This is a genomic window from Thermococcus sp. AM4, from assembly GCF_000151205.2.
Lineage (GTDB): Archaea > Methanobacteriota_B > Thermococci > Thermococcales > Thermococcaceae > Thermococcus.
Genome location: NC_016051.1, coordinates 1975542 through 2030753 on the forward strand (window position 1 = coordinate 1975542; position 55212 = coordinate 2030753).

The following is a 55212-nucleotide window of genomic DNA, read 5'->3' on the forward strand; positions in this document are numbered from 1 at the left end:
TATTTTTGAAAACCACGCAGGCTACAGGAAGGGCTTGCTCGGCTACCACGGCTTCTCCGCCTTAGTTGAGCACCGCGGTAAGAAGGTTCTCGTGGATACGGGCACGGACGGAAAGGTTCTGCTGGGAAACATGACAGAACTCGGCTTTTCTCCCGATGAAATCGACGCCATCTTCCTTACCCACGGTCACTACGATCACACGGGTGGATTGAGGGCCTTCCTCGAAAGCAGGAACTCGGGGATCGATGTCTACGCCCACCCGGGAATCTTCGCGAGGAGGATAGCCCTGAAGCCGTACAGGCGGGAGATTGGGATACCCTTCGGAAGGGAGGAACTTGAAAGCCTGGGCGCAAGGTTTCACCTCTCCCCGAAACCCGCTGAGTTCCTGCCCGGGTTCGTGAGTTCAGGCGAGATAGAGAGAATAACCTGGGACCGGGCAGTGGGCCATCTCGTTCTGGACGGAAAGACCGTTCCCGACCCGGTTCTCGATGACATCGCCCTCATCGTCGATCTCGGCGATAGTGTGGCGGTTATCACCGGCTGCGGTCACAGCGGGGTGATCAACATAGCGAGGCACGCCGTGGAACTCACGGGAAAGCCTGTGCTGGCTTTGATAGGCGGGTTCCACCTGAGGGGCGCCGGGAGGGCTCTCCTGGAGGATGCCGCCAGGAAACTTGCTGAGCTCGGCGTTGAAAAGCTCTACGCCGGCCACTGCACCGGCCTGGAGGAGTTCGCCTTCCTCGCCTCTGCCCTCGGCAACGTCGAGGGCCTTTACGTCGGCAAGGTCATCGAGCTCTAGCGAATCCCTTTTCCTCAAGCTCCTTAGCCAGGAGTGCAACGGTCAAGATGCCCTCGAAGATGCTCCCAAAGTTCGGAACCTCGCCGAACTGGGCGAAGAGCGTTCCGTAGCGCGGGTGCCACGCATCGACCTGCTTCCTGTTTTTGGCCGTTATGATGTAGACGACCCACTCTCTTTCCTCGAGCCACTCAACGAGCCTCCAGGCATCGGCCATGTCTTTGACCTCAAAGCCGAACTTCTCACGCACCTTCCCGATGAGCTCGTCCATTGTCCTCACCGCTTCGGTTTCTTTCGGCGGTTAATAAACCTTCACAGGAGCATCTTGAGCGCGACGAGGATTAAAACCCCCGCAAAAGCCTTCCTCAGAACTTCCGGCCTGACCCTGTGTGCCGCTAAAGCGCCGAGCCTGCCGCCGATTATGAGCCCCGGAGCAAGGAGAAGGGCCATGTGTAAATCAACCTGTCCGAGGCGGTAGTGCTCGAAGGCTCCGGCTAAAGCCGTGAAGAACAGCGCGAAGCTCGACGTTCCCACGGCATAGCGCATGGGTATGCCCACGAAGGTGTGAAAGAGCGGGACGTTGAGAACGCCGCCGCTTATGCCCAAAAGCCCGCTCACGAGGCCCGAGAGGATGCCCACAAGGGGGACGCGGGAGTAATGAACGGTTCCGTTGTTCTCATGTCCGCCGTTCTTTCCCCGTGCCATCGTGTACGCGAGGTAAAGGAGGAGCAGCGCAAAGATCAGCCTGAGCTCTCTGCCCGGAAGCATGGAGGACAGGTAAGCACCGAGAACGGCGAAGGGAACCGAAAAGACCTCCTTAAGGAGAACGACGCGATAAAGAACCGCACCCCTTCGAATGTGGGTCAGCGATGCCGAGAGCGAGCTGAGGACTATGCATGTCAAACTCGTGCCGATGGCGAGGTGTATCGGCTCTCCGAGGAGGACGAGGGCGGGCACAATGAGAAACCCCCCACCTAAGCCGAACAATCCCGCCACGAGGCCTATTCCGAGGCCGAGGACAAAATCGAAGAGATACTGGAGCATGGAAAAAAGTTAAAGGGGTCTCTTAAAAACCTCACGGAACCGCGAAGCCAAGCCCCTTGAGGATCATTCTTAACGCCAGAAGGAACATCACGACGGCAAAGGCCTTTTTCAGAGAGGAAGCCTTCGTTCTCTTGGCTATTCCTGCCCCGAGCTGGGCCCCTATTATCAGCCCGGGCACGAGGAGGACGAGCCAGTGGAGTTCCACGTTGCCCATCATGTAGTGCTTTATCGCCCCGGAAGCTGCGGTGAACACTATGGCAAAGCTTGAGGTCGCTACCGCGTAGTGAATTGGCAGTCCGAGGTATGTAAGGAAGGGCACGTTGATGATTCCTCCGCCAACTCCGAGCAGACCGCTCGCGATTCCCGCGAAGAAGCCACCGACCGGGACGAGCTTGTAGTTCACCCTAACGTCCTCAAGCTTGACCTCGCTCGGCTCTGCCGTTTTCTTCCTGTATATCCTTACCGCAACGACGATTAGCGCCAGCCCGAAGATGACCTTCAGCCCGGAGGCGCTGATGAACGATGTGAGCCATGCCCCTATGTAGGCGCCTATAACAGCGGTCGAGGCCAGCAGAAGTCCGACCTTGTAGTGTATTCTCCTCTGCCTTGAGTATGCAATAGCCGAGCTGAGCGATGTAAACACGACGGCCGCGCTCGAGGTTCCTACCGCGTGGTGCATCTCGACGCCGAGCAGGTTGAGAGTTGGCACTATCAGGAAGCCCCCTCCGAGGCCGAACAGCGCCGCGAGGATTCCGATGAAGACACCGACAGCGAAGTAGCCGAGGTATTTCAGCACTCAATCACCTCCAAGGAGCGTTTTTATTGCCCTGCTTATGCTCCAAACCTCAATAATGCCCGCACGGGAAACCTTCTCAAAGTGCCTGTCGTTGGTAACGAGGATTGCCCCGCTTTTCAGGCACGTTGCCGCATGGACGGCATCCGCAAGCTGTGTCTCCGGAAAATACGGGAGAACGCGGAGCACTTCCTCCCTGCTTGGGTTCACAATCGTAACCCTCCTCCTAATGAACTCATAGAAGTCCAGCGCGTTGAGCTTTTCGGCGTATTTTCGGTATTCGGCCATCAAGACGTCGTTTGCCACCAGAGTGTAGCGTTTACCGGTTAAAAAATGGAGTAAAAGCTCGGTCGTGTCAGTCCAGCCCCGTTTAACCGCCGCTATGAAGACGTTCGTGTCGAGGAGAAATTTAGAGCCCGTATAGTTCCTTCGCAACCCTGTTCCCCTCTTCCTCGGTTTCAGCCTCAAGCTCCTCTAAATCCACTCCCATCGAGTTCCTGACGAGCTTTTCTAGCATCTTTTTGACGTTGAAGCGCCTCATGACTATCGTATCGCCGTCTATCTCCGTAACGAGGAACTCCTCGCCGGGCTTGATGTTGAGCCTTCTCCGGACGTCCTTCGGGATTACGACCCTGCCCTTGGAGTCTACCTTTGTTATTCCCACTTTTCCCACCATTCCCACTACTGCATCGAGGTATTTAAGGGTTTACATTTCCAGCGCTATCGCCTCAATCAGCTTTATCAGGGCCTCGAGGTCGCCGAGATGGAGCGTCTCGACCTCGCTGTGGAGGTACTTAATCGGGACGCTCAAGGCTAAGACCTCGCTCTTGTGCTGGAAGATGGAGGCATCGGTTCCACCACCCGTAACCCCTACCTGAAGGGGAATCGCGTTGCGCGAGGCTATCTCAGCGACCTTTCTCGCCAGCTTTCTCGTGTAGATGGCCGAGTTGTCCACGGCCCTTATCACCGCTCCCCCGCCGAGGCGAACGTCGCCAGTAAGCTCTGCACAGCAGGCGAAAGAGTCAACCGCGAAGGCGTACTTCGGCGAGTAGCGCTCCGCGAGGAATTTGGCTCCCTTGAGCCCGACCTCCTCCTGAACGGTGAAGGCGAAAATCCACCTGCCGTCCAAATCGTGGTCGACTAGGTCCTTTATAGCCTCAACAAGTGCCACAACCCCGAAGCGGTCGTCGAGGGAGCGGGTTGAGACGTAGCGGTCGTTGAGAACCGCGAAGTGCTTCTTGAAGACCGCATAATCGAGGACCTTAACGCCGAGCCTCTCGGCCTCTTCCCTGCTTTCAGCCCCGATGTCTATGACGAGCTTGTTCCAAGGAACCGTGTCAAACTTCCTCTCGAGGTTGAGATGAACCGGAAGTGCTCCAATAACGCCGTCGAGCTTTCCGTTCTCGGTTACAACGTCGAGGTGCCTGCCGTAGAGCAGTCTGTCGTCTATCCCGCCAACTTTCCTGAAGGTGAGCTTCCCGTCGGGCCTTATTCCGGTAATCAGAAGCCCTATCTCGTCCATGTGGGCCATGAAAATGCCTTTCAGCTCGCCTTCGCCGAGTTCAACTATGAGGTTGCCGATTGTATCGACGGTGTAGTCGGCGTAGGGTTCGAGCCACTCACCTACCTTCTCCCTGACATTCTCCTCGTAGCCGGAAATTCCAGGGATAGCTGTTATCTCCCTCAACTCGGTTATCATTCAAACCACCTCAGAGCATCTTTACCTCTTCCGGAGGGCGAACCTTAAGGACTTCGCGGTTCACGAGCGTCTCCGGAACCTCACCGCGCAGAACGGCCAGAAGGTTTCTTACGGCCTGGAACCCCATGTCCTCCATAGCCTCCTTTGAGAGGCCGGCGTAGTGGGGCGTTAAAACAGTCTCCCACTCGTAGTCGAAAAGCTCGTGCTCCTGAACCGGCTCGTTCTCAAAGACGTCGGTCGCGTAGCCCTTCAGCTTACCATCTTTGAGGGCCTTAACGAGGGCCTCTTCATCGACGAGGGTTCCGCGCCCGATGTTCACCAGGTACTTGCCCTCAAGGAGCTCCAATCGCTCTTCGTTGATGATGTGGTAGGTTTCCTTCGTCGCTGGGAGAGCTAAAATCACTATGTCGCTCTCCCTCAGCACGTCGTCAAGGGGAAGGTACCTCGCACCAACTTCCTCCTCGATGTCTAACTTTCTCGAGCGCGACCAGTAGAGTATCTCCGTCCCCATCGCCTTCATTCTCCGCGCTATTGCCTTTCCTATCGCCCCCATACCGAGGATTCCAATCTTTTTGCCGTAAACCGTCTCGATGCCCTTGAAACCGCTCCAGACAGTCCTGTGGGAGTCCCACTTTCCAGCCCTTATGAACCTGTCGGCGTAGGCGATTTTTCTCAGAAGCGCTACCGTTAAGCCGACGGCGAACTCCGCTACCGCCTCGCTGAGAACGCCGGCCACTTTGGTGACGTAGATTCCCTTCTTGGTTGCAGTCTCGACGTCAACGTGGTCGTAGCCTGCTGAATGACAGCTTATGACCTTCAGCCTTTCAGCTTTCTCAAGGACTTCGCCGGGAACCGGGTTGAGCGGGGAAACTATCAGCCCGTCGTACTTCCCAATGACCTCTTTAAGCTCCTCAACGCTCGGGTAGAGGATAACGTCAACGTCCGCCCATTTCTTGAGTTCCTCAAGGGGTTTGCTCTTCATCTTGAAGAGGACGGCCACATTCGGCCTCATGATATCACCTTAAGATCTTCATCGAAAAGTTAAAAATAGTTTTTGGTCACTCTTCGAGCCCCTTAACGATGTCGAGAACGTCCTTCAGGCGGGAAACCACGAAGTCGCAGTTGCCCCACAGCTCTCTCTTCCCGCCGCTTGGATCGAGGAGAACGCTCACCATCCCCACGTTTTTGGCCCCGGTGCAGTCCTTCGCCGGGTTGTCCCCGACGTAGAGCGCTTCCTCCGGGCGGATTCCGGCCTTCTCAAGGGCGAGCTGAAACGGCCTCGGGTGGGGCTTGTAGAACCCCGCCTCCTCGCTCGTCGTTACGCTGTCAAAGAGCTCGTAGATGCCCAAAGCCTTCAGGTGGTGCTCTATGTAATCGTTGTCCGAATCCGTGATTATGCCCACGTGAAGGCCGAGCTCTTTGAGGGCCTTTATCGTCTCGACCGCGTCGGGAAAGAGCTCGCCGTGCCGCGCGTGCATCTCAAGGCTTATCTCCCAGAAGTCCTCCGGAACCGCGAAGCCGTGCCGTTCAGCAACGCGCCTGAGGGCTTCCGTGTCCACTTCCCTTATTTTCACGTAGGGTTTGCCGGCCAGCTCCTTAAAGAGGGCCGAGCTTTCCCCCTCGTACTCCTCCCAGATCGCCACGGGATCGAGATCCTCCCTTCCGCTTCTCCTGAGGACTTCCCTGATGATGTTAAGGTGGGTTCTGTTTTCTCCAGCCTTCGTTATGAGCGTGCCCACGAAGTCGAAGAACACAGCCTTCATGGCCTTCACCGATCGGCCTACGCTCCGTTCCTTAAAGGCCTTCCGTCACCGCGCCGGTTTTGGATCGAAATTTGATCGAGAATTTGGCATAAAGACGGAAAATCTTTAGAAAACGTTTTATTGGCGGTCTTCCTGCAATGGAGCGGTGGTGACATGGAGGCGATACTCCTCGTCTGGGGGGTTAGGGACGAGGTGCTGAGGAAGATCCCCGTTGAGGGGAGCTGGCTCTACGGAGAGTACGACTTCATAGCGAAGGTTGAATTTGAGGACGAGGCCGAGATGGAGAGCTTTGAGAGGTTCCTGCGCTCCCTCATTAACGGAAACACCTACAAGCTCCTACCGGTCATCGCGTCCTCTTCTCAGTGATTTCGTTAGGTTTATACGTTTTTAGGGCAACCTAATTCGGTGGTGGTATGATAGCCTTCGGTCCAGTTCCTTCAAGGAGGCTTGGCAGGAGCCTCGGTGTCAACAACATTCCCGACAAGGTCTGCAGCTACGCCTGCGTTTACTGCCAGATCGGCAGAACCCTCAGGATGGAGATAGAGAGGAGGCCCTTCTACGATCCCGTCATCATCTTTGAAGAGGTCAGCGAAAAGGTTGATGAAGCCCGCGAAAGGGGAGAGAGGATAGACTACATCACGTTCGTTCCGGACGGTGAGCCAACGCTCGATTCGAACCTCGGCGTCGAGGCGGAGCTCCTCCGCGATCTGGGCGTCCCCCTCGCAATACTGACCAACTCCTCCCTCCTCTGGCGCGAAGACGTTAGGAGCGACCTTCTTGCCTTTGATTTCGTCTCCCTCAAGCTCGATGCGGTAAGCGAACCCCTGTGGAGGAGGATAGACAGGCCCCACAAGGCGCTGGAACTCGACGAGATCTTAGAGGGAATGCTGGAGTTCCGGGAGTCGTTCGACGGCAGGCTCGTGACGGAGACGATGCTCATCGATGGAGTTGAGTACGGGGACGAGCTCGAAAGGATCGCCGAGTTCCTGTCCCGGCTTAACCCGGACGTTGCGTACATAGCGGTCCCCACCAGGCCGCCTGCCGAGCCATGGGTCCGGCCCGCGAGTGAAGAGACCATAAACCGGGCCTTCCAGATATTCGCGGGGGCGCTGGGAGAGGACAGAGTTGAGTACCTCATCGGCTACGAGGGCAACGCCTTCGCCTTCACGGGGAACGTGGAAGAGGACATACTGAGCATAACCTCTGTCCACCCCATGAGGGAAGACGCGCTTAAAGAGCTCCTCAGGAAGGCGAACGCCGATTGGAGCGTCGTTGAGAAGCTAATCAACGAGGGGAAGCTCATAGAGCTTGAGTACAACGGCAGGAGATTTTACATGAGAAAGCTGAGGAGCAGGGAGTTCCGCTGAGGGCTGTGCTTATGCACAAACCTTAAAAGCAATTCGGCTCCCCTAATTCCGGAGGTGAGAGCTTGCAGATAGCGGTTAGCGGAGGAAAAGGTGGCACGGGGAAATCAACAGTTGCGGTAAACCTCGCGGTCGCCCTTAAATCCCTTGGAACTGACCTTACAATGGCGGATCTCGACGTGGAGGCACCGAACGATCACCTTCTGCTCGGCGTTGAGCTGGCCAACGAAGAGCCGGTGAACCAGTTCATGCCGCGCTTTGATTACTCCAAGTGCACCAAGTGCAGGAAGTGCGCCGAGGTTTGCGAGGAGCACGCGATAATCACCCTGAAGGACGGAACGCCCTTCCTGATGCCGACCCTCTGCTCGGGCTGTCGGGCCTGCGAGATAGTCTGTCCGGTTCCGGGGGCAATACTCGAGGGCTCCAGGCTGATCGGCCACACCTACGTAACGGAAACGCCCTACGGCTTCACCCTCGTCACCGGGAAGCTGAGGGAAGGCGAGGAGCGCTCGATGCCCCTGGTCGTCGTTGCGAAGAGAAAAGCCCTTGAGATACAGCGGAGGAACGGTGGTCTTCTCCTCGTTGACACGGCCGCAGGAACCGGGAACACGGTTTCAAAGGCGATCGAGGGGTCAAAGCTCCTGATAGCGGTTACCGAGCCAACCCCGCTCGGAATCCACGACACGGAGCTCATACTGAAGCTCGGAAAGCTGATGGGCCTCAAGACCTGGGTCGTGATCAACCGCTCCGACCTCGGCGACGTCGGGAAGGTCAGGGAGATAGCTGAAAGCTATGGTGCTGAGGTCGTCGCGGAGATCCCATACAGCGAGGCCATAGTGAAAAGCTACGTCTCGGGAAGGCCCATCGTTTTAGAAGATGCCCCCGAGGCGAGGATCTTCCGCGAGTTAGCTGAGAAGGTGGCCGAATTCCTCGGAGGTGGTGAGTGATGCAGCTGGCCATTGCGAGCGGCAAGGGCGGCGTTGGAAAGAGCACGATAACGGCTTCGCTCCTCTACTTCCTAAAGGATAAATACAGGCTCATCGCGGTGGATGCAGATGCCGAAGCGCCGAACCTCGGCCTGCTCCTCGGCGTTGAGGAGTGGGAGGAGGAGAGGGAGCACATAGGTGCCAAGGTCGCCAGGATAAACCCCGAAAGCTGCATCCGCTGTGGGATCTGCTATGAAAGATGCCCCTACGAGAGCATCTACATCGACGAGGACGGCAACTACGTTGTCAACGAGCTCACCTGCGAGGGCTGCAACGTCTGCGGTTTAGTTTGTCCGGTTCCGGGCACTATAACCCTTGAGCAGGCCCGCTCTGGAGTCATCAGAAAGGCAACCACCAAGTACGGCTTTCCGATAATCTCGGCCCAGCTCGACGTCGGCAGGCCCGAGAGCGGCAAGCTCGTCACCGAGGAGAAGGAGTGGGCGAAGAAGCTTATGGAAGAGCTCAACCTGGAACACATGATCGTTGATTCGGCCGCCGGCATAGGCTGTCAGGTCATAGCGAGCCTCGGAGGGGCGGACGTTGCGATACTCATCGCCGAACCGACGCCGGCATCGCTCAGCGACGTTCAGCGTGCCTACAAGGTCGTCCAGCACTTCCGGGAGCCGGCTTACCTGATAATCAACAAGGCCGACCTGAACCCGGGCTTTACCGCCCTTAGGGAGTGGGCCGAGGCGGAGGGGATTCCGGTTATCGGCGAGGTCCCCTACGACAAAGCGATACCGAGGAGCATGGCGATGCTTAAACCTGTTGTCGAGGCCTTCCCCGACAGCCCTGCGAGCAAAGCGCTCAGGGAGATAGCCGAGAGAATAGCCCGGGAGATCCTTGGCTGATCACTCCTCCATTTTTGGGGCCTCGTTTCCCTGGGGGAGGATTACGAGTTCCCTTCCTTCCACTATCATCTGGGCGACCTTTTTTCTGGCCGAGCTGAGCGCTCTCCAGACGGTGCCCCTGGAAACGCCCATCCTCTTCCCAGCTTCCTCCTGGGTCAGTCCCTCGTAATCCACGAGCCTTAGGGCCTCGAACTCCTCGTAGCTCATGAATATGGGCGGTTTAGGGGGGACCATCGGTGGGAGGGCCGGGTAGAAGTGCTTGACCTGCGGAATGAAGCCGATCATCCTCATCTTCCTTCTCCTTCCCCGTCCCCTGCCCCATCCCATTCCTCCGGGCATCTCCTTCACCGCCTTTTTACGTTCATTCTCGCCGGCCTTTATGAACTTTATCGTGCCCCGGAGGGGATTCATGGAAAGGGACGGGAATCTGGGAGTTGGGGTAGTACGGGCTTAATATGCTCAATCCGTGTAATTGAAACGCCGTTCTGGGTATTTTGGGCAAATGGAACGATTTGAAACGTTTTTCCCTTCCCATTCCCGCCGCATCCCTCATATAGAACTTCCTCCAAACCCACAACAGGTGATGAGATATGATGGGGAAGCTGAAGGTGTGGTTCGTTATCATCCTGATAGTGCTTTCACTCGTTCCGGTCTACACTGTGACGGCCGAGAGCTCCGGCACCGACTCCAGTGTCGTCACGAACTCCACGCTGAACCAGAGTGCAAACGCCACCCGGGTTGCCGCGGAGGTAATGCTCAGAAACCTTGAGAGGCTTCAGAACTACACTGCCTCTCTGATCAACGGGACCGAGAACATCAGTGCCGAAACGATGGAGCTCTACGAGAGGGCCCTCAACCTCACGGACGAGGCCAGGACCCTTTACGCCGAGGGAAGATACAGGGAGTCCCTTCACACCGCGATACTGGCGATGAAGGCTTACAGAGACGTCATAAGGAGCGTAAGGTTCGGCATCGAACCCGAGCTGATGAGGGAAATGATCCGGATCAGGGCAGAGGTCATGAGGATGCACTGTTACTTCGGGCACGTCAGAATGCTCATCAGAGCTGCCGAGATGCACGGCCTGAACGTTTCCAACGTAACCGTGCTCCTGAACCAGACCCGCGCGGCCTATCTCAAGGTCCTCCGGGATCTGAGGACCAACGACACTGCCCTTGGTCCAGACCTCGAGCGTGCTAGGGAGCTCAGGAAACAGCTCGACATGGAGCTCGAGAGACTCCAGATGCAGTTCGCGATCAAGAAGGCCGACAGGATAGCGAGGGCCTTTGACTGGAGGCTTGAGATGATGATAAGGGCCCTCGAGAGGATGAGGAACGTTCCGGGCTTCAACACGACCGCCATCGACAACCTCACCCAGGAGCTCAACCAGCTCAGGATCAGGGTGGACCAGCTCGTCAGGGAGGGCAAGTACGTTGAGGCGCTCCACCTCATAAAGGAATCAACGCCCAAGCTCATCAGGAGTGCGGTGCACCTCAGGTGGATACACAAGGACCACAGGATATACTGGCCGGTGGAGCGGGATCACCGCAGGGGCTCTTTCCACTCCCACCACGAGAAGGGAGAGCGCGGCCACTGACCCTCTCTCATTTTTTGGGTTACGTTTTTAATCGTCGTCTGGATAGAGAGCTTTGAGGGATGAAGGATGAGGCTTAAAGCAGCTTTCATCGTCGCGCTCATGCTGGTGCTTTCCCTCGCAGCTTCCGCGGGGGCCCAGTCGGTCGTCTCGCTGTCCCTAAAGGTCTATGAGGACGGCTACGTTCTCGTAAACGAGACGGTATCGACCGTGAACTACAGCGTTGTCCTGGAGGTTCCCCTGCTAGGGAGCCACGTCGAGGGCCTTCTTGCGGTGGACCAGGACGGCAACGTCCTCCCCGCCGAGGTGAACGGAAGCAACGTCACGGTCTACTTCGGAAACGCCAGTCTGGTGAGGCTCTCCTACTACACCCCCGATCTAACCTCCAAGGACGGCCCGATATGGACAGTTTCCCTTCAGAGCCCCGTCCCCGTCGAGATAACCCTCCCCAGGAATTCGGTTATCGTTGATCTGAGCGACATCCCCCTTGAGATCAGGGGCAACGTGATAGTCATGCCCGCCGGAAACGTGAGCGTCTCTTACATAATACCCATGGAAACCACGACCACTACCACAACGACCACAACCACAGCGACCTCTCCCCCCACGACGACCTCCACAACGACTACAACTACCACCTCACCAGGTGGCGGTTCAGGCCCTACGTCCTCCACAACTACCACCTCAACGACTACCACCTCAACAACGACTTCCAGCACAACCACTACCACAACAACCACAACGACGACCTCAACGACCCCTGGTACTCAGGGGGGAGGCGGATCCGTGGGAACGTGGCTCCTGATCCCGATCCTGCTCATCGGCGTGGCCCTGGGGTATGCCTACATCAGGAGGAAGGAAGGGCATCGAAGTCAGAACCCGGAGGCCCTCAGGAAGTTCCGGGAGAAGATAGAGGCCATGGAGGATCTCAACGATGACGAGAGGGGTGCGCTGATATTCCTCCTCGAGAACGGCGGCAAGGCTCCGCAGTCCAAGGTCAGGGAAGCCCTCGGTCTGCCCAAGACAACGGCATGGAGAATGTTCAAGAGGCTCGAGGAGAGGGGGCTCGTCAGGGTTTACAAGCTGGGAAGGGAGAACTGGGTTGAGCTCGTGCTCGAGTGAAGGCTTTTAAATCCCCTTCCCACCTTTTTTCATGCGCGTTGAGCTCCTCCCCCAAAAGGCCTTGAGAATCGGGTCAACCCTGCTCGTTGCCGATCTTCACGTCGGCTTTGAGGCGGCCATGGCAGAGGAGGGAAACTACGTCCCAAGCCTTCTCCGAAAGATGGTGGCGGATCTGAGATCTCTGCTGCTCGCCGGGAAGTTTCGGAGGCTCGTGATAAACGGCGACCTCAAGCACTCCTTCGTCCCGGTCAGACGGGAAAGGCGGGAGCTCAGGGCGTTCTTTGAAGGGATCGAGGGGCTCGTGGATGAGATAATCCTCGTCAGGGGCAACCACGACGTGGGGATAACCTGGCTCCGGGAGCTGGGAGTTGAGATAGTCGATTCCCTTGAGCTGGCCGGGTGGACGGTCCTCCACGGACACAGGCTCGAGGAGGGCGAGCGCTTCATCATAGGCCACGAGCATCCTGCGATAAGGCTGAGGGACGAGGTTGGGGCGAGCGTTAAGGTTCCCATCTTCCTGAGGGGTGACGAGCTGATAGTCCTCCCCGCCTTCAGCCCCTGGGCCTACGGAAACGACGTAACAAGGGAGATAGTTTCCCCCTTCCTGAGAAAGTTCGAGACGGACTCGATGAGAGTCATAGTCCCCCTTGAGAACGAGCTCCTCGATTTCGGCGAGCTAGGAAAACTGAAGAAAACGCTGAGGGCCCTATTGTAGCATTTCGCCCTCTACTGCCCGATCTCGAGCTTTGGTTTCTTCCCGAGCCTGTATCTCACGACATAGCGGCCGTGCTCGAACTCGTCTTCCTCTGCCTCAAGGACCTCGACCGGCTCAAGCTCAAGGCCCAAATCCATCGCCTCCCACTTGATGTCGTCGAAGTAGTCGTACAGCCCGCAGGTGGCGCAGAAGGAGCCCTCGAACTCTATGATGGCCTCGTCTCCCTCGAGCTTTAGAATCCTCGCTCTGGCCTCGCTGCCGTGAAGGCGGTTGAACTCATCGAGAACCTTCCTGAGCTTCTCCTCGACCTCCATTCTCCCACCGGATTTAGTTCGCCAAGCTCACTTAAAAAGTTTGCTTAACCAACCGAATAGTTTAAAAACCGAAAGTGCAACGGGTGGCCGATGGCGGAGAAAAGGATAAGGTGGGCGAGAAAAGAGTATTCGGACGAGGAGATATTCTCAATCCTCAGCGAGCCGGTTAGGGAGTGGTTCAGGCGAAAGTTCGGGAGCTTCACGCCCCCACAGCGCTACGCGGTTATGGAGATTCACAAAGGCGAGAACGTTCTCATCTCCTCGCCGACCGGCTCTGGAAAAACGCTCTCCGCTTTCCTCTCGGCTATAAACGAGCTGATTCTCCTCGGGAAGGAGGGCAAACTCGAGGATAAAATCTACGTCCTCTACGTCTCACCGTTGAGAGCTCTCAATAACGATATAAAGCGCAACCTGGAGGGGCCCTTGGCCGAAATCAAGGAAGTGGCAAAGGAGCTCGGCTACGATTTGCCCGAAATTCGCGTCGGCATAAGGACGAGCGACACGTCGAGCTACGAGAAGAGCAAGATGGTGAAGAAACCTCCCCACATTCTGATAACCACCCCGGAGAGCCTTGCGATAGCTCTAAACGCCCCCAAGTTCCGCGAGAGACTGAAGACGGTTAAGTACCTTATCATAGACGAGGTTCATGCTTTGGCCGAGAACAAACGCGGTTCTCACCTGGCTTTGAGCGTTGAGAGACTTCAGGAGATGGCCGAGGAGAGGTTCGTGAGAATCGGCCTCAGTGCGACGATACACCCGCTCGAGGAGATAGCGAAGTTCGTCTTCGGCTTCGATGACGACGGGGAGCCGAGGCCAGGTCTCATCGTTGACGTAAGCTTCGCCAAGCAGACCGAAATAAAGGTCGAGAGCGTCGTCGAGGACCTAATCTACACTCCTGCCGGAGCGCTGAGCGAGGCGCTCTACAGGAGACTGGCAGAGCTTATCAGGGAGCACAGGACGACGCTGATATTCACCAACACGAGGAGCGGTGCCGAGAGGGTTGCCTTCAACCTGAAGAAGCGCTATCCCGAGTTTGAAGGCCTAATAGAGGCGCACCACTCAAGCCTGTCGCGCGAGGTTAGGCTGGACGTTGAGGAGAAGCTGAAGAGGGGCGAGTTAAAAGCAGTAGTGTGCGTTCCGGGTCATTCCAAAATTATTACCTCCAGAGGCATTAGAAGAATTGACGGTCTTAGTGTAGATGAGGAAATCGTGGGAGTTAAAGAATCAAGGAGTCGTTTTGTTGAGTTTGGGGGAACTCACAGAATCGAATACAACTCGACTGGTGTCAAGCTTAAGACAAGGCTCGGCTTTGAAGTTGAAGCCACACGAGAACATAAGTTCCTGACGATAAAGGATGGAAAGCTCACCTGGGTTGAGGTTGAGAAGCTTAAACCGGGTGATTACGTTGGAGTTCTGCGCAGGTTGCCAAGTCCTGATGAAGAAGTTCCCATTTTTGAAATCCTCCCGGACTCCGCATACCTGCACCTTCGAACTGAATTTCTAAGGGAGCTGAAGAAGAACATTCAGACTAAATTCTGTTCAATTAACGCTTTTGCAAGAAAGCTAGGCATGAGTGGAAGCTACTTATCGAAGCAACTCCTAGGGGAGTATCCATTTAGGTGGAGCAAACTAAAAGTAGTCCTCCAGGAAGTTGGAATGACCCTTGACGAAAGCGACGTGGTGAGGATAACTTCCGACAAAAACAGCTATGAATTGCCGAAGAGGTTCACACCTGGGCTGGCTCGATTGCTCGGTTTCTGGATTGCCGATGGTTCGTGGAAAGATGGCACGGTAACGCTGTTCTCCAGCGATTTGGACATGCTTAAGCATTATGCCAAGCTCGCCAAAGAGGAGCTCGGAATCGAGGGGAGCATAAGAAAGCAAAACGAGAATACATACTCTCTTGAGCTTTCCTTTAACGTTCTTTTTCACATGTTCAGAGAGTTCGTTGGGAATGGGGGCAAGAAATCCCTCAACGGCAGATTTCCAGAGATACTCTACCGCCTTCCAAAGGAGCACAAAGCTCAGTTTCTCTCGGGATATTTCGATGGTGATGGATACCTTGAGATAAAAGAAGGCAAGCGAGTGTATTCAGCGGGCTTCGCTACGTTCAACCCCGAGTTCGCCGAGGGGATACGAAATCTCTTGCTTCAGCTCGGAATCGTTGCCTCCATCAGGAGAAGACATTATAATGAACGGCAATTCTTTAGGGGCAGGGAGATAAGAAAGACCGGGACGTCTTACACTGTTGCTATCTTGGGAGGAGAGTACCTCAGGAAATTTGCGGAACTAGTTGAACCTTGGCGCCCAGGGCTTAGAAAGATAAAGGAAATCCCTGTGGAAGGATACTCCAACCATGATGTAATCCCAGGAATCGGCAAACGCCTGAGGAAGCTTCGAGAAACTCTTGGCATTACCTCGTACATGCTTCAAAAGGCTGGCTTTTATAATCCTGTGAAAGTCGAACTCGGAACCCGTGAAATCAGCAGAAGAAACTTGGTGAAACTCCTCAATTTTTATGAGAGAGTTGCAGGAGAGGGGAAGGTGGAAGGCGTAATCCCCGAAATCGAGGAGCTTAGAAAACTCGCTGAGGGAGACGTTTTCTTTGATAGAATTGAATCCGTTGAATCTGTTTTCATCGCCGATGCCTATGGCATATTGAACTCCAAAACAGGGAACTACGTTGTCAATGGCTTCGTCTCAAAAAACAGCTCAACGAGCCTTGAGCTCGGGATAGACATTGGAACGATTGACTTAGTTGTTCTAATCGGCTCGCCGAAGAGCGTGAATCGCGCTTTACAGAGAATAGGGAGGGCCGGCCACAGGCTACACGAGGTCAGCAAGGGAGTTATTTTGGCTCTCGATAGAGATGACCTGGTCGAGGTCACCGTTCTGGCGCACAACGCGAGGAACAGGCGCTTAGACCGCGTCAGAATTCCAAAGAACCGCTCGACGTCTTAACTCAACACCTCCTCGGAATGGCCCTGAACAGAGTATGGGAGGTTGATGAAGCTTACCGCGTCATCAGAAGGGCCTATCCCTTCAGGGATTTGCCCTTCGAGGACTTCATGAGTGTTTTGAGGTACTTGGCCGGAGAATATGCCGGACTGGAGGAGCGGAAGGTTTACGCCAAGATATGGCTGGAGGACGGGAAGTTCGGAAAGCGCGGAAAGATGACGAGGGCGATTTACTACATGAACGTCGGCACGATTCCCGATGAGGCCAAAATCAGGGTTTACACAATGGACAAAAAGCTAATAGGCACAGTTGAGGAGGAGTTCGCCGAGAGGCTGATGCCCGGCGACATCTTCGTCTTAGCTGGAAGAACCTACGAGTTCGTCAAGAGCCGTGGAAACAAGCTCTACGTCATCCCGCGCGAAGGTGCTAAGCCGACTATTCCGGCGTGGTTCTCGGAGATGTTGCCTTTAAGCTTCGATTTAGCGGTGGATATTCAGCGCTTCAGGAGGGAGGTTAAGAGCTTACTCAACAGGAAGGACGCCGTTAAAAGGTTGATGAGGAAATACGGGATAGATGAAAAGGCCTCGCGCGCCATAATCGCTTACTTCCGCGAGCAGGCGAGGTATTCAATAGTTCCGGATGACGAGACGGTCCTTGTTGAGTTCGTTCCCGGAAAGCGGAACCGCTACTTCTTCCACACGCTCATAGGGAGGCGCGCCAACGATGCTTTAAGCAGGGCCTTCGCCTACCTCGTGAGCAAGAAAAAGAACTGCAACGTCGGGATAGCGATAAACGACAACGGCTTCGCTTTGCTCCTTCCGCCGGAGGTTGAGCTGAGCGAGAAGGAGGTGATGGAGCTTTTCGAGGTTGATGACCTGAGGGAAACGCTGAAGAGAGCCTTGGACAACACCGAGCTGTTGAAGAGGCGCTTCCGCCACGTCGCCAACCGCGGGTTGCTAATTTTGAGGCGCTACGTCGGGAGGAGCAAGAGGCTCGGCAGGCAACAGGTCATGGCGGTCTCGCTACTCAAGGTGCTCAAGGAGAACTATCCCGACTTCCCGCTCCTGAAGGAGGTCTACCGCGAGATTATGGAAGACAAGATGGACGTGGAAAACGCGGAGTCCTTCCTGAGCTGGGTCCGCGAGGGGAAGATAAGGGTGGTCTTCCAGAGGAACGCCGTTCCCAGTCCCTTCGCCTTCAACCTTGAGGCAATAGGCTCGAGCGACGTGGTTCTGATGGAAGACAGGAGGGAGCTGATTAAAGCTCTCCACAGAAAAATAATGGCGATGATAAAGGAAACGCAATCAGAAGACGTTGAGCTTGTCGTCTAAGATCATCTTCTGGATCTTCGTTATGTCCGCGAGCCAGGCATCGGCTATGTCGTAGGCCGGCTTCTGGAGGACGTCTATGGAGTAGCCCTTCTTCGGGATTATCTGTATGCTCGCGACGAGGGGCTCGTCGATGGGCTTTCCTATCTGGCTCAGTATCCTGACGTAGACCTCCTGCACGCCCTCGACCTGCTCCGCTATGTCGTTGGCGATGAGCATCGAGAGGAGGTTGTAGATCTTTCCGACGTGGGAAACTGGGTTCTTTCCGGCCGCGGCTTCCATGCTCATGTGCCTGTTCGGGGTGATGAGACCGTTGACGCGGTTTCCTCTGCCAACGCTGCCGTCGTCTCCGGCTTCCGCGCTCGTTCCGGTAACGGTTATGTAGTAGATGCCGTTCTTCGGGTCGTCGGCGGTGTTCACGAATATCTTGGTCGGCCTCTGGGTGTGCTCCTCAACTATGCCCTTTGCCGCCTCGTAGATCTCCTCCTTAACGGCCATGTAGTCGTCCGGGTTCGAGACCTCGCTGTCCACTATGGCCGCGGCTATGGTGAGGTCGATCTCGTCGCCCTTTCTGAGGCCCATGACCTTTATGTCCTCACCAACGGCCGGGCACTTCTTCTTGAACTCGTCGCTGTTGAGCAGCTTTTCGGTCTCTAGGACTATCCTCTCGGTCTCGCTGAGCGGGGCGTAGCCAACTCCAAAGGAAGTGTCGTTCGCGAGCGGAATCGGGTTCTCCTTGGCCTTGTTGAAAACGCCGACGAGGTCAACGCTTCCCTGCCCTATGCGGGAGTCGATGATGACGTGGTTCTCGATGTCGAGGTGCCTCACGGCCTTTCTGAGGTAGTCCTTTGCCGCTTTAATCGCGACCTGGTGAACGGGGAACTCCTCCCTGTCAACGAGCTCAACGGCCCTTCCAGAGAGGAGGATGTAGATCGGCTTGATGACCTCACCGCCGCCGAACTGGGGGTAGGCCCTACCGCCAACGACTTCAACCTGGTCGGTGTTGTGGTGGAGTATGATGCCGTACCTCTTTATGTACTCCCTGCTTAGAGCCCTGCTGACGGCCTCGGCTATGCCGTCGGCTATGCTGTCCGGGTGGCCTATTCCCTTTCTCTCGACCAGCTCAACCTTCTGCATTTCAACGGGGGTTCTAACGAGCTCCTCGACGACTATGTTCCTGACTTTCTCAACCATGAGCGTCACCACCTTTTCTTTTAGCAGACCCCGGTCTGAGGGAACTTTTATATAATTTTCGGCATGAAGAACCGGGAGTGATATTCCCGACGGTTATAACCGCGAAAACCTTAAAATTTTCCCCGAAGAATTTTCTTCGACGGTCCCGCCCGGTTGGCCCGCCGGACGGAGTGAGCTTTCGCTCCCGATGAGGTCCCGTGGACGATGCCGGGCGGACAGGGCTTGGCCTCCGGACCGCCGGAGGAAGCCGAGGGCGATCGATGAAGGCGGGGGATCAGCCAAGCCCACATCAGCCCTGCTCCTTTATCTTGAGCGCCTCCAGGAACTTCTCGGTTATGGCCTCCTCCGCCAGCTTTAGAAGGGAGTTCTTGTCCTTTGCGAGCTTGAACAGGCCGAGGGGAATTCTCGCTCCTCCCATCGTCGCGTGACCGCCCCCGCTCCCTATCTCTCCAAAGGCTTCTTTCATGACCGCCCCTATGTTCACCCTCACGTCCCTCGTCCTGGCGGACATCTCTATGTAGTCGTCGACTATTCCGAAGACGAGGACAGTGCTTATACCCTCCAGCCTGAGGAGGAAATCGGCCGATTCGGCCAAGGCGTCCCTGTTCCTTATGAACCCGACGTTGGATATAACCACGTTCTTGTAGGACTTCCTGTTGAGTATCGCCCTCGCCAGTATCTCCGCCGTTTCGGTTGAGATGTCCGGGTGCTCTATCCTGTCCAGGAGCTCGTGGTTAACCTTTCCCGCTAAGAACTCAACGGCCTTCAGGTCGACCTGGCTGAGCTGGGAGAACTTCTTCGTGTCGGTGTATATGCCGTAGAAGAGGGCCGTGGCGAGTGTCTCGGAGAGGGGTATGTTGAGGGCCTTTATGTACTCGGTGAGGATCGAGGCAGACGCCTTAACGTCCTCCCTTATGTCCACGAAGGCGTCTCTGGGAATGAGCTCGTGGAGGTGCTGGAAGATCTGGTGGTGGTCTATCAGGATCTGTATCTTCTCCCTGTCCTCGGGTTCGAGAACCGTCAGGTTTCCATTCGGCTGGGCGTCGACTATCGCTATCGCGCTGTGCTTTCTTATCTCGTAGGAGCCCTTTGAAACGCGCCTCAGGTTTATTCCGAGAAGGTTCACGAAGGCCTGGTTCTCGTGGTGGGTTATCTCGCCCCCGTGTGCTATGGTGGTTTTCAGGCCGACGCTCTGGGCTATGAGGGACAGCGCGACTGCGGACGAGATGGCATCGGGGTCGGGGTTGTTGTGGGTGAGTATCAGAAGGGAGTCGGTTTTCTCTTTTATTTCCTTGAGCTTCTTGAAGAGCATGAGGGCGTTCTTTTTCTCGCCGAGCTGGAAGAGCGTCCTGAGGAAGGCCTCGGTTATGGCCTTCTGGGGGTAGATGCCGTAGTCTATCCTCACCTCCTTCTCGAACTCCTCGAGGATTATGTCCTCCATCGTCTCCTTTGGCATGTCGTCGGGCAGGAGTGCCACTATCGGGACGTCTTTGTTGTTGGTCCTTATGACGTAGATGGTCTTCTTCACGGCCTCAAGGTTTCTCGTGGTTATCACGACGACGTTGGCCTTGTCAACGCCCGCCTTCAGAAGGGTTGCGGTGTAGGAAAAATCCCCCTGAACGACGTTAAAACCGCTCTCCTCAAGGGATTTCGCGCGGAGCTCGTCCTTCTCCACTATCGTGATTTCAAACTCTCCCTTAAGGGCTTCCGCGATCTGTCTGCCTATGCTCCCTCCTCCGAGGATCAGGATGCGCATGATCATCACCTGTGAGCAACAACGTTTAAATAGATACGTTCCCATAAATTGGGAGGGATGCACCGCCCGTATTATCCTGTTTGGGATATATATAGCTGTCGCCCATAAACAATCAGATGGTGAGATCATGAAGCTGCCTGACACAAGGCCCCTTAAGGAAAACGTTGTCGTGATATCTCCCTCGGATTTGGCCCAGGAAGTCAAGAGCGCGGCTTCCCAGTCTGGAGGGGCGTTCCTGAAGGTCTTCGGTAAAAAGGGCAACTCCAAGTACTACTTTACGATACTCTTCGACAGGACCAAGGTTCTGGCCGCCGAGGGACAGGACCTCGAATCCGGGGCCCAGATAATCGGCGAAGACGCGATAAACCTCTTCCGGGAGCTCATGGGCAATCCGATGGTCGTTGACGTCTATTCCCTCGATGAGATCGGTGTCAAGCTCTCGATAGCCGAAAACCTTGACATCTACTCAAAAACTCCCAAGGTAACGATAGAGGAGCTCTTCGGAGGGGCGCCGGCAAGGGTCGAAAAGCCGGTTCCGGAAGAAAAGCCCAAGCCCGCGCCGAAACCCGCGGAGAAACCCGTCGAAAAGCCCGAGACGGTTCAGGAGAAGCCCAAGCAGAAGCCCGGTGAAGTCGAGATAGTCATTGAAATCCCCGGCGGAGGGGTCCTTGAGGAGGCCCTGAAGGAGTACACGAAGCACCTGATCTCAGAGGCTAAGAGGATCAGAACCCTTCAGATAAACAAGGTCGTTTACTCCGGTGAGCTCACCGAGGGTGTCGTTTACCTCAACGTCCACATATACGGCCACAGCGAGGGGCAGATGAGGGAAGTTGCCGAGAAGAGAATGCTCCACGCGATAAGCAAGTACGCCCCCGTTATACTCAGGATAGCGGACATAAAGCCCATCCTCAAGGAGATAAAGGTCATCCTCGACGGAAAGGAAGTGGCCCCGCAGGAGATCGTGGAGAAGGACAAGAAGAAGGTCGGCAAGATCGACAGGGAGGGCAGGTTAACTTTGGCGGTTCTCGAGGACGTCTGGCCCTACTTCAGCGCCATGGTGAGGACGGTTGTCGGCGAGATAGAGCGCCAGGGAATAGCCGTCAAGGCCGCCACCTTCGACGTTCCGGGCAGGAAGGAGTTCGAGGTGAACGCGAAGCTCGTCGTCGAGACGTCACTCCCCGAGGACCAGGCCACGAGGATAATCAGGGACATCATCACGAAGCACACGAAGGAACTTGGAAGGACGTTGAAGAGGTACATGACTGTTCGCAACGTTGAGGTGGACTTCATAAAGAAGGCCGAGACCGCAAAGCCATCCGCAAAGGTGCCGGCAACAGGTAAGGCGGCCGAAATCCTCCAGAGAAAGGCGGAGATAGAGAAGGAAGTCGAAAAGCTGCTCCAGCAGGCGGGTGTGGAGGAGCTGGCCTTCCTGACGGAGGAGAAGAAGCGCGAAAGCGAGAAGGCCCTTCTGAGGAGCAGAATAGAGCCGGCTATGGAAGAGCTCAAGAACAGGCTCCACACCGAGCTCAAGCTCATTCCGAGGGTTACGTTCAAGTGGCTCAAGCTCAACTGGGACGCCAAGGGAACGACCGTCTACGTGGACATCGAGGCATCTTTCATGAAGGAGGAGATAGGCGGCCTCTTCGGCTCGTTCTCAGGGGTGAACGAGGACAGGATCAAGCAGGACGTCAGGGAAACGATACTCCGCGTGATCAGGGACATACAGAAGGAGTACGGCATCAAGATCAGCCTCAACAAGTTCAACGTTATCGTTAGGTGACCTCAAAATTTTTAAGTTTTCCTAACTTCTTTATCCGGGTGCTGGTAATGCAGATCATCGGGTACGTGCTCGTCATCATAGCCCTGGGCAGGTTTTTGGCTGAACTCTTCGAGAGGATAGGCTACCCGGGGATAGTTGGCGAGATAACTGCCGGTCTTCTCCTCGGCTACTTCCTCAGGAACGTTCCGGTTAGCGAGATGGATCTCCTGGCCGAGTTCGGAATATTTTTCCTCATGATCCTCGCGGGCCTTGAGATAACCGCTGAGGAGCTCCGCATGGGCGGCAAAAAGGCCCTTCCCGTTTACCTAGTGACGCTCGCGGTTATGTTCTTCATAACCCTGCCCTTCACCGGCTACTCTGTGTCCACCGGAAACGTCCTCGCGGCCGCGATCCTTGCAGTTGCCAGCGCCCCCATAGTCGTCCGGATAAAGCGCTTCTTCGGTGAGGACTACCTCCACGTGGCCCTCTCGTACGCCATAATAAGCGAGGTTGCCATACTCGTTCTCGTGTACATACTCGCCAACTTCAAGGAGGCCCACGATCCGGCGGATCTCGCGATAACGGTCGTGAAGCAGGTTCTCTTCATAGGCGGCGTGCTCTACCTCAACTACAAGATCGGAATACAGCACAAGGTCTGGCTGGTAACTCAGCTCAGGCGCCTCAGGAGCGACGAGGCCGTCTTCGGGGCCTTCATGATCTTCGCGGCAACGCTCGGCTTTATAAGCGAGGAAGTTGGAATGCACTTCACGATAGGTGCCTTCCTGGCCGGTTTGATACTCCACAGCGATCTGGTGGGAACGAGGCAGTACGAGAGGCTTGAGACGATCCTGAGCGGCGTTACCTACGGCATCTTCGCCCCGATATTCTTCGCCTGGCGCGGGATGAACTTCAGGGCTGAGGTTACCCTCGCGACGGTTTACTTCTTCCTGGCCATCTACTTCGTCCGCTTCCTCCTGACCGTCGTTCTGACGTGGGACGGAAGGCTCGTCAGCTCAATTGCCAAAGCCACAGGGCTTGTGAGCTTTGGGATCCTTGGCCTGCTCGTCTCGGACCTCGGAAACTCCTACGGCGTCTTAACCGGCGAGCTCTACTCGATATCGGCTTTGACGTCCATCGGGGGCATTTTCCTCGCGGCAACGATCGGCAGGGGCCTTTCCCTCCTCCGCCGTTCGGGTGGGAAAGGTTTATAAGTCCCGCGATGAGGGAACGGGTAGCTGTAAAGTGAGATGGGTGGTTAAGATGAGCTGGATGACGCCCAAGAGGGCTTTCATGGGTGCTGCTGCCGCAGAAGGAGGAACGAAGCTCAACGCTTTCGATAACGCCCTTCTAAAGCTCGGCATAGGGAACGTTAATCTAGTCAAGCTCAGCAGCGTTATACCCGCCCACATAGAATGGATCGAGAAGGTCCACGACGTTCCGATAGGGATGCTCCTCCCGACGGTTTACGCGCACATCGAGAGCGACGAGCCTGGGATGACGATAAGCGCTGCGCTCGGCGTCGGCATAAGCGAGGGCAACCAAGGCGGCCTGATCTACGAGTATTCCGGCTACTGCACGAAGGAAGAGGCCGAAGAAATGGTCAGGAAAATGGTCGAGGAAGGCTTCGCAGTTCGCGGCTGGAAGCTCAAAGAGTTCAAGGCAGTCTCAGCCGAGATAACTGTCAAGGAAAAGCCCGCCGCCGTTGTTGCTGCTGTCGTCATGTTCCCCTACTAAAGCCGCTCCATGTCTATGAGGACGAACTCGTCCGCCTTTCTTTTTTCGAAGGTCATCCTGTACCTGGCTTCCCCCTTCGAGGCTAAAACCTCGACGTAACCGCTGTTCTCCCCGCCCATCACGTTCATCCATATGACGTTGTAGCCCCTCCTCTGGAGGAAGGTCTTGAGGACCCCTTTGATCGTAACCCCGGGTTCTAGCCTTTTACCCTCACCCCTGCCTTTGAGGAACGCCCACAGATCCAGAAACGCCTTCCTGGGGTTTGAACCCTCGACCGGCATCATGAACAAGACCGAGTTCCCCTCCCTCAGGAGGATCCAGTGGGACGAGCCGGAAAAGACCGTCACCGTGAGCTCAACACTCGGATCATCGCTTTCCAGAACGATCTCGCCGACGAGATGGGGGATCCCGTACCTCAGACCGTCTTCTATCTCCCCGGCGAGGGATTTGATCCTCTGAAAGAGCTCTTTCCTGATTTTGATTTCACTCATCACTCGGGTTTGCGGGCGGTGTTTTATAAACTTTGTTCCGCCCAGATAGGTTTAAAACCCCGAGGTTAAGCTAAACGTGGTGGTGAGCATGGGATTCAACGAGATGGAGGGTGCCTTCATCGAATGGTACCCGAGGGGCTACGGTGTGGCTTTCAAGGTCAAGAGGAGGCTCTTCGCGATTCAGACAGACTACCAGAGGCTCGAGATCTATGAAACCGAGGGATTTGGAAAGCTTCTGGTTCTCGATGACACCGTTCAGCTCGTGGAGGTTGGGGAGGAGAGCTACCACGAGGCGCTCGTTCATCCGGTTATGCTCGCGCACCCGAACCCCAGGAGGGTTCTCGTCATAGGTGGTGGGGACGGAGGAACCCTGAGGGAAGTCCTCAGGCACGAGACCGTCGAAAAGGCCACGATGGTTGAGATCGACGAGGGGGTCGTTGAGGCTTCCTACCTTTACCTCGACGTTGCGAAGGATCTCCTCGAACGCCTCATAAAGGGCGAGGAGGAGAGGGCCGAGCTCATAATCGGGGACGGCGTGAAGTACCTCAGAGAAACCGACGAGCGCTTTGACGTCATAATCGTCGATTCAACCGATCCCGTCGGCCCGGCGAAGCTCCTCTTTTCCGAGGAGTTCTACCGCTCGGCCTACGAGAAGCTCAACGAAAGGGGCCTCTACGTCACCCAGGCCGGTAGCGTCTACCTCTTCACCAACGAGCTCCTCGATGCATACAGGGCGATGAAGAAGGTCTTCGACAGGGTTTACTACTTCAGCTTCCCCGTCATCGGCTACGCCTCGCCCTGGAGCTTCCTCGTCGGTGTGAAGGGTGACGTCGATTTCACCAGGATAGACGTCGAGAGGGCCAGCAAGCTGGACCTCTACTACTACGATCCTGAGAGGCACGAGACCCTCTTCCAGATGCCCCGCTACGTAAGGAAACTCCTGGAGGACGGGAAGTGAAGCTCAACAGGAGGTACTTTTCCCTCTTCCTTACTCTTTTCCTCGGCCTCTTTCTCGCCTACAGGGTGAGGAAGGAGCTGAGTTCCATCGACTGGTCGAGGATTGACCCCTCATGCTTTCCGGCAGTCTTCCTTTTCGGGGTTCTGGCGTTCCTCGCCTACACCGCGATATGGTACTTCCTGCTGTCATCGATCAGGGAGGTCTCCTTCAAAAGACTGCTCGAACTCAACCTCGTCGGGAGCTACCTCTCGATGACCCTCAACTCCGCCCTCGGCGGGATTGTGAAGGCCAGGTACGCCCTCCCCAACTGGTGGCAGTCGGTGGGAGTTATTGCCCTGGCAACCGCTTTGGAGATTCTCCCCGGTGGCGTGGTGGCGGTGATATCTGGCGATCTCGTGGTCCTCCCGGCCCTTCTCTTCCTGCTCTGGGCCGTCGTTCACGAGGACTCCGTTTATCCCCTCGTGGCGTTCCCCTTCCGGCTTTTAGGAAAGGAGGAGTGGATACGGAACTTCTACCTCGGCTGGAAGAGGGCCAAGCTCAATAGGAGTGCCTTCCTCAGGGCCGTTGCCGTTGCCCCGCTCCAGTCCCTGTTCCTGGCCCTCGCCCTCGTTGCCACCGGTGGGGCCTTTGGGGTACGGGTTCCGATTGGGAAAGGGCTCATTGCAGTGGCTTACTCAACGGTTCTTGGGGGTGTTTTCGGAACGCCCGGGGGGATCGGGGGGAACGAACTCGGCGTTATCCTCGCCATCGGAGACGTTTCCGCGGCTGCAACGATGGCCTTCGTGTACAAGTTCTTCACCCAGTACGTTTTTGCTATCATCGGGGCGGTTCCATTCTACCGGGTTCTGAGGGAGAACGGAAAATCCTTATAGGCACCTTTTCCAATTCCCTCAGGTGATAATCGTGAGGGTGGAGGAGCTGAGCTGGCCCGAGTTCGATAGAATCAAGGACAAGCTTGTCGCGGTTATACTGCCTGTGGGTAGCGTTGAGGCCCACGGCAGGCACCTGCCCCTCGGAACTGACGTCTTCGCTCCGGTGAGGATAGCCGAGCTGGTTGAGCAAAAGATCAGGGAGAGGGGAAAGGAAGTCCTTCTCATGCCCCCAATCTGGTACGGGCACAGCTTTGCCCTGAACGTTTACCCCGGCACGATCAACGTCCGGCCCGAGTCTCTTAGGATGTACGTCGGTGATGTGCTCGCGGAACTCGCGGCCGAAGGCTTCAGGAGGATAGTCCTTCTCAACGGGCACGGCGGGAACGTCTATCCCCTCACGGAGGCCGCGGAGGACGTGGCAGAGCTTTACCCCGACGTCGAGGTTTACCTCATCAACTGGTGGCTCGACTTCAGGGAGGAGATCCTCTCGGTGTGCTCCAGCCAGGGGCATGCCGGGGAGGACGAGACATCCGTCATGCTGGCGGTGAGGCCCGAGCTCGTTAACATGCGCGAGGCCCGGGGAAGGAAGGTTAAGAGAAATGTCAGGGTGATAAGGAAGGATATAGGAAAGGAGGTATTTCCCGACGGTCTCAACGACGACCCCTCGCCGGCGACCGCCGAGAAGGGGGAGAGAATACTCCAGCTGGTGTCGGAGAGGATAGCCCGCGTGATCCTTGGTGAAGAGGAATGAGCGTCCCGGGAGAAGTCCTGGATGAGCTCGAGAAGAGGATAAAGCGACTTCAGGCGGTTATAGAGATAGCCGAGAGTGTTCCCTCTCCCGAGGTGAGGCCCGTTCCAAAACCCCCTTCCTCTTTCTCGGTGTACCTGTGGATGAGCGCCGCGTGGTTCATCGGCGGGTTGCTCATCATATATTTCCTCCGCTCCAGGTACGGGGGAACCCTAAGCAACGCTCCAACGGGCGTTTCTCTGGCGGTGTACGCCATACTGGCTTTAGGCGTCGTTGTTCTGCTCGTCGCTTACTATCTCTCCCGGAGAAGGGAGGAGGGGGAGGTTTTTGACATCGATGAGAGGGCGAGGGCGGCGAGGCGTCTCCTCAAGGAGTTCTACCTTCCGCTCAAGGAGGCCTTCAAATGGGGCGATGAGGAAGCGATCCGCGCCCTGGCCGACAGGCTCCTCGAGGATCCCCTCCTGGCCAGGGCTATGGAGATTCTCCGCGAGGGCGATCCAAAGCTCTGCGCCTACGCGCTGTACCTCTACGTTTCGAGGGAGAGCGTTGGGGAGGATGAGATAAAGGAAGCCCTTGAGAGGCTGGACAACAAACCCCTCCGCAGGCTTTTAAGCGCACTGCTGGAAGGCCAAAGGATTTAAGTTTCCTTTTCCTATCCTCGATCGCCCTCCCCTCTCACGCCTCCGGGAGGAGTGACCGGGGGACGGTCGGGGAGGGCACATCACGTCTTTTCCCGTATAAACAGGATAAAACCAATAGCCGCGAGAAAGCTTGCGTAGGCTGTTACGTCATGGGCTATGAACATTGAACAGTTGTGCTCAAGGAGCACAAACATAACGGCTATCCTCAGTCCATCGAACAGGGCCATTATGAGAAACGACACCGGAAGCAGGATCAGATCCTTCAATCCCCTCCAGGTAAGGGCAAAGTATGCAACCACGAGCCCGAACACCGGGGCTGGGGTGCATAGATAGACAACTTCAACGGAGATCCCGTTCCCGTATATTGTGCCGTCGACAAGGCTTACGCCCTTCACGGGCGTCAGGATCAAAAACGCCACCCGGGCAACGAGGGTGATCAGATAGTTTTCTATGGGCTTGAACAAAACTGAGAGCCCAACCGCTCCGATTAGCAGTAGGATGATCGTTCTCGTAAACTGCTTTGGGGACACTTTGGCCGCCATGTCACATGTTATTCACTTGAGGAATTAAATGTTTCGAAGGGGTGCTGTTTTCAAATCAAAAACGTTATATATTTTGCAGGAAACACTTTAAGTTGAAAGTTCATTGAGGTATGGATGGTGGGAACAATGAACAGAACTGTGCTGGTGGGACTGCTTTTCGCGGTGCTCTTTCTTGCTCCCCTGGTCATTGCGGATGAGCTCAACGCGATTGAGATCAAGGTCTACAACGTCAACACGAACCACGTCTACTTTGACAAGGTGGTTCCCAGGGACAGGCCGTACCATACGGTTATTCATTTTGTAGATGGATCAACGCAGTACAACATTGATCTGACCTACGATCCCCATCCCTCCCATGTGGTCTCCAACACCCGCTGTATAGGGAATGTATGTAACGTTACAGTGGTGGACAGAGGCGGTTTCACTCAGGTTGACAACATCGGCATAAGGATGAGCCCAACCCATGCGGACTTCGGCACAAAGGCTTCCCTTCCTTCCGGATTGGTGATAGCACTTGGGGTTCTGCTCACTATATCGGTCCTGCGGAGGTGAATCGAATGAGAAAACTGCTCTCGTTTCTGATTGCGGGTTTTCTGATCTGCGGGGTTGCTTTCGTGGTGGCAGGGGATCTCAATGCCATCGAGATCAAAGTATACAACGGGAATACCGTATACCTCGACAAGATTATCCCGAAGGATCAGACGTTCCACACGGTTCTGCACGTGGATACTGACTCCACCCACTACATCATAGATCTGACGTACGATCCCTCGGCTGGAAACTCGATCTCGGAGGTCTGTCATGATAACTTCTGCAACCTGACTGTGAGGGCGGGGCCAAATGCCCATGACTTCCTCGGCGATGTCAATATAGAGTTCATACCCACCCACGCTGACTTCGGCACAAAGGCTCCCGTTCCTCTCGGGTCGATCGGTGCGATGGCCCTGTTGCTGGCGGCACTTCTTTTAAGGAGGGGACGGCCATGAGGGTCTCCGGCCTTAGGGCAGTACTCGCTATCTTGATTATCCTGCTCGCAGGACTTCCTCCAGTTATCGCTGCGGACTTCAGGTCCGTTGAGATCAAGGTCTACAACGTCAACACGAACCACGTCTACTTTGACAAGATAATCCCCAAGGATCAGCCTTACCACGTGGTTCTCAACGTGGAGGGAGACACCTACGACATAACATACGACCCCTCTAAGAGTGGGGGTAGCACTCACTACAGCTGTGTAGACAGCTCGTGCACGATTACGATCGTGGCAGGAGTTAAGGAGGGACATCCAACCTCCAGCCAAAACGGACCCATCAAGGTTATCTTTATCCCGAGCAACAAGTCCCCTGGGGGCTCTACCAAAGCCCCGATACCGGCAGGTGTTTACTGGGCCGTTCTTGGAATCCTCATAGTGGCCATCTACAGAAGGGGTTGATAGATCTCTCACCCATTTTCTGCACAATTCATGACTCAAGCGCAATCCCCAAAAACCTTATAAGCTAACTTCCCAATTCTGGCCGATGCTTATGAGGGGGGAGTGTTTTATCCTTCGCTCCGCCCGTTTCGGGACTTGAGCCCTCTTTTAGCTTAGCCTTAACTATCACCCTTGGGAGGGTTCTGCCATGATTAAGGAGCCGGAGTTTAGGGAATACAACCCGGGTAAGCTGGAGGAGAAAATAGAGGCCTTTTGGAAGGAGAACGACACCTACGAGAAGGTCAAGGCCAGCAGGGCGAACGGCCCGAAGTACTACTTCCTCGACGGACCGCCGTACGTGAGCGGTGCAATACACCTTGGAACTGCCTGGAACAAGATAATCAAGGACATGATAATCCGTTTCCGGACGATGCAGGGCTACAACGTTCGCAGACAGCCGGGCTTCGACATGCACGGCCTGCCGATAGAGGTCAAGGTCGAGCAGGCCCTCGGGCTCAAAACCAAGAAGGACATCGAGACCGAGATAGGCGTCGACAACTTCATCAAGAAGTGTAAGGAGTTCGCCCTCAACAACCTGAAGATAATGACCGAGCAGTTCAAGATGCTCGGAATCTGGATGGACTGGGACAACCCCTACATGACGATAAAGAACGAGTACATCGAATCGGGCTGGTTTACCCTCAAGAAAGCCTGGGAGAAGGGGCTCTTGGAGAAGGACAAGCGCGTTCTCCACTGGTGCCCGCGCTGTGAGACGGCCTTAGCTGAACACGAGGTCCGCGGTGAGTACAAGGTCAGGAAGGACCCGAGCATCTACGTCAAGTTCCCGGTCGAGGGCAAGGAGAACGAGTACCTCCTCATCTGGACGACAACGCCCTGGACGCTCCCGGCCAACTTAGCCGTTACCGTTCACCCCGAGTACGACTACGCGAAGGTCAGGGTCGAGACCGAGAACGGCGAGGAGTACTGGATAATCGCGAAGGCCCTCGTCGAGCGCGTTCTTGCTGAGGTCGGAGTCAAGGGCGAGGTAGTTGAAACCTTCAAGGGCGAGGAGCTTGAGGGAGTGAGATACGTTCACGTCCTTCTCGACGAGTATCCCGCCCAAAAAGAGTTCCGCGAGAAGTACGAGTGGGCTCACCGCGTAATCCTCGGCGAGCATGTAACCCTTGAGGACGGTACAGGACTGGTTCACACCGCGCCGGGCCATGGTGAAGAAGACTTCGAGGTCGGGCAGAAGTACGGTCTGCCTGTTTACAGCCCGGTCGACGACCAGGGTCGCTACACCGAGGGCAGGTGGAAGGGCGTCTACGTCAAGGACGCCGACCCGGAGATAATCGAGCACCTTCGCGGAAAGGGCTACCTCGTCAAGGCTGGAACGATAGAGCACAAGTACCCGCACTGCTGGCGCTGTAAGACCCCGCTGATTTTCAGGGCAACAGACCAGTGGTTCCTCAAGGTGAGTAAAGTCAAGGACAAGATAATCAAGGAGAACGACGAGAAGGTCACCTGGTATCCTGACTGGGTGAAGGTCAGATACGACAACGGCGTCATGAACTCGGGCGACTGGGTCATAAGCAGGCAGAGGTACTGGGGAATACCTCTTCCGATATGGCAGGCCGAGGACGGCGAGATATACGTCGTTGGAAGCTTTGAGGAGCTTGTCAAGCTCGCCGTTGCGATAGAGGTTAACGGCGAGCGCGTTGAACTCCCGGAGGACTACAACGAAAAGCTCAGGGTCATAGAGGAGAAGCTTGGCCCAGAAGATTTGCACAGGCCCTACGTCGATGCATTCATCATAAAGGTCAACGGCAAGGAGATGAAGCGCGTCAGGGACGTCGTTGACGTCTGGTTCGACAGTGGTATAGCGAGCTGGGCTTCGCTCGACTATCCAAGGAACAAGGAGCTCTTTGAGAAGCTCTGGCCGGCCGACTTCATAGTCGAGGGCGAAGACCAGGTTACGAAGTGGTTCTACTCCCAGCAGGCCGCCAGCGTCATAGCCTTCGACACCGTGCCGTACAGAGCGGTTGCCATGCACGGCTACGTTTTAGATGAAAAGGGCGACAAGATGAGCAAGAGCCTCGGCAACATCATAAGGCCCGAGGAGGTCGTCCAGAAGGAGGGAAGGGACCCGTTCCGCTTCTACATGCTCTGGGCCACCAACCCCTGGGAGAACCTCCGCTTCAGCTGGAAGGGCCTCGAGCAAGTCAAGAGGATGCTCAACATACTCTGGAACGTCTACGTGCTCAGCGCCACCTACATGAGCCTCGACAACTTCGACCCGACGAAGCTCAAGCCCGAGGAGCTTCCGTTCCGCGAGGAAGACAGGTGGATACTCAGCAGGGTCAACGGGCTCATAAAGGACGTGGAGGAGGGCATAGAGACCTTCAGGCTGACGAAGGCAACCAGAGCAATCTACAACTTCGTCGTCGAGGACCTGAGCAGGTGGTACGTCCGCCTAATCCGGAAGCGCATGTGGGTCGAGGGCGACGACCCGGACAAGCTGGCCTCTTACTACACCGTCTGGAAGGTCTTCGACGTCCTGCTGAGGCTGATGGCCCCGTTCACGCCCTACATAGCCGAGGAGATATACCAGAACATGCTCAGGCCGTTCCTCGGCGTGGAGAGCGTCCACATGCTCGACTGGCCGAAGCCCGACGAAAACGCGATAGACGAGGAGCTCGAGCGCGAGATGGAGGCGGTAAGGAAGATAGTCGAGGCGGGTTCAAGCGCCAGGCAGAGGGCCAAGATAAAGCTCCGCTACCCGGTCAGGAGGATAATCGTCGAGACCGAGGACGAGACAGTAAAGAAGGCCGTCGAGAGGCTCAACAGAATCCTGCGCGACCAGCTCAACGCCAAAGAAGTGGTCGTCGGAAAGGTCGAGCGCGAGCTCGTCATCAAGCCGAACTTCGCGAAAGTTGGCCCGAAGTTCAAGGGCGACGCCAAGCTCGTGATAGCCTGGATAAACGAGCACGGGAGGGAGCTCTACGAGAAGGGCGAGATGGACGTGGAAATCGAGGGCAAGACCTTCCACCTCACGAGGGAGCACCTGACCATCGAGGAGAAACTGCCTGACTTCTTCGTTAGCGAAGAGTTCGAGGGTGGAAGGGTCTTCGTGGACAAGACCCTCACGAGGGAGCTTTTGGCGGAGGGCCTCGCCAGGGAGTTCGTCAGAAGGATACAGGAGATGCGCAAGCGCCTTGATTTGGACGTGAACGACAGAATCGCCGTCACTATAGAGACCACCGACGAGAACCGCGAACTGCTCGAGGAGAACCTCGACTACATAAAGAAGGAAACCAGGGCGACCGAGGTTATTTTCGGCGAGGCGAAGGGCTACGTCGTCGAGTGGCCCGAGGTTCAGGCGAAGATAGGGATTGAGAAAGTGGAGTGAGGCTTTTAGCCTTTCCCCTTTTCTCAAACACCCCTACGGACACCTCGAGATGGTTGAATCTCTCCAGTTTCCCTCTGACCTCCTCCGGCAGGAAGTCTCCAACCCACTCTAAGTTCAGGGACTCCAGGACGTCGTGGTACGTGTAAAATATGATCCTGCCTCCAGCTCTGCACACCCGGATCAGATGGCTCACCGTCTCTGGCAAATCCTCGGGATGGACGTTGTAGGGGTCAAAGAAGATGAAATCAAAGTACCCGTCCGGGATCTCGCGCACGTAGTCCCTGACGTTGGCGACTGTGAAATTGTCCGCGAACTCGGGCAGTATTTCGCGCTTCGCCTGTTCTATTGACTCCTCTATGAAGTCCACGCCGTAAGGGATTAGCCCATACCCTGAGTTCTTGACTAAGTGCCTCAAAAGCAGGCCGTTTCCGCAACCGAGGTCTATGACCCTGCCCGGGTGATTTATGAAGCTGAGGAAGAAGTCGTAAATCTCGTGTGGGTATACGAGGAACCCGTTGGGTAGATAGGGGTTTCCATCGTTTTGTTCCCAGTACAACTCTCTGAGCCTTCTCTTCTTGCTCTCGTACCAATCTTCCCCCATATATGTTACCAATTTCAAATATAAAATTCCCAATAAAACTTTTATCCGAGCTGTCCATACCCTGCTCTTCAGCGGGTGAGGGAGTCCCAGAGCCCAACGTTTCCCTCGGATTCGATTGCAAACTTGAATGGTTTGTTGGGATCAATTTTGTACTCTCTGCCCGCCATGTCAATCACAGTACCGTCTTCTTTTTGGATTCCAAAGATGGCGGCTCCAAGAACTACGTAGCGATAGTGAGTGATTCCCCGTTCCTTTGCGAGTTTGTCCAGTTGCTGGCTGATGGGAATGTTGCCCTTGAACACCTGCATCCAGGTGGGGGGCATTGTTTTCAACGCGGGCACGAACATAATCCCGATCACTTTGCCTCCTTTGAGCAGTGGAACTTCATAGTAAGCAGGCCTTCCGTCGGGGAAATAGAACAGTGTCATTTTTCCGACTTCAGCGTTCCTGAGCTCTGAAAATGGGAGCCTGTTGAGTTCAGTTCTTGCAAGATACTTAGCAGTATTCGGGGACACTCTTAGAGTCTGATGGGACGCTATAACCCCCTTGTCTGGGTCACCGGGGGAAATTCCCGAGGCCTTTGCCCCCGTGTTTAGCACCGCCATGCCCAACACTAATAAGATTAGGAGTAATATTCCAAGCCGCTTACTCTTCCAGATCATGACAATCACCACCCTGTATCGGGCAGTTTAAAGTAGGCAGTTGGAGAATATATCTTTTTCTATTTGCGGGCTAAATTTGAGCGTCCCCCGTGGATTATGTAATAGCTTATGCCCCCGTAAGTTACTTACGGTGGCGTAAGTGCCGTTCGACCTCTAGGCTGAAGGGGCCTCAAAGGAGTTCCTGAGAACAGGCTTTAGAGGGGCTGGCCTTGATGTGGGCGAAGACACCATGGACCGCGCCGTATCAATCCTTGACGGAATTCTTGGCTGGCTCGTCCTCTTCGGCGTGAAATACCTTGAGACGAAAGACTTCGAAAAGGCAATGGAGGCGACGCTCAACGTTGCAAAGGGCCTGCTGTTCGGTGATCTGGGGGAGCTTGAGAGGAGGAGCAGGAGGTACACTGAGATTTTACGGGCGATAGCCCTCGGCTACAGCAGGTGGGGCCTGATAAGGGATTACCTCGCCGTGAAGGGTATGAAGACTCCAGAACCGAGGCTGTACGAACTTCTCAAGAACCTGAAGAAGAGGGGGTGGGTTGAGGAGGAGAACCGGGAGTACAGACTGGCCGACCCCGTGGTCAAGCTAATCCTGAGAGGGTCGTAGAGCCTGGTACACTGGTTAAGCTTTCGCCCTTCTCTTTTCTTTAACCAAAAACAATCCTCCGTGCGATCCACAGCTGAAGAACCACGATGATCGTCAGCGCCAGAGCGGTCAGTTTCCTTGATTTCTCCGGAAGATAGAGGCCGATGAGGCAATAAAGGAAGTTCAGGCCTGAAAGCTCAAGGAGTGAGGCCACCAGACCGGTTTTCCTGCCGATGGCCATTACCTCTCCTATGGGGTCATTGCCGGCCGGATAACTCGAATGAAGTGCTATGAACCTAACAGCGATGAGTGTCAACGTGTAGAGGAGGTTCTGCCTCATCATCTCAACTAAAAAGTCTCTGCTCAGATCTCTTCCTTTAAAGAGTTTGTAGATTGCGAATGGAAAATCCATGACCCACAGAACCATTGAGACGAGGAGAACAAAGAGGGCAAAGATACGCACAAATATCGCGACCCCGTTGAGAATCCCCTTTAGTGGATTTTCCGTCATCACGACGGCCGTGGCAACCAATCCCCAGAACATCAATGCTCTGGTCACGGTCTCGAAGATCTCCTTTGGAAGGTAGAGCCTGCCGTGGGTTTTCTCGATTATCTCGGGAAGACGCTTTAGGTCCTCCCGCGAGTAACCGTAGCGTTCAAGGGTCTTTCCAGCGAAGTGAAGCGCCACGAGGAGGAACGGAACGAGGAGAATGAAGGCAACGAAAACGTTCACGGCGTTGAGGTTTTCCCTTATTTGACGGACGAAAATCCAGATAGCGAGCCAAAACCCAACCGTCAGCAACCAGGGGAGGAGGTAGTCCCTGACAAAGACCCGCATGGCGGCTAATATCTCCGGGGGTAGATAACCCTTTCGAAGTCCCTCGCCTGTACCATCGTTAGGTACTTGCGGTGGCGTACAAGCTGCTCACGAACGGGAGGACGAGTGGTTGAAAAGTGAAGATGAAAACAGTCTTCACGGGCCGTTCTCGATCAGCTGGAAGTACGGCCTGACTGCACCTTCGGGGCCTTTGACCAGAAGGATCCTCGCCAGGTTCATGCCTTCTATCCTCGCGCACTCGAGGTAGAGGTATTCGTCGCCTTTTCTGTAAAGGCCGATGAACGTCACGTCTATGGGCCCGGCGGTGATTATGCCCTCGGTTGCTGTAAGCCTGGTGAAGTTCAGCGCCAGAATTCTGTCTTCGAGGGCTTTCGCGATCTCCTCGGGAGTGCAGCTGCAACTGGCGCTGAGCCCTTTTTCCGACACCGAGCCTCCGAAGACGGGCTCGGGCGTGAAGAGCCACGCATCCCTCCTGATGGGGACGAAGTAGTAGGCGATCTCAACCGTTCCGTACGTTGCGTTGGCTTTTGCGACGGGCTCTGGCTTCGGCTTGAAGACTCCGTCAGTGCAGTTCTTAATTCCATAGTCTATCTCCCTGATCAGTTCCACCGTTTGGAGGGGCGTCTCGAACTCCCACGCACCTCCCCACAGCCTGCATGGTGGGACGAGCCCCATCTCCGCCGTCCAGTTGCTCTTAACTGAGTGGAAAAAGGCGTCGAACGGATCCCCGTTTTCCGTCTTGTACACGTAGATCTCCGAAAAGCCGACGAAGCTTGTGTCGTTGAGCGGCTTCACTGCGGACGTTCCCCAGAAACCCAGGATAGCAGGACTGCAGTGGAACGTGGCGTTGGTCGAGGTGAGCCCGCACTCCTTCGTTTTAGGGCCGTGGTTTTCGCCCCTGTGGTGGGTTAGGGCAACCGAGGCAACGATGATGGCAACGATGGCAATTACCGGGAGCAACCTTTTCATCGCCATCCCCGGGATCTGTTACTTCAAAAGCTAAAAAAGTTTTGGCTGAGTGTGGAGATAAAACAGTGAACTGTCCGGAGGTTTAGAGCACTTCGAGCTCGAATGTGTCATTTTCGTGTTTGATGACAAGCGTTACCCTGTCCCCTTTCTCGGCTTCGTCCACTATCGTCCCCCCGATGACCTTCACCGCACTCGCCGTTATCGAGACCTCGCTGAGGTTTGAGAGGTGGTTCCTGAAGCGTAGCACGTCCCCCTCGACCCCGACTAAACTCGCCGTAGCGTGGTGTACCACCGTATTTCCTGCTTTCACGTTGACGGGGAGGAATAGAACGCCGCGCTTCCTCATTTCAATCTCCCCCAGCAGTTCGGGGAGCTCAATGCCGCGGTACCTTACCCTTCCCCCGATTCTGTGTCCCCTGGGATTTGAGACGACTACGTACGCGTATCCGTCGCCTTCCATCGGCAGGACTATCATGTCCGGATGTGTGGTGGAGAAGTCCTCCTTTACGCCCTGCAATTCCTTCAGCTTCCACACGAACTTTCTGTGGAGGTCGTGGTGGCTCACGTAGTACTGCAGTCTGAAGCCGAGAACTATGGCGCTTCCGGAGCCCTTCCTCACCATAGCGCCGACCGGCTTTCCGTCCATGAAGGCGATCGGCTCTCCCCCCCGAACCTCCCGGACGACGTTCCTGACCAGCATTCTGTCTATTCCGTCCGCTGAAACGCTGGAGAACTGCACGAGCCTCGGGTTCCTCCTGGCTTTTCCGCCTTCAACGCTCACGCCGAGGAAGTCGGAGAGGTGCGTGCATGGCCTGAGGTTTTCGTCGTACTCCGGGAGGGTCGGCATTACGACGAGGTTACCCCCCTTTGAAACGAAGGCCGCGAGCTTCTCCTGCACCTCCCTGCCCATGAAGTCGAGGGAGTAGACCCAGAGCTGGCGGTAGTTCAGGAGCTCCTCTAGAGTTGCGTCTTCGAGGTCAACGACGTCGAAGGGGGTGTTGCTCATCGCGAGAAGGGTTAAGAGGCCGCGCTCGCCGAGGAGGTACTCGTTGAGGTCGGTGCTCTCCTTCAGGCCCTCGTAGCCCCACAGGCTGAGGGCTTCGTAGGGTTCATAGGCCCCGACCGCTACCTTCGGCTTCAGCTTTGCCTCCCTGAGGCCCGGGGCGGATGAGCTTGCGGAAACGTATCTGACAGCCTCAACGTGCTCCCTTTCCTTTCCATCAAGGCCGATCGGGGAGTAGACGTCCCAGGTTATGCCGTTGTGGGATTCGTAGCCTTTTGGATTTTCACCGCCGACGTAGAGGTAGTAGTTGATGTTCGGTATTCCGAGGGGTGGCAGGAGGGCGTAGAGGAGCTCCGCCTCGTCCGGTTCTATGGTGTGGGCCAGGGAAACCTGCGTCTCTATGCTCAGCGGCGGTGTTCCCGTTTTGCGGAGGTGGTAGCGGTAGACCCCGGTCTTGAAGTAGAGGTGGCCGAGCCTGTCCTCCTTGAAGTCGAAGGAGCGGTAGAATGAATACCAGAACTCGGTCCAGACGTGGATCCGGAGGTTTTTCTCCTTGATGTACCTGAAGAAGTGCCTCCACGCGAGCTGGAGCAGATAGGGGTCGAGTATGCTCACCGGCACGTCGATGTAGCGCTCCATGATGCCGTAGAGGTATTTCACGTACTCGTTGATCATCCAGAGCTTGAAGCGGTGCCAGTCGAGGATCTTCGTCAGGGGCTCCTCAAAGCTTTCCGGCGGCCGGATCTCGGAGTAATCGCTGAACTCGCCCCGGTATCTCTCCCCCAGTTCCTCGATGGTGTGGTTGGAGCGAAGCCATTCTTCCCACAGACCACCCGGACGGGTGATGATCTCGTTGTAGTCGGTGAGGAAGGGCTGGAAGATGGTCTCCCAGTAGGACGGCTCGTCGTCTATGGAGACGCTTATTATCGGCCCGCCGTTTGTGTGGAGGTAGTCTTTGATTATCGGGAGAACGGCCTCGTACCACTTCGAGACGGCCTCGAGGTAGGTGGGGTGGAGGTAGGTAATCGGTGGGTAGTAGATGTCCCCGGGCAGTGGTCCTTTCGGGCCCTTTGCAAGGATCTCGGGGTGTTTTCTGATCAGCCAGTCGGGTATCCCGCCGTTTCTCCATTCGCCGCAGATGTAGGGGCCCGGCCTTATTATGACCTTCAGGCCAACTTCCTCAGCAAGCTCAAGGAAGCCCACCAGATCCCTCTGGGGGTGCGTCTCCCCGGTGAAGTCGAGCGTTCCCTCGGCGGGCTCGTGCCAGTTCCAGGCGACGTAAGTGTCTACCGTGTTGAGCCCGTGCCTCCTCATCCTCTCCAGCCTCTCCCTCCAGCTCTCCCTCGGGACGCGGAAGAACTGGAGCGTTCCCCCCTTCACCTGGAAGGGCCTTCCGTCGAGCAGGTAAACCCTATCGTTGAAGCCAACCTTCCCCATGAGCATCACCACTTAACGACCTTGCTCAAAAACCTCGGCCGGTCGGGGTCCATGCCCCGGGACACGGCCTTGTGGTACGCCAAGAGCTGGAGCACGGGCAGGTACAGGACGGGGGCGAGGAGTTCCTCCCCCGCGGGAACCCTTACGAAGTAGTCCGCCCCCGTGTCGCGCCTCCCGACTGTTAGAACCCTCGCACCCTGACCCTGGAACTCCCTCGTAAGCTTCTCGTGCCAGTCAAACGGTTCCCCAACGAGGAGAACGACGAGCGTTCCGTCGTCGGCTATCGACTTGAAGCCGTGCCTCACCTCGAACGTTGGATAGGCCTCGCTCCAGAAGACGGCCATCTCCTTCATCTTGAGCATTCCCTCGAGGGCTATCGGGTACAGTATCCCAGAGCCGAGAAAGATGACGTTCCTGAAGTCGAACTCCTCGACTATGCCCTTCACCTTCTCCTCGCTCTCGAGCACCTCCCCCGCGAGCGACGAGAGTGCCCCTGCCTCGAAGGTTTCCCTCCCGCGGGAGTGGAGGAGCAGCTGGAGGTAGGCGAAGTAAAAAGCCGGAAACGAGTGGGTCATGACCACGCTCTCCTCGTGGACTGGAACGATGAGCGCGTAGTCCGCCTTCCTTGAGAGAGTGCTCTCGTAGGCCGTGATGGCTAACTTCGGCACGTTCAGGGCCTCAAGGGCCTTTATGGCCTCGGTCGTCTCCCCCGAGCGGGATATCGACACCAAAAGCTCGGGCTCCCCTATGCTGTACCATTCCCTCGCATAGAAGAGTTCGGAGCAGGGGAGGGCCACTCCCCTGCCCCCGAGGTGGGTGGTTGCCATGGCCAGCGGCTTTGCCAAAAAGTGTGAGCTTCCACAGCCGGTGTAAACTATCTCCCCCGGTAACCGAAACTCGTGATCTGCTATGAAGTCCTCAAAGGCCCTCTGGGCTTTCATTATCCCCTCGGGCAGCTTCCGAATCTCCCTGATCGTCGCGTGCATTCAACCACCCCCGTAAAGATGACAGGCAACCCAGTGGTTTTTCTCGACTTTGCGGAGCTCGGGACGGCTTCTAAAGCAAATTTCCCGAGCCTTAGAACACCTCGGCGCGTAACGGCAACCCTGAATAGAGTAAACCGCCCCCTCCTCCTTCTCCGGCTCGATCCCCTTGAACTCCCACTTCACATTCAAATCCGGCACACTCTCAAGGAGCATCTGGGTGTAGGGGTGGAGCGGGTTGTGGAAGACCTTCTCGGTGTCGCCCATCTCCACAATCGTCCCACGGTACATGATAATCGTCGTGTCGCTGATGTAGTAGCCGAGCGCCAAGTCATGCGTCACGAAGAGAACGGACGTTCCGTACTTGTCCCTGAAGTCGCCGAGAAGGTTTAGAACATCAATCCTCGTTGATGCGTCGAGCATCGAAACGGCCTCGTCAGCTATGAGGAGCTTCGGCTTCAGCAGTAAGGCCCTCGCTATGAGGATTCTCTGGAGCTGGCCGCCGCTGAGCTGGTGCGGGAACTTTCCGCGAACCTCCTCCGGGTTGAGGCCCACCTGGGTCAGGGCCTCATCGATCATCTCCTCCCGCTCGCTCCTGCCGACGTCCGGAAAGTATGAGTTGAAGACGAGGTCGAACGCTCTGTCTACTGGGTGGAGGGGGTTGAAGCTGGCGAAGGGGTCCTGGAAGACAGCCTGAACCTGGCGATAATAATCCCGCCTCAACTCTTTCTTGCCGAACTTCAGAACGTCTTTGCCTTCAAAGAGAATCCTTCCGCTCGTCGGCTGAATCAAGCGGAGGATGAGCTTTCCAATCGTCGTCTTACCACTCCCGCTCTCGCCGACGAGGGAAACAATCTCGCCCTTCTTCATAGTGAAGCTGACGTCGTCCACCGCGCGAATCTCAAAGCCCCCAATGAGGCCCGAAGTGAAGATTTTCGTGAGGTGCTCGACCCTGAGAAGTTCGCTCATTGGCTTTCACCCCCGAGGAGATGACAGGCGGCGTAATGCTCGTCCCCAACCTTCACGAGTTTTGGCTCCTCACTCGGGCACTTGTCGAGGACATAGGGGCAGCGCGTGTAGAAGCGGCAGCCTTCCGGCGGGTTGAGCAAACTGATCGGGTAGCCTGGAATTCCGCGGAGTTTTTGCTTTTTGTACTGTACTCCCATCCTCGGGAGAGAGTTTAGAAGCAGTTGTGTGTAGGGATGAGCCGGGTTGTTGATGACTTCTTCTGTTGGCCCGATTTCGGCGACTTTTCCAGCGTAGAGGATCATGACTCTATCGGCTATTTTGTCGAGTAAGGCCAGATCGTGCGTGACGAAGATGATGGATTTTACAATGCCCTCCTTCATGAAGTGGTGGAGGAGCTCGATGACTACTCTTTGAGTCGTGACGTCGAGGGCAGAAGTAATCTCGTCCGCGATGAGGAGATCGGGGTTGAGTAAAGTTGAGACGACCATTGTTGCCCTCTGCCGCATTCCGCCGCTCAGCTCAACCGGATACATGTCGGCTACTTTTTCGCTGAGTTTGACCATTTTCAGCCTCTCGCGGAGGAGTTTCTCGACTTCTTCCCGGTTTGTGAGGCCGTGTTCTCTCGCTAAGTCCCAGACGATGTCCTTGATTTTTTTGGTTGGGTTGAGGGCGTTCATTGCGTACTGTGGGATGATTGAGAGTTCTGTGTAGCGGATTTTTCTGGATTCTTCTGGGGGGAGAGTCATGAGGTCTTTGCCTTTGAAGAGGGCTTTGCCGCCCATGTGGGTCATTGGGGGTTTTCTGAGGATTAGGGAGTGGACGAGGGTTGACTTACCACAACCGCTTTCGCCGGCTATTCCGAAGACTTCCCCCTCCCTAACCTCAAAACTAACCCCATCAACAGCCCTAACGTAGCCGAGGGGCGTTGAGTAGTAGATCTTGAGGTTTTCAACGGTGAGCATTGCCATTTCACTCCCTCCTCAGTCTCGGGTTGAAGACCTCCTCCAGGCCGAGGTTGATGAAGAACAGCGCCGTGATGATGAGGGTTATGATCAGCCCGGGCGGAATGAACCACCACCACCAGCCGAACTGGAGGGCGTTGTAGGCTATGGCCCTCTGGAGGATGTTTCCGAGGGAGACCATTGTGGTTGGCCCGAGGCCTATGAAGTCGAGGGTCGCACTCGCGAGGATTGCACCGCTGAACTGCAGGATTCCGGCCATGAAGATGTAGGAGATCATGTTGGGCATTACCTCGGTGAAGATGATCTTGAGGTCGCTCAAACCGGCGAGCTTCGCGAGATGGACGAACTCCCTGTTCTTGAGCGAAAGGGTCTGACTTCTAACGGCCCTCGCGACCCAGGGCCAGCCCGTGAGGCCGATTATAACCGCCTGTATCTCCGGCGTTCTCGCGGACAGGTAGGCGGCGACGAGGATCAGGAGCACTATCGAGGGGATTACAAGCATTATGTTGGTGAACATCATGAGCAGCTCATCAACCCAGCCGCCCTTGTAGCCGGCGACGAGGCCTATCGTTATTCCCAGGGCGGTCCCTATCACCGCCGCGAGGAACGCTATCCACAGGCTGGTTCTCAAACCGTAGACAAGCCTCGCGTAGAGGTCCTGTCCGTTGATGTTCGTTCCCAGGATGTGGAGAACCCTGACCTCCTTTCCGGTGTACGTCGTGATGTTCTCGTGGCTCATCGGCGGTAGCGTTTTGGTGCCGTATGAGGCAATCGGGATCCCCTGGATCTTCTCGTAGTAGAGGCCGTTCCACGCGAAGGGTGTGAAGAGCGGGCCGATGAGTGCGAAGAGGATGAAGAACGCGAGTAAGCCGAATCCGAACTGGAACTTCCTGTTCCTGAAGGCGATCCTAACGACCTCTAACCTGCTTCTCCTCGCCATCCTCAACCCTCCGTGTAGCTCGCCCTGACGCGCGGGTCTATGAGGGCGTAGATTATGTCAATCAGGAAGTTGGCCGCGAGGACCGAGATTACGACGATGAGGAAAGCTCCCTGGAGGAGGAAGTAGTCCTGGTTGAGTGCCGCGTTCATTATGAGCACGCCGATTCCAGGGTAGTTGAAGACTATCTCCGTCGCAATCGCCCCGGCCACCATCATTCCGAGCTGTAGGGCCAGGCCTGTCACCTGGGGCAGGATGGCGTTCCTGTAGGCGTGCTTGGTCATTAGCTTCTCGCTCGCGCCGAGGGCCTCTAAATAGCGGACGTAATCCGCCTCAAGCTCGTAGATTATCATGTTCCGCATCCCAATCGCCCAGCTACCGATCATGACTATGAAGAGGCTCAGGAAGGGCAGAATCCAGTGTTTCAGAAAGCTCAGTATGAAGGTTAGAGAGAGGCTCGGGGTTAGATCGGGGGCGTAGGCACCAGAATAGGGGAGCCAGCCGAGTTTAACCCCCACAACGTAGACGAGAATCATGGCGAACCAGAAGTAGGGCATGCTCGCGAGGAAGTAGAAAACCGGCATCGTGTACCTGTCGTACCTCTTGTTTTTGCCGGCGATCGCGCCGAGCCAGTTTCCAACAACCCAGCTGGCCAGTATGGCCGGGAGGAGGATGGCTATGTCGTAGGGGAGGGCGTGCTTGATTATACTCGAAACCGGGGCGTTGTACAGCATGCTGTAGCCCAGGTCCCCGTGAAGGATGTTGACCCAGAAGTTCACGAACTGCTTCCACAGGGGCTGGTTCAACCCGTAGAGCTCCTCGTAGAACTTCACGAGGGATTCGCTCACCGCACCGCTCCTGCCCATCATCGCCTCGATCGGGTTCCCGGGCATGAGCCGCGGGAGCAGCCAGTTGATGGTCACGGCGAACACGAAGGTTATTCCGTACACGACGACCTTGCGCATGAGGTACTTCTTGAATCCCATCGCTTACCCTCCTGGTATCTTCATCAAAGTAAAGAAAAACGGGAGAGGTTTTACCTTCTCCGCCTCAGGAGCAGCGGCACGATTGCGAGACCGACCAGTGCGGCCGGCCCACAGAGCTTCCAGCCGCCCTTCTCGGAGGTTGTGGTTGAGCTGGGCGATGGCGAGGGCGTCGTTGAGGCCCCTCCCTGGGTCGTAGTTGTGGTTGTGCTCGTGGTGGCGCTGGCGGGTTTGACGCCGAGCAGCGCTAAGGCCGTTCCCCAGGTTCCGTACTTGGCCCAGAATATGGGCACGCCGTAGGGGTTCTTCTCGTTGGGCCAGTTGGTCCAGTACTGGGTGTTGGCCTCGTAGAAGAGCGTCGCCATGTAAACCGGAACGGCCGGGACGTCCTTGAGCCATATCTCGCTGAGCTCCTTTATGTACTGCGCCTCCTTGTTCGGGTCGGTGGTCTTGGCGAACTCGTCGAGTATCTGCTGGGCCTGCTCGTTGGTGTAGTTGCCGAAGTTAGCTGCACCGTCCTTGCTCATTAGGGCGTTGTAGACCGCGTAAGCGGTCGGCTGGAAGGTTCCGGCCCAGTGGAGGCCGAGGTCGAAGTCGCCCTTGTGGAACTTGTCCATCATTGCCCCCCAGTCGTACTTGTCGATGACGACCTTTATTCCGAGGGCGCTGAGCTGGTTCTGGATTATCTCGGCGGTCGAAATCCAGTCGGAACAGCCGGCGCAGGTGACGAGGTGCAACTCGATGACCTTGCCGTTGTAGGTTCTCCAGCCGTCTGAGTTCCTCTTCATGCCCAGCTGGTCGAGTATCTTGTTGGCCTCCGCTATGTCCCCGTACTTCCATCCGTACTGGCTGATCAGGCTCTCAAGACCGATCTTGTCGCCCCACTTCTGGAGGAGGCCCGTGCCAAAGGGTATCTCCGAGGGCTTTCCGCTGATCGGGCCGTTCTTGTTGATCTGCTCCGGGTTTATAGCCATCGCTATGGCGCGCCTGAACTGCGGGTTGTCCATCGGGGGCCTCTTGGTGTTGAAGTAGAGCAGAACGGGCGCGACGGGCGGGAAGTACGGCGGTTTATCGAGCCAGCTGACGAGATGCGGGTTCTGCTTCTTGGCCTGCACGATGTCTATGTAGTAGGTTCCGACGTCGAGGTCACCCTTGATGAACATGTTCGCGGCCTGGGAGTTGTCCTTAACGTAGAGCTGGATTATGTACTTCGGAGCGGGCTTGCCGAAGACCTTGTTGCCCCACCAGTCGTCGTTCCTCTCGAGGATGGCCTTCTGCTGCTGAACGACCTCCTTGAGCTTGTAGGGGCCAGAACCGACAAGATATTTCTGCTCGTCGCCGAGGAAGGTCATCTTCTTAACCTTGGCCGGATCGATGTCCTTGAAGATGTGCTCCGGGATTATGAGGGCGCCCTGTCCCCAGCCGTAGAAGAGCTGGAGCTGCCAGAGCTGGTAGTTTGGAGTGCCGTCGAAGATGAAATCAACGGTCCTGTCGTCGACGACCTTTATCTCCTTGAGGCCGAGCTTGGTCCAGTTCCTGATCCCTATCTTCTGGTAGTACTCGTAGGAGAACTTGACGTCCTCAGCAGTGAGCGGTTTTCCGTCCTGCCACTTGAGGTTCGGCCTCAGTTTGACCTCAAAGGTGTTTGAGTTTACCCACTTCCAGCTCTCGGCGAGCCAGGGCTTCAGTTCACCGGTCATGAAGTTCAGCATCGCGAGGGGTTCAAAGATGAGACCGTCAAGGCCGAGGATGTTGCCGCCCCAGAAGGGGTTGGCGTTGGTCGGCGGTGCGCTGTTTGCCGTGTAGAGCGTTTCGTTTCTCGGATACTCCGAGGCGCTCACGAACCCAAAACCAAAAACGCTGCCGAGCATCAGGGCCGCAAAGGCCACGGCCAGATACCTTTTCATAGTTCGTCACCTCATTATAAAGGATGTCAATTTTATAACATTCCCCGGTTCTATATAAGCTTTTTGGTAGACGGGTTTGTCCGGGAATGTATAATTTGTGGGCATTTTACAAGGCCCTGGGGAGCCGCCCCTCAAAAACTATAAAAGGCATGAAAACCACAAATCTTTCCAGAGTTATAACAGTGAGCGGTGAGACGGCATGTCAGGGTTCATCTGGGGTGTTGTGCAGTCGGCGTTTCAGTTCGAGATGGGCGACCCGCTGAGGAGGAACATCGACTCCAGGAGCGACTGGTGGGCGTGGGTCAGGGATCCCTTCAACATAAAGAACGATCTCGTAAGCGGCGACCTGCCCGAGGACGGGATAAACAACTACGACCTCTACGAGATAGACCACCGCCTCGCCAAGGACCTCGGGACGAACGCGTATCAGCTCACGATAGAGTGGAGCAGGATCTTTCCGTGCCCGACCTGGGGAGTTGAGGTGAAGGTTGAGAGGGACGGTTACGGCCTTATCAGGCGCGTTAAAGTGCCAAAGGAGGCACTCGAAGAGCTCGATCGGCTGGCAAACAGAAGAGAACTGCTCCACTACCGGGCCGTTCTCAGGAACCTCAAAAAGCTCGGCTTCACGACCTTCGTCACGCTGAACCACCAGACGCTGCCCCTCTGGGTTCACGATCCCCTCTGGACGAGGGCGGACTTCGATGGAAGTAAAGCCAGGGGCTGGGTTGACGAGGGGAGCATAATCGAGTTCGTTAAGTTCAGCGCCTACGTTGCCTGGAAGTTCTCCGACTTGGTTGACTTCTGGGCGACCTTCGACGAGCCGATGGTTACCGTCGAGCTCGGCTATCTGGCACCTTACGTCGGCTGGCCGCCTGGGATCCTCAATCCAGAGGCGGCCAAGCGCGTGATCATCAACCAGATGGTTGCCCACGCACGGGCCTACGATGCCATAAAGGAGCACACGAAGGCGCCGGTGGGGATAATCCTCAACATAATCCCGGCGTATCCCCTCGACCCCAGCGACGAGAGGGACGTGAAAGCGGCCGAGAACTACGATTACTTCCACAACAGGCTCTTCCTTGAGGCACTCAACAGGGGAAGGGTTGACCTCGACGTCAGCGGCGATCCCGTCAGGATAGACCACGTGAAGAGAAACGACTGGATAGGGAACAACTACTACACGAGGGAAGTGGTTAAGTGGGTTGAGCCGAGGTTCGAGGAGCTGCCGCTGATAAGCTTCGTGGGAGCGGAGGGCTACGGCTATTCGGGCGATCCCAACAGCGTCTCCCCAGACAACAACCCGACGAGCGACTTCGGCTGGGAGGTCTATCCGAGGGGCCTGTACGATTCAACCCTCGAGGCGAGCTCCTACGGAAAGCCGGTCTACATAACCGAGAACGGCATAGCGGACTCGAAGGACATACTCCGCCCGAGGTACATAGTTGAACATGTCGCGGCCATGCGCGAGGCGATTGAGGGCGGCGCGGACGTCAGGGGCTACTTCCACTGGGCTCTAACGGATAACTACGAGTGGGCGATGGGTTTTAAAATCCGCTTCGGACTCTACGAGGTCGATCTGCTCACCAAGGAGAGGATCCCGAGGAGAAGGAGCGTTGAAACTTACAAAAAGGTCATCGAGGAGGGGATCGAATGAAGACGATAGCGGTGGATGAGAGCACGTGGAAGAAGATAAAGATGCTCAAGGACAGGCTCGATGCGAGGTCCTACGACGAGGTTCTCCAGCGGCTCATAGAGGTCTGGCACCTGGTCGAGCTCGACAAGAAGGTTGATGATATCATTGTCAGCGAGGACGAGGCGGAGACCCTGCTCAACGTCCTTAAAAAGAAGAAGGGGAGTTGAAAATGCCCCTGCCGCAGGAGATAACCTTTGACAGCATCGCGCTCCTCAAGATGCACACCGCGAACAGGAAGAGGCAGCTCGAGATAACCCTCGCCAAGTTCACGGTCTACGTCCCTGTCCTGAGCCTGTACAACTACCTGGCCGCCAAGGCCTACCTGAAGAGGAACGTCGAGAGGGAACTCGGCCTGCTCAAGGAGATCTACAACGTCGTGCCCCTGAGCGATGAGATAATCGTCCGTGCGAGCAAGATCGAGGGATACCTGCTCCAGAGGGGCCTGGTCGTTGATCCTGAGGACGTTCTCGCGGCTTCGACGGCCATAACCACCAACAGCCTCCTCGTCACCGAGTCGCCCGAGAGGTACGAGCACATGAGGCAGTTCGGCCTCGACGTGATGCCCCTTGAGAAGTTCCTAAGGGAAATGGAGAGGATCGTGGAGCGGGAGCTCAGATAAGCCCGGCGAAAGGGGTTATGTGGAGGAAGAGCCCGGGCATGAAGCGCAGACCCTCCGCGTACCTCACCCCAATCTTTTCCCCGTAGAACTCCGCCACGGTTCTGAGGAATGGCTCCCACTTCTCCCAGACATCGTCCGTGAACTGGCTCCTGTGGGCCCTTATCGCCCTCAGCTTGAGCTCCATGAGCCCCGTTATATCAATGAAGTAGTTCGGCTTCGCCGTATAGTAAAAACCGAAGAGATCGACCTGGTGGGGCTTTATTCCGAGCTGGACGTCGCTCGGGACGACGTTGGGCAGCGGCGAGAAGGAGACCGCTTCAAGGGCAAGTTTTCCCGCGGTTACGTGGTCAGGATGGGCCTCGTAGGGCAGCCAGGGGTCGGGGGCAAGAACGGCATCTGGTCTCTCCCGCCTGAGGACTTTGATTATCTGATTCCTCGCCTCGACGGTGTAGGGGAGCTCCGTGTCCCTGTAACCGAGCCATATTATCCTCTCCACGCCGAGCATCCTCGCGCTCTCTTCCTCCTCGCGCTTCCTGATCAGGGCGAGTTCATGGGCGCTGACGTTTTCATCCGTCGTTCCCATCGAGCCGTCGGTGAGGCAGAGGTAGACGACCTCCTTTCCCATCTCGGTGAGTTTCCTTATCGTGCCCCCGAGACCGATTACGCAGTCGTCGGGATGGGGTTCGATGCAGAGAACCTTTTCAACGTCCTTAAAAGGATCCGAGAGGTCGAAGTCGAGAAGTGCGAGTAACTTTTCGAGCGAGGCCTCGAAGCTCAAAACCATCACCCGCTGTTATAAAATCCAAGGTTTTTATAATCATTTCGGTTTTCATAATAGGGGGTCAGGGCAGGGGAATCCTCTCGACCTCCATCCTGTCGAAGGTTGGGTACTCCTCCACGATGAAGAACCACACGTCGCCTTCGATGGCCTCGGCCAGCTCAACAGCGACCTCCTCGGGCATCTCGATCCTGCCCTTCTCCCTGTTTACGTAGAGCCACTCCTCCGGAACCTCGGCCTCGCTGACGAGGAACTCGTAGAGTCCGTCGAGGTCATCGTATTCAGCTATGCCGAAGCGGAGCGTTCCGTCCTCTGTGATCTCCATGTACGGCCTGGCAACGTTCCTCGCCATTCTCCTCAACCGGTTCCTTAGCTGGACGGCGTCCTTGAGCTTGGCCGTGCAGAGGTGGTAGCTCAGCGAGGTGTTCTCCTCGCCCCACTCGAGCAACTTAAGGCCGAGCTCAAGCGAGCCCTTTATCGCTGAGCTTTCGTCGCTTACCGGCTCGTAGCCCATGTCGAGCATGGTTTTAAGGGTAACCTCGCTGAACTCCAGCTCGTTCACGTTGAGGAACTTCGCGCCGAGGCTGTCGAGGAATTCGGCGTACCACTTCATCCTCTCGAACTGTCCGGGAATCGAGGGGATCTCCCCGCCGACGTCCCAGCCGAAGTCGAAGGCGTTCTTTATGTTCTCGATTTCCACCTTGAAGAGCTTCGAGTTCGGGTTGAAGAGATCTGGATGGAAGCGTATCTCATCTAAGCCCGCATCGTAGAGCTTCTCGAGGTTCTTCTTGGTCGCTAAAGCGCCGGTGGTGTAGAGGTGGACGTGAAAGTCCTCGCCAAAGTTCTCCTTGAGCGCGCGGATGTATTGAACCGTTCTGTCGAGCCTCGCGAGGGGGTCCCCGCCGGTGACGCCCGCGCCCTTTGCCTCCTGAATCATCGCCTCCTCGATGATGTCATCAACGCTCTTAACGGGCCTCTCGTTGGCGTAAACGACATCTTCCCTCCTCCAGGGGCTCAGCGGGCAGTAGAAGCAGTCCCTCGGGCACTTCCCTGTGGTGAAGAGGACGAGCTTCTCACCCCTAACGCAGAGCTGACAGCCCTTCGGAAGTTCCCTCACGGCGTACGAGAAGTAAGGGGTCTCCCATACCATAGCCCTCGCCAACCCTAACCCGGGGATAGGCCTTAAAAACGTTGGCGGGCAAAGTTGTCCGATGCCTATGAGGGAGAAGCCGAAGTACCTGCCCCCGACGCTCCGCGAGAAGCACCGCTACATAGCCTTCCAGCTGATTGGGGAGAGGCCCTTCCGGAAGGACGAGGTCAAGAAAGCCATCTGGGAGGCAAGCCTCTCAACGCTCGGTGTTCTCGGCTCGGCCAAAGCAAAGCCCTGGTTCATACGCTTCGACGAGAAGAGCCAGACCGGAATCGTCAGGGTTGACAGGAAGCATGTGGAAGAGCTCAGGTTTGCCCTAACCCTCGTGACGGAGATAAACGGCTCGAGGGCAATCTTCAGGACGCTTGGCGTTTCGGGAACGATAAAAAGGCTGAAGAGGAAGTTTTTAGCTGAATTCGGCTGGCGTTAGAGCAGGAAGGGCATCGCCTTGTCCACAGCGCCGGTGTAAACGAGCAGGTAGCGCCTGCAGGCCTTCTCCCAGGTGAAGTCCCTTCTCGCGCGCTTCTTGGCGTTCTCACGGAGCCTTGCGAGGGTTCCTTCATCGAGCTCTTTAGCCGAAACCATGGCCCTCGCGAGGGCAAAGGCGTCTCTCGGTGGGACGAGGATTCCGGTGGCGTTATCCGGGTCGGCGTTGAGGTCTATTATCGTGTCTTTGAGCCCCCCGACGGCGCTCGCTATTGGAATCGCCCCGAGGCACATCGCCTCGAGCTGAACCAATCCAAAGGGCTCAAAGTAAGACGGAATCACCACGAAGTCCACCGAGCCGTACAGCTCGCGGACGGTTTCCCTCGGCAGGACGTCGGTGATTACCCTGACGTTCTCCGGGAAGCGGTTCTCAACGGCTTTGGCCCAGGCCTCCAATCCGGGGTCGCCCTTGCCGACGATGATGAAGCGCATCTCCCTAAAAGCGGGATCGCCGGAGAGTATCTCTATCGCCCTGAGGAGCGTGTCAACGCCCTTCTGGGCCCTGTCGAAGCGGCCGATGAACATGAAGGCCCTTCCGTCGCTCAAACCGAAGCGCCCGAGGATTAGCCGTCTCCGCTCCTCCCTCGGTTTGTCGGCGTTCTCAAGGAGCTCCTCGCTCCAGAAGGAGCAGTCTATGCCGTTGAAGACGTGCGTCACCTTGCCGTCGAAGTTCCTGAAGAAGTCCCACTCCTCCCAGAGGTAGCTTTTGCTAACGGTCGTTACCGCGTCGGCTACGTAGCAGGCGGTGTGCTCGGGGTCTATTTCCGGATAAGGCGCGAGCTCGCCCAGGTTGGCCTCGTGGAAGTAGTGAGCCGGAATTTTGGCCTTGTTGAGCCTGTGGACCGTGAAAACGGCCCTAAGCGAGAAGTACTTCTTCAAAAGTCCGAGGGCAAAAACCGTGTGCCAGTCGTGGGCGTGAACGACATCGGGCTTGAAACCCTCGATGAGGTGGTTGAGCAGACCGGCCGAGGCTTTCCCGAAGAGGACGGCCTTCCGGAGGAGGGTCTCCCAGTCAGGATAGACGTCGGTGTCGAGAACGTCGCCGGAGAGCGTGTAAACCGTGACCCCGTTCTGCTCCCGCTTTCTGGCGGTTACCTCGACGGTTCTGCCCTCGAAGGAGAGCCTGAAAGTGAGGAAAGGCTCGCCGAGGTTCCGTCCGTGGTCGGGGGTGAAGACGATCACCTCGTTGCCCTTGGCCAATCCTTCGGCTATGTTGGTCACTGCCTCCGCCAGGCCGCCGACCTTGACGGGGAGGTACTCGAAGGATAGGAGGAGAACGCGCATAGGCATCACTCGAGGAGTATGAACTTCTCGCCCTCGACGTCCTCGAAGTAGCTCCCGATTCCGCCGACCTTGAGCTCCTTTCCGTTGTGTCTGAAGGTGACGTTCGCTGTCAGTGGAGTGTACTCGTAGGCGACTATCTCGCCGTCTATCGTCACGGGCTCCTTCGTGTCGATGATCCTGCCGACGATCTCTGCCCTCCTAGGAAGCCCGACGAAGCGTAGAACCGTGATGAGGGTCCGGATGTTGACAAGGGAGAGCGGCTTTGGAAGCTTCTCGTAGTTGAGGGGCTTGATGACCTCGCTGTTGTCGAAGTAGATGGTGTAGAACCAGTGCATGTAGTTCTGGATTATCCTCGGGCTCTTGGCCCAGAAGGAGTAGAACTTCTCCTTTCTGGTGTCCTGGGGCAGGGCACCGAAGAAGAGGGCGTAGTCTATGTCCCCGATTACCCAGCTGGCCATGAGCCACGGCGCCCCGCCGCTCCTTGCGAGGATTATGTTGTCGCCCCTCAGCCAGTCGGGAACGTCTTTGAAGTTGCTTATGATCACGAACACGACGTCCTTCCTGCCCTTTATCTCGTTCTTGAGGAGCTCGAGGAACTCCAGCGGGGTGTTGATCAGAACCTCGTGCTTCGCGCTTCTGATGACGTATTCTGCCCTCTCTATGGTGTTGTCAAAGCCCTGTATCGTCCATATCTCCGGCAGCTCCTCGCCGTGAACCTCGCGGTAGAGCTCGAGGAAGGCCTCTTTCAGGGCCTCTATGTCCTTTACAATCTCCTCCTTGATCTTTTCGAGTATCACCTCGGGATTGACCGGCTTGTAGAGCCTCGGCGTGCCCTGCATGACGTCGACGAAGCCCTTCCGGTGGAGCGAGCTCAGGACATCGTAGACCCTCGTGTGCGGAATGCCGCTCTCCTTCGTTATGTCGGTGGCCTTGCTCGGGCCGAGCTTGAGGAGCGTGATGTAGGCAACGCTCTCGTACTTCGTCAGGCCGAGCCTCTGGAGCTTTTCAATTATCTCATCTTCCCTCATCCCTTAACCCCCGACAAGCTTAAGTTCACTGGTACCAGTTTATTCATTACCAGTGATACAAAGGTGGTCGATGTGTATAAAACTTTCGGGTTCGTTGAGGATCCAGTCTTCGGGAGGCTCGCGAAGGTTGAGTTTTCAATTCCCTATCGCGGCGAGGAGTACGCCTATCTCCTCGGGAGCTTCAACGCCTTCAACGAGGGGAGCTTTAGGATGGAGAAGCGTGGAAACCGCTGGGCTGTGACGGTTCTCCTCCCCGAGGGCGTTTGGAGGTACGCGTTCTCGCTGGGGGGCAGGTTCGAGGTTGACCCCGAAAACGAAAGCACCGAAACCTATCGCAGGCCATCGTACAAGTTCGAGAAAACGGTCAGCGTCGCGAGGATTGCCGGCCCGGAGCTGGCCTATCACTCGCCTTCCCTCCTCCACCTTTACTCCTTCGGCGGGAGGGTTCACTTCATTCTCAGGGCGAGAAAAGATCGTCTGCACTCCGTTTTCCTTGTGATGGATGATGCGAGAATCGAGATGAGGAAGCGGGCGAGCGATGAGCTCTTCGACTACTTCGGGGTGGACGTTGGCGGGATTGAGGGGACGATCGAGTACTCGTTCGTGGGAGAGGGCAGGGAAGGGACTTTTGAGCTTGGCCCTTTTGAAGCCGTTCCGATGACACTTGAGGCCCCGGAGTGGCCGCTCGGAAGAGTTTTCTACCAGGTGATGCCCGATCGCTTCGCCGGCCGTTCTCTCGGTGACTCTGGGGATTTCTGCGGCGGTGACCTCTGGGGGCTGATTGAGAGGCTGGACCACATCACCGGACTGGGCTTCAACGCCCTCTATCTAACCCCGATCTTCGAGTCAACAACCTATCACGGCTACGACATCGTTGATTACTTCCACGTTTCCAGGAGACTTGGTGGGGATGAGGCCTTTGAGGCTCTCGTGGGGGAGCTGAGGAAAAGGAACGTCAGGCTGATCCTCGACGGGGTTTTTCATCACACCAGCTTCTTCCATCCGTACTTCCAGGACGTCGTTGAGAAGGGCGAAAAAAGCAGGTACGCAGGGTTTTACAGGGTTCTGGGCTTTCCAGTCGTCTCGGAGCGTTTTCTTGAGGTGCTGAACTCTGACCTGCCCCCCGGGGAGTTGGGGAAAGCCCTGAGGAAAGTCGGCTGGAACTACGAGAGCTTTTACTCCGTCTGGCTGATGCCGCGGCTGAACCACGATAACGAGGAGGTCTTTGAGTTCGTCGTTGGCGTTATGCGGCACTGGCTGGGCGGGGCGGATGGATGGAGGCTCGACGTGGCCCACGGCGTTCCCCCTGATTTCTGGGCAAGGGTGCGGGAGAGAGTGCCCTCATCAGCCTACCTGATCGGGGAGGTCATGGACGACGGGAGGCTTTACCTATTCCGGGGGTTCCACGGGGTCATGAACTACGCGCTCTACGACGCGATGCTCAGGTTCTTTGCCTTTGGCGAGACAACCGCCGAGGAGTTCCTGAACGAGCTCGAGCTCATCAGCGTTCGCTACGGGCCCGCCGAGTACTACGCCTACAACTTCCTCGACAACCACGACACTGAGCGCTTCCTCGACCTCGTTGGCGACGAGCGGATCTACCTCTGCGCCCTGGCCTTTCTGATGACCTACAAGGGCATTCCCGCTGTTTTCTACGGCGATGAGATCGGGCTGAGGGGCAGAAAGGGGGGAGGCCTCGACGTCGGGAGGACTCCGATGGACTGGGAGAGCGAAAACTGGAACCATAAAATACTGAAAACGACCGAAAAACTGGTCCGGCTCAGGAGGAACTCCAGGGCCCTCCAGGTGGGGACCTTCAGGCCCCTGTTCTTCAGGAGCAGGACGATGGTCTACGAAAGGGCCGCCGGCGATGAGGTCTTGATCGTTGCCATAAACTGCTCCGACGCCCCGGCTGAGGTTCCCCTCCCTGATGGGAGAGGGATTACCATCCCACCGCTGGCCTTCAGGATAATCGATGCCGGCCGATAATCGCAAGGTATATATATCACTGACGATGATACCTTATTGCCAAAATGCGGTGGGTGGTAAATATGAGAAAAGGACTCTTTACCCTGCTCCTGATTGGAGTTTTGCTCTTTGGTGTCGTGGCCAGCGGCTGCATTGGTGGTGGAGGTACAACCTCAAGCCCCTCAACGACTTCTTCGAGCTCATCATCACAGACGACCACTTCTCAGGCTCAGACCACAACCTCAACCTCCCAGACGACCACCTCACAGGCCACCACGACCTCGACGACCGAAATGACCACTACAACCACAACAACTACCACGACGACAACTACAACTACCACAACGACCACGGCTACCCCTGGCAAGAAGGTCACCATAGTCCTCTGGCACGCGATGGGTCAGGCCGAGGCCCAGACCTTCAAGGACCTCATCTCCGAGTTCGAGATCGAGCACCCGAACATCGACATAAAGATGGAGTACAAGGCCAACCTCGAAACCGCCCTAAAGGCTGCGATCCCCGCCGGCAAGGGACC

Annotated in this window: 57 protein-coding genes (2 of these 57 running past the window's edge); 28 read left to right on the forward strand and 29 right to left on the reverse strand. The window is 56.2% G+C overall.

The annotated features are described in order from the left end of the window. Positions 1-799, forward strand: the 3' portion of a protein-coding gene (locus TAM4_RS10925) for an MBL fold metallo-hydrolase (RefSeq protein ID WP_014123288.1). Its footprint begins 14 nt before the window's first position; only the last 799 of its 813 coding nucleotides appear in the window; its start codon lies beyond the left edge, outside the window; it ends in the stop codon at positions 797-799. On the opposite strand, the gene TAM4_RS10930 is transcribed toward TAM4_RS10925, so the two are convergent. From TAM4_RS10930 to TAM4_RS10965, 8 genes are read right to left on the reverse strand one after another with little or no spacing between them, the layout of a single operon-like run. Then, positions 786-1067, reverse strand: a complete 282-nt coding sequence (locus TAM4_RS10930; RefSeq protein ID WP_014123289.1) for a hypothetical protein — start codon at positions 1065-1067, stop codon at positions 786-788. The genes TAM4_RS10925 and TAM4_RS10930 overlap by 14 nt on opposite strands. Positions 1068-1108: 41 nt before the next feature. Then, positions 1109-1840 carry a sulfite exporter TauE/SafE family protein gene (locus TAM4_RS10935; RefSeq protein WP_014123290.1) on the reverse strand — a complete coding sequence of 244 codons (732 nt, stop codon included), beginning with the start codon at positions 1838-1840 and terminating at the stop codon, positions 1109-1111. Positions 1841-1871: 31 nt separating this feature from the next. Then, a complete protein-coding gene (locus TAM4_RS10940; protein ID WP_014123291.1) occupies positions 1872-2636 on the reverse strand; it encodes a sulfite exporter TauE/SafE family protein in 765 nt (254 codons plus the stop codon). Then, the gene (locus TAM4_RS10945; protein ID WP_048150716.1) at positions 2637-3068 is read right to left on the reverse strand and encodes a type II toxin-antitoxin system VapC family toxin; all 432 of its coding nucleotides are present in this window, start codon (positions 3066-3068) and stop codon (positions 2637-2639) included. Beyond that, on the reverse strand, positions 3043-3297 hold the full coding sequence (locus TAM4_RS10950; protein WP_014123293.1) for an AbrB/MazE/SpoVT family DNA-binding domain-containing protein: 255 nt from the start codon (positions 3295-3297) through the stop codon (positions 3043-3045). The genes TAM4_RS10945 and TAM4_RS10950 overlap by 26 nt, the downstream gene beginning before the upstream one ends. A 42-nt stretch (positions 3298-3339) precedes the next feature. Then, positions 3340-4332, reverse strand: a complete 993-nt coding sequence (locus TAM4_RS10955) for a M42 family metallopeptidase (RefSeq protein WP_014123294.1) — start codon at positions 4330-4332, stop codon at positions 3340-3342. Positions 4333-4342: 10 nt separating this feature from the next. After that, positions 4343-5344 (reverse strand): 2-hydroxyacid dehydrogenase, encoded by a 1002-nt coding sequence (locus TAM4_RS10960; RefSeq protein WP_014123295.1) that lies wholly within the window; start codon positions 5342-5344, stop codon positions 4343-4345. Positions 5345-5390: 46 nt separating this feature from the next. Continuing rightward, the gene (locus TAM4_RS10965; protein ID WP_014123296.1) at positions 5391-6095 is read right to left on the reverse strand and encodes an HAD family hydrolase; all 705 of its coding nucleotides are present in this window, start codon (positions 6093-6095) and stop codon (positions 5391-5393) included. Between the two features lie 153 nt (positions 6096-6248). On the opposite strand from TAM4_RS10965, the gene TAM4_RS10970 reads away from it, so the two are divergent. The 4 genes from TAM4_RS10970 to TAM4_RS10985 all read left to right on the forward strand — a co-directional run bounded on the left by TAM4_RS10970 (position 6249) and on the right by TAM4_RS10985 (position 9296). Continuing rightward, positions 6249-6461: a hypothetical protein gene (locus tag TAM4_RS10970; protein WP_014123297.1), complete on the forward strand. Its 213-nt coding sequence runs from the start codon at positions 6249-6251 to the stop codon at positions 6459-6461. 47 nt (positions 6462-6508) lie between these two features. Continuing rightward, the gene (locus TAM4_RS10975; protein WP_014123298.1) at positions 6509-7462 is read left to right on the forward strand and encodes a radical SAM protein; all 954 of its coding nucleotides are present in this window, start codon (positions 6509-6511) and stop codon (positions 7460-7462) included. 62 nt (positions 7463-7524) lie between these two features. Further along, a complete protein-coding gene (locus TAM4_RS10980; protein WP_014123299.1) occupies positions 7525-8406 on the forward strand; it encodes a P-loop NTPase in 882 nt (293 codons plus the stop codon). Further along, positions 8406-9296 carry a P-loop NTPase gene (locus tag TAM4_RS10985; protein ID WP_014123300.1) on the forward strand — a complete coding sequence of 297 codons (891 nt, stop codon included), beginning with the start codon at positions 8406-8408 and terminating at the stop codon, positions 9294-9296. Before TAM4_RS10980 ends, TAM4_RS10985 begins: the two co-directional genes overlap by 1 nt. On the opposite strand, the gene TAM4_RS10990 is transcribed toward TAM4_RS10985, so the two are convergent. Beyond that, positions 9297-9635: a DUF134 domain-containing protein gene (locus TAM4_RS10990; protein ID WP_048150720.1), complete on the reverse strand. Its 339-nt coding sequence runs from the start codon at positions 9633-9635 to the stop codon at positions 9297-9299. It lies immediately after the preceding gene. 251 nt (positions 9636-9886) lie between these two features. On the opposite strand from TAM4_RS10990, the gene TAM4_RS10995 reads away from it, so the two are divergent. The 3 genes from TAM4_RS10995 to TAM4_RS11005 all read left to right on the forward strand — a co-directional run bounded on the left by TAM4_RS10995 (position 9887) and on the right by TAM4_RS11005 (position 12725). Next, entirely contained in the window at positions 9887-10891 is a 1005-nt protein-coding gene (locus TAM4_RS10995) for a hypothetical protein (protein WP_014123302.1), read from the forward strand. 66 nt (positions 10892-10957) lie between these two features. Then, positions 10958-12010, forward strand: coding sequence for a winged helix-turn-helix transcriptional regulator (locus TAM4_RS11000; RefSeq protein WP_014123303.1), 1053 nt, complete (start codon positions 10958-10960; stop codon positions 12008-12010). 31 nt (positions 12011-12041) lie between these two features. Further along, a complete protein-coding gene (locus tag TAM4_RS11005) occupies positions 12042-12725 on the forward strand; it encodes a metallophosphoesterase (protein ID WP_014123304.1) in 684 nt (227 codons plus the stop codon). Positions 12726-12736: 11 nt separating this feature from the next. On the opposite strand, the gene TAM4_RS11010 is transcribed toward TAM4_RS11005, so the two are convergent. Beyond that, a complete protein-coding gene (locus TAM4_RS11010; protein WP_014123305.1) occupies positions 12737-13039 on the reverse strand; it encodes a hypothetical protein in 303 nt (100 codons plus the stop codon). 90 nt (positions 13040-13129) lie between these two features. On the opposite strand from TAM4_RS11010, the gene TAM4_RS11015 reads away from it, so the two are divergent. Further along, on the forward strand, positions 13130-16000 hold the full coding sequence (locus tag TAM4_RS11015) for a DEAD/DEAH box helicase (protein WP_014123306.1): 2871 nt from the start codon (positions 13130-13132) through the stop codon (positions 15998-16000). Positions 16001-16017: 17 nt separating this feature from the next. Next, positions 16018-17328 carry an ATP-dependent helicase gene (locus TAM4_RS11925; RefSeq protein ID WP_014123307.1) on the forward strand — a complete coding sequence of 437 codons (1311 nt, stop codon included), beginning with the start codon at positions 16018-16020 and terminating at the stop codon, positions 17326-17328. On the opposite strand, the gene TAM4_RS11020 is transcribed toward TAM4_RS11925, so the two are convergent. Further along, entirely contained in the window at positions 17302-18519 is a 1218-nt protein-coding gene (locus TAM4_RS11020) for a methionine adenosyltransferase (protein ID WP_014123308.1), read from the reverse strand. The genes TAM4_RS11925 and TAM4_RS11020 overlap by 27 nt on opposite strands. Before the next feature lie 289 nt (positions 18520-18808). Then, the gene (locus tag TAM4_RS11025; RefSeq protein WP_014123309.1) at positions 18809-20275 is read right to left on the reverse strand and encodes a DHH family phosphoesterase; all 1467 of its coding nucleotides are present in this window, start codon (positions 20273-20275) and stop codon (positions 18809-18811) included. Positions 20276-20402: 127 nt separating this feature from the next. Between TAM4_RS11025 and TAM4_RS11030 the strand changes: the two genes are divergently transcribed. The 3 genes from TAM4_RS11030 to TAM4_RS11040 are packed head-to-tail and all read left to right on the forward strand — an operon-like array spanning position 20403 to position 23768. Next, complete coding sequence (locus TAM4_RS11030) at positions 20403-22055, forward strand: DUF2226 domain-containing protein (protein ID WP_014123310.1); 1653 nt, start codon at positions 20403-20405, stop codon at positions 22053-22055. A 47-nt stretch (positions 22056-22102) separates the two neighbouring features. Then, positions 22103-23245, forward strand: coding sequence for a cation:proton antiporter (locus tag TAM4_RS11035; protein ID WP_048150724.1), 1143 nt, complete (start codon positions 22103-22105; stop codon positions 23243-23245). A gap of 49 nt (positions 23246-23294) precedes the next feature. Further along, positions 23295-23768: a pyruvoyl-dependent arginine decarboxylase gene (locus TAM4_RS11040; RefSeq protein WP_014123312.1), complete on the forward strand. Its 474-nt coding sequence runs from the start codon at positions 23295-23297 to the stop codon at positions 23766-23768. Here TAM4_RS11040 and TAM4_RS11045 read toward each other — a convergent pair. Beyond that, the gene (locus TAM4_RS11045) at positions 23765-24259 is read right to left on the reverse strand and encodes a hypothetical protein (RefSeq protein WP_014123313.1); all 495 of its coding nucleotides are present in this window, start codon (positions 24257-24259) and stop codon (positions 23765-23767) included. The two genes, TAM4_RS11040 and TAM4_RS11045, sit on opposite strands and share 4 nt — an antisense overlap. Positions 24260-24347: 88 nt before the next feature. Between TAM4_RS11045 and speE the strand changes: the two genes are divergently transcribed. The 4 genes from speE to TAM4_RS11065 are packed head-to-tail and all read left to right on the forward strand — an operon-like array spanning position 24348 to position 27478. After that, on the forward strand, positions 24348-25217 hold the full coding sequence (speE, locus tag TAM4_RS11050) for a polyamine aminopropyltransferase (RefSeq protein WP_014123314.1): 870 nt from the start codon (positions 24348-24350) through the stop codon (positions 25215-25217). Next, on the forward strand, positions 25214-26089 hold the full coding sequence (locus TAM4_RS11055) for a lysylphosphatidylglycerol synthase domain-containing protein (protein ID WP_014123315.1): 876 nt from the start codon (positions 25214-25216) through the stop codon (positions 26087-26089). The genes speE and TAM4_RS11055 overlap by 4 nt, the downstream gene beginning before the upstream one ends. 31 nt (positions 26090-26120) lie before the next feature. Then, positions 26121-26840, forward strand: coding sequence for a creatininase family protein (locus TAM4_RS11060; protein ID WP_014123316.1), 720 nt, complete (start codon positions 26121-26123; stop codon positions 26838-26840). After that, positions 26837-27478: a hypothetical protein gene (locus TAM4_RS11065; RefSeq protein ID WP_014123317.1), complete on the forward strand. Its 642-nt coding sequence runs from the start codon at positions 26837-26839 to the stop codon at positions 27476-27478. The genes TAM4_RS11060 and TAM4_RS11065 overlap by 4 nt, the downstream gene beginning before the upstream one ends. A gap of 80 nt (positions 27479-27558) precedes the next feature. Here the strand turns inward: TAM4_RS11065 and TAM4_RS11070 are convergent, their stop codons facing one another. Continuing rightward, positions 27559-28008 (reverse strand): archaeosortase/exosortase family protein, encoded by a 450-nt coding sequence (locus TAM4_RS11070; protein WP_158306680.1) that lies wholly within the window; start codon positions 28006-28008, stop codon positions 27559-27561. Positions 28009-28146: 138 nt separating this feature from the next. On the opposite strand from TAM4_RS11070, the gene TAM4_RS11075 reads away from it, so the two are divergent. The 4 genes from TAM4_RS11075 to ileS all read left to right on the forward strand — a co-directional run bounded on the left by TAM4_RS11075 (position 28147) and on the right by ileS (position 32837). Further along, positions 28147-28572 (forward strand): hypothetical protein, encoded by a 426-nt coding sequence (locus TAM4_RS11075; RefSeq protein WP_014123319.1) that lies wholly within the window; start codon positions 28147-28149, stop codon positions 28570-28572. A 5-nt stretch (positions 28573-28577) separates the two neighbouring features. Then, a complete protein-coding gene (locus TAM4_RS11080; RefSeq protein WP_014123320.1) occupies positions 28578-29006 on the forward strand; it encodes a hypothetical protein in 429 nt (142 codons plus the stop codon). Further along, a complete protein-coding gene (locus tag TAM4_RS11085; RefSeq protein WP_014123321.1) occupies positions 29003-29449 on the forward strand; it encodes a hypothetical protein in 447 nt (148 codons plus the stop codon). The genes TAM4_RS11080 and TAM4_RS11085 overlap by 4 nt, the downstream gene beginning before the upstream one ends. Positions 29450-29636: 187 nt before the next feature. Further along, positions 29637-32837, forward strand: coding sequence for an isoleucine--tRNA ligase (gene ileS, locus TAM4_RS11090; RefSeq protein WP_014123322.1), 3201 nt, complete (start codon positions 29637-29639; stop codon positions 32835-32837). Here the strand turns inward: ileS and TAM4_RS11640 are convergent. Both TAM4_RS11640 and TAM4_RS11095 read right to left on the reverse strand, forming a co-directional pair. Then, entirely contained in the window at positions 32758-33438 is a 681-nt protein-coding gene (locus TAM4_RS11640) for a bifunctional 2-polyprenyl-6-hydroxyphenol methylase/3-demethylubiquinol 3-O-methyltransferase UbiG (RefSeq protein WP_083820434.1), read from the reverse strand. The two genes, ileS and TAM4_RS11640, sit on opposite strands and share 80 nt — an antisense overlap. Positions 33439-33506: 68 nt before the next feature. Then, entirely contained in the window at positions 33507-34109 is a 603-nt protein-coding gene (locus tag TAM4_RS11095) for a hypothetical protein (RefSeq protein WP_148258719.1), read from the reverse strand. A gap of 220 nt (positions 34110-34329) precedes the next feature. Here TAM4_RS11095 and TAM4_RS11100 point away from each other — a divergent pair, with 220 nt between their 5' ends. Next, entirely contained in the window at positions 34330-34704 is a 375-nt protein-coding gene (locus TAM4_RS11100; RefSeq protein ID WP_014123324.1) for an ATP-binding protein, read from the forward strand. A 40-nt stretch (positions 34705-34744) separates the two neighbouring features. Here TAM4_RS11100 and TAM4_RS11105 read toward each other — a convergent pair whose 3' ends face one another. From TAM4_RS11105 to TAM4_RS11145, 9 genes are all read right to left on the reverse strand, one after another. Next, the gene (locus TAM4_RS11105; protein WP_014123325.1) at positions 34745-35521 is read right to left on the reverse strand and encodes a hypothetical protein; all 777 of its coding nucleotides are present in this window, start codon (positions 35519-35521) and stop codon (positions 34745-34747) included. A 135-nt stretch (positions 35522-35656) separates the two neighbouring features. Further along, positions 35657-36496 (reverse strand): hypothetical protein, encoded by an 840-nt coding sequence (locus TAM4_RS11110; RefSeq protein ID WP_148258720.1) that lies wholly within the window; start codon positions 36494-36496, stop codon positions 35657-35659. A 76-nt stretch (positions 36497-36572) separates the two neighbouring features. Continuing rightward, positions 36573-38930, reverse strand: a complete 2358-nt coding sequence (locus TAM4_RS11115; protein ID WP_014123327.1) for a beta-galactosidase — start codon at positions 38928-38930, stop codon at positions 36573-36575. Between the two features lie 5 nt (positions 38931-38935). Continuing rightward, positions 38936-39916: an SIS domain-containing protein gene (locus TAM4_RS11120; protein ID WP_014123328.1), complete on the reverse strand. Its 981-nt coding sequence runs from the start codon at positions 39914-39916 to the stop codon at positions 38936-38938. Then, the gene (locus TAM4_RS11125; protein ID WP_014123329.1) at positions 39917-40882 is read right to left on the reverse strand and encodes an ABC transporter ATP-binding protein; all 966 of its coding nucleotides are present in this window, start codon (positions 40880-40882) and stop codon (positions 39917-39919) included. Next, a complete protein-coding gene (locus tag TAM4_RS11130; protein WP_014123330.1) occupies positions 40879-41850 on the reverse strand; it encodes an ABC transporter ATP-binding protein in 972 nt (323 codons plus the stop codon). The genes TAM4_RS11125 and TAM4_RS11130 overlap by 4 nt, the downstream gene beginning before the upstream one ends. A gap of 1 nt (position 41851) precedes the next feature. Continuing rightward, entirely contained in the window at positions 41852-42784 is a 933-nt protein-coding gene (locus tag TAM4_RS11135; protein WP_014123331.1) for an ABC transporter permease, read from the reverse strand. Between the two features lie 2 nt (positions 42785-42786). Further along, positions 42787-43767, reverse strand: a complete 981-nt coding sequence (locus TAM4_RS11140; protein ID WP_014123332.1) for an ABC transporter permease — start codon at positions 43765-43767, stop codon at positions 42787-42789. Between the two features lie 50 nt (positions 43768-43817). Next, positions 43818-45671 carry an ABC transporter substrate-binding protein gene (locus TAM4_RS11145; RefSeq protein ID WP_014123333.1) on the reverse strand — a complete coding sequence of 618 codons (1854 nt, stop codon included), beginning with the start codon at positions 45669-45671 and terminating at the stop codon, positions 43818-43820. Between the two features lie 199 nt (positions 45672-45870). On the opposite strand from TAM4_RS11145, the gene bgaS reads away from it, so the two are divergent. From bgaS to TAM4_RS11160, 3 genes are read left to right on the forward strand one after another with little or no spacing between them, the layout of a single operon-like run. Continuing rightward, positions 45871-47325 carry a beta-galactosidase BgaS gene (gene bgaS / locus TAM4_RS11150; protein WP_014123334.1) on the forward strand — a complete coding sequence of 485 codons (1455 nt, stop codon included), beginning with the start codon at positions 45871-45873 and terminating at the stop codon, positions 47323-47325. Beyond that, positions 47322-47531 carry a hypothetical protein gene (locus TAM4_RS11155; protein ID WP_014123335.1) on the forward strand — a complete coding sequence of 70 codons (210 nt, stop codon included), beginning with the start codon at positions 47322-47324 and terminating at the stop codon, positions 47529-47531. Before bgaS ends, TAM4_RS11155 begins: the two co-directional genes overlap by 4 nt. Before the next feature lie 2 nt (positions 47532-47533). Next, positions 47534-47983, forward strand: coding sequence for a type II toxin-antitoxin system VapC family toxin (locus TAM4_RS11160; protein ID WP_014123336.1), 450 nt, complete (start codon positions 47534-47536; stop codon positions 47981-47983). Here TAM4_RS11160 and TAM4_RS11165 read toward each other — a convergent pair. Together TAM4_RS11165 and TAM4_RS11170 are read right to left on the reverse strand one after the other, a co-directional pair. Further along, positions 47976-48767 (reverse strand): PIG-L deacetylase family protein, encoded by a 792-nt coding sequence (locus TAM4_RS11165; RefSeq protein WP_048150735.1) that lies wholly within the window; start codon positions 48765-48767, stop codon positions 47976-47978. The genes TAM4_RS11160 and TAM4_RS11165 overlap by 8 nt on opposite strands. A gap of 58 nt (positions 48768-48825) precedes the next feature. After that, positions 48826-49911, reverse strand: coding sequence for a radical SAM protein (locus TAM4_RS11170; protein ID WP_014123338.1), 1086 nt, complete (start codon positions 49909-49911; stop codon positions 48826-48828). 67 nt (positions 49912-49978) lie between these two features. On the opposite strand from TAM4_RS11170, the gene TAM4_RS11175 reads away from it, so the two are divergent. Beyond that, entirely contained in the window at positions 49979-50341 is a 363-nt protein-coding gene (locus TAM4_RS11175) for a ribonuclease P protein component 2 (RefSeq protein ID WP_014123339.1), read from the forward strand. On the opposite strand, the gene TAM4_RS11180 is transcribed toward TAM4_RS11175, so the two are convergent. Then, a complete protein-coding gene (locus TAM4_RS11180; protein ID WP_014123340.1) occupies positions 50338-51681 on the reverse strand; it encodes a glycogen synthase in 1344 nt (447 codons plus the stop codon). The two genes, TAM4_RS11175 and TAM4_RS11180, sit on opposite strands and share 4 nt — an antisense overlap. Before the next feature lie 5 nt (positions 51682-51686). Continuing rightward, a complete protein-coding gene (gene trmBL1, locus TAM4_RS11185; protein ID WP_014123341.1) occupies positions 51687-52709 on the reverse strand; it encodes an HTH-type sugar sensing transcriptional regulator TrmBL1 in 1023 nt (340 codons plus the stop codon). Between the two features lie 72 nt (positions 52710-52781). On the opposite strand from trmBL1, the gene TAM4_RS11190 reads away from it, so the two are divergent. Further along, positions 52782-54698 carry an alpha amylase N-terminal ig-like domain-containing protein gene (locus TAM4_RS11190; protein ID WP_014123342.1) on the forward strand — a complete coding sequence of 639 codons (1917 nt, stop codon included), beginning with the start codon at positions 52782-52784 and terminating at the stop codon, positions 54696-54698. 62 nt (positions 54699-54760) lie between these two features. Further along, a protein-coding gene (locus TAM4_RS11195) for an extracellular solute-binding protein (protein WP_014123343.1) crosses the window boundary here: on the forward strand, positions 54761-55212 show its 5' end (the start). The gene runs 967 nt beyond the window's last position; only the first 452 of its 1419 coding nucleotides appear in the window; it begins with the start codon at positions 54761-54763; its stop codon lies beyond the right edge, outside the window.

Excerpts from the sequence above, each read along its gene's own strand:
- TAM4_RS10930 (WP_014123289.1), bottom strand. The coding sequence starts at position 1,067 with ATGGACGAGCTCATCGGGAAGGTGCGTGAGAAGTTCGGCTTTGAGGTC.
- TAM4_RS10935 (WP_014123290.1), bottom strand. The coding sequence starts at position 1,840 with ATGCTCCAGTATCTCTTCGATTTTGTCCTCGGCCTCGGAATAGGCCTC.
- TAM4_RS10955 (WP_014123294.1), bottom strand. The coding sequence starts at position 4,332 with ATGATAACCGAGTTGAGGGAGATAACAGCTATCCCTGGAATTTCCGGC.
- TAM4_RS10960 (WP_014123295.1), bottom strand. The coding sequence starts at position 5,344 with ATGAGGCCGAATGTGGCCGTCCTCTTCAAGATGAAGAGCAAACCCCTT.
- TAM4_RS10965 (WP_014123296.1), bottom strand. The coding sequence starts at position 6,095 with ATGAAGGCTGTGTTCTTCGACTTCGTGGGCACGCTCATAACGAAGGCT.
- TAM4_RS10970 (WP_014123297.1), top strand. The coding sequence starts at position 6,249 with ATGGAGGCGATACTCCTCGTCTGGGGGGTTAGGGACGAGGTGCTGAGG.
- TAM4_RS10975 (WP_014123298.1), top strand. The coding sequence starts at position 6,509 with ATGATAGCCTTCGGTCCAGTTCCTTCAAGGAGGCTTGGCAGGAGCCTC.
- TAM4_RS10985 (WP_014123300.1), top strand. The coding sequence starts at position 8,406 with ATGCAGCTGGCCATTGCGAGCGGCAAGGGCGGCGTTGGAAAGAGCACG.
- TAM4_RS10990 (WP_048150720.1), bottom strand. The coding sequence starts at position 9,635 with ATGCCCGGAGGAATGGGATGGGGCAGGGGACGGGGAAGGAGAAGGAAG.
- TAM4_RS10995 (WP_014123302.1), top strand. The coding sequence starts at position 9,887 with ATGATGGGGAAGCTGAAGGTGTGGTTCGTTATCATCCTGATAGTGCTT.
- TAM4_RS11000 (WP_014123303.1), top strand. The coding sequence starts at position 10,958 with ATGAGGCTTAAAGCAGCTTTCATCGTCGCGCTCATGCTGGTGCTTTCC.
- TAM4_RS11005 (WP_014123304.1), top strand. The coding sequence starts at position 12,042 with ATGCGCGTTGAGCTCCTCCCCCAAAAGGCCTTGAGAATCGGGTCAACC.
- TAM4_RS11010 (WP_014123305.1), bottom strand. The coding sequence starts at position 13,039 with ATGGAGGTCGAGGAGAAGCTCAGGAAGGTTCTCGATGAGTTCAACCGC.
- TAM4_RS11015 (WP_014123306.1), top strand. The coding sequence starts at position 13,130 with ATGGCGGAGAAAAGGATAAGGTGGGCGAGAAAAGAGTATTCGGACGAG.
- TAM4_RS11925 (WP_014123307.1), top strand. The coding sequence starts at position 16,018 with ATGGCCCTGAACAGAGTATGGGAGGTTGATGAAGCTTACCGCGTCATC.
- TAM4_RS11020 (WP_014123308.1), bottom strand. The coding sequence starts at position 18,519 with ATGGTTGAGAAAGTCAGGAACATAGTCGTCGAGGAGCTCGTTAGAACC.
- TAM4_RS11025 (WP_014123309.1), bottom strand. The coding sequence starts at position 20,275 with ATGCGCATCCTGATCCTCGGAGGAGGGAGCATAGGCAGACAGATCGCG.
- TAM4_RS11030 (WP_014123310.1), top strand. The coding sequence starts at position 20,403 with ATGAAGCTGCCTGACACAAGGCCCCTTAAGGAAAACGTTGTCGTGATA.
- TAM4_RS11035 (WP_048150724.1), top strand. The coding sequence starts at position 22,103 with ATGCAGATCATCGGGTACGTGCTCGTCATCATAGCCCTGGGCAGGTTT.
- TAM4_RS11040 (WP_014123312.1), top strand. The coding sequence starts at position 23,295 with ATGAGCTGGATGACGCCCAAGAGGGCTTTCATGGGTGCTGCTGCCGCA.
- TAM4_RS11045 (WP_014123313.1), bottom strand. The coding sequence starts at position 24,259 with ATGAGTGAAATCAAAATCAGGAAAGAGCTCTTTCAGAGGATCAAATCC.
- speE (WP_014123314.1), top strand. The coding sequence starts at position 24,348 with ATGGGATTCAACGAGATGGAGGGTGCCTTCATCGAATGGTACCCGAGG.
- TAM4_RS11065 (WP_014123317.1), top strand. The coding sequence starts at position 26,837 with ATGAGCGTCCCGGGAGAAGTCCTGGATGAGCTCGAGAAGAGGATAAAG.
- TAM4_RS11075 (WP_014123319.1), top strand. The coding sequence starts at position 28,147 with ATGAACAGAACTGTGCTGGTGGGACTGCTTTTCGCGGTGCTCTTTCTT.
- TAM4_RS11080 (WP_014123320.1), top strand. The coding sequence starts at position 28,578 with ATGAGAAAACTGCTCTCGTTTCTGATTGCGGGTTTTCTGATCTGCGGG.
- TAM4_RS11085 (WP_014123321.1), top strand. The coding sequence starts at position 29,003 with ATGAGGGTCTCCGGCCTTAGGGCAGTACTCGCTATCTTGATTATCCTG.
- ileS (WP_014123322.1), top strand. The coding sequence starts at position 29,637 with ATGATTAAGGAGCCGGAGTTTAGGGAATACAACCCGGGTAAGCTGGAG.
- TAM4_RS11640 (WP_083820434.1), bottom strand. The coding sequence starts at position 33,438 with ATGGGGGAAGATTGGTACGAGAGCAAGAAGAGAAGGCTCAGAGAGTTG.
- TAM4_RS11100 (WP_014123324.1), top strand. The coding sequence starts at position 34,330 with ATGGACCGCGCCGTATCAATCCTTGACGGAATTCTTGGCTGGCTCGTC.
- TAM4_RS11105 (WP_014123325.1), bottom strand. The coding sequence starts at position 35,521 with ATGCGGGTCTTTGTCAGGGACTACCTCCTCCCCTGGTTGCTGACGGTT.
- TAM4_RS11110 (WP_148258720.1), bottom strand. The coding sequence starts at position 36,496 with ATGGCGATGAAAAGGTTGCTCCCGGTAATTGCCATCGTTGCCATCATC.
- TAM4_RS11115 (WP_014123327.1), bottom strand. The coding sequence starts at position 38,930 with ATGGGGAAGGTTGGCTTCAACGATAGGGTTTACCTGCTCGACGGAAGG.
- TAM4_RS11120 (WP_014123328.1), bottom strand. The coding sequence starts at position 39,916 with ATGCACGCGACGATCAGGGAGATTCGGAAGCTGCCCGAGGGGATAATG.
- TAM4_RS11125 (WP_014123329.1), bottom strand. The coding sequence starts at position 40,882 with ATGAGCGAACTTCTCAGGGTCGAGCACCTCACGAAAATCTTCACTTCG.
- TAM4_RS11130 (WP_014123330.1), bottom strand. The coding sequence starts at position 41,850 with ATGGCAATGCTCACCGTTGAAAACCTCAAGATCTACTACTCAACGCCC.
- TAM4_RS11135 (WP_014123331.1), bottom strand. The coding sequence starts at position 42,784 with ATGGCGAGGAGAAGCAGGTTAGAGGTCGTTAGGATCGCCTTCAGGAAC.
- TAM4_RS11140 (WP_014123332.1), bottom strand. The coding sequence starts at position 43,767 with ATGGGATTCAAGAAGTACCTCATGCGCAAGGTCGTCGTGTACGGAATA.
- TAM4_RS11145 (WP_014123333.1), bottom strand. The coding sequence starts at position 45,671 with ATGAAAAGGTATCTGGCCGTGGCCTTTGCGGCCCTGATGCTCGGCAGC.
- bgaS (WP_014123334.1), top strand. The coding sequence starts at position 45,871 with ATGTCAGGGTTCATCTGGGGTGTTGTGCAGTCGGCGTTTCAGTTCGAG.
- TAM4_RS11155 (WP_014123335.1), top strand. The coding sequence starts at position 47,322 with ATGAAGACGATAGCGGTGGATGAGAGCACGTGGAAGAAGATAAAGATG.
- TAM4_RS11160 (WP_014123336.1), top strand. The coding sequence starts at position 47,534 with ATGCCCCTGCCGCAGGAGATAACCTTTGACAGCATCGCGCTCCTCAAG.
- TAM4_RS11165 (WP_048150735.1), bottom strand. The coding sequence starts at position 48,767 with ATGGTTTTGAGCTTCGAGGCCTCGCTCGAAAAGTTACTCGCACTTCTC.
- TAM4_RS11170 (WP_014123338.1), bottom strand. The coding sequence starts at position 49,911 with ATGGTATGGGAGACCCCTTACTTCTCGTACGCCGTGAGGGAACTTCCG.
- TAM4_RS11175 (WP_014123339.1), top strand. The coding sequence starts at position 49,979 with ATGAGGGAGAAGCCGAAGTACCTGCCCCCGACGCTCCGCGAGAAGCAC.
- TAM4_RS11180 (WP_014123340.1), bottom strand. The coding sequence starts at position 51,681 with ATGCGCGTTCTCCTCCTATCCTTCGAGTACCTCCCCGTCAAGGTCGGC.
- trmBL1 (WP_014123341.1), bottom strand. The coding sequence starts at position 52,709 with ATGAGGGAAGATGAGATAATTGAAAAGCTCCAGAGGCTCGGCCTGACG.